Genomic DNA, 57671 nt, shown 5'->3' with positions numbered 1-57671 from the left:
CGGCCATGCGGCGTGCGTTGGGCGAAACCGGCCACCTGCGCGTCCGTCTTGCCATCGAGGAAGAGCGAGGTCGCGACGAGGCCCGGCGCGATTGCATTGACCGAAATCTTTCGTCCGGCCAGTTCCTTGGCGAGGATGTTGGCGTAAATTTCCATCGATCCCTTGCTGGCGGCATACGGCCCGTAGGTCGGCGAGCGAAGCTGGACGATGCTCGACGAGGTGGCGATGATGCGGCCACCGTCGCGCAGGCGACGAGCCGCTTCGCGCAAGGTGTTGAAGCTGCCCTTTACGTTGGTGTCCACCATCGCGTCGAAATCCTCGTCGGTCATCTCGCTGAAGGGGGCAAGGTTCATGATGCCGGCATTGGCGACCGCGACATCGACACCACCGAATTCACGCTCGGCGACATCGAACAGGCGGCGCACCGCCGTCGGTTCGCGGATATCGGCCTGTTCCCACACGGCCTGACCACCGGCCTTTTCGATGTCCTGCACAACAGCGGTGGCAAGGTCATGATTGACCCGGCAATTGACGACGACCTTGAAACCGTCGGCGGCGAGGCGCTTGGCGGTTGCCGCCCCGATGCCGCGCGAGGAGCCGGTAACGATCGCGACCTTGTCAGCCGTTTTAAACTGCTGTGCCTGTGCGGTGCCGGCACCGGCGGCGGCAGCAGCGGCAACGACGGCCGGAGCAATTGCGGCTGCGGACAGCACAGTCCTGCGTGACAGTACCGACTTCTTGGAATTATCGTCCATAATCAAAGTTTCCCTAGTTGCTTCGAGAGCCAGTGTTCAGGGCAGCCGGGAGCGTTCCGGGAAAATACCTTCCCGGTTCGTCACGCCTGCATTTTTCGACATTGCCTTATCGTCAGCTGACGATAAGGCTTTTGGCACCACCATGCGCGGGTCGCGACCAGCGGTGCGGGCTTACAGTTGTTGACCAACTCTCTTTTTGAAAGTAGGCACCCAAAAGTACCGTAGGCACCTGTGAGAAAGAAATGGGAAAACCGAACGAATCCGTGTTCACGACCGAGGAACTTTTTCGTGCGCAGTCCTACAAGGCCCGCGATTACCCGAAAGATGTGCCGCCCGGCGTCGAGAACATGGTGCGGGAGATGATCTCGGGTTTTGCCGACAAGTGGACTGTCGTCATTCTCGATACGCTCTGGGATGAAGGGACATTGCGGTTTTCAGAACTCGCACGGCATGTGGACGGTATCAGCCAGAAGATGCTGACCCAGACATTGCGCCGGATGGAGCGCGATGGGCTGGTGATCCGCACGCTCCACCCATCGGTGCCGCCGAAAGTGGAATATCGGCTATCGCCGCTGGGCCTGACGCTGGGCGCCGCCTTCTGCAATGTGTGGATCTGGGCGGTGGAAAACCATGACGCCGTTCGCGAGGCACGCGAAACCTTCGACCACAAGGACTGATCAGAACACGATACGCAGAAAACCGCGCCAGCCTTGTTTCTGCCGGTCGCGGTTTAAAATTGTCGCGATATCCGAAGCGGATCCGTCGGTTCTGTTTTATCTGACCGCCCTCTTGCGGGGCGGTGAAAATCCGTCGTGGTCGACGCTCAGTGTACCGTCATCCATTCGCGGGCGGCGCGCAGCGCTTCGGCGAGCTGCATTTTCGTCAATTGCGGAGCGAGATCGGCGCGCAGTTCGGCGGCGCGGTCGGAGCCCTTGATGGCGGCAATGTTCAGCCATTTGTGGGCGGAGACGAGGTCGACTTCGACCCCGCGGCCCGTTGCATACATCAGTCCCATGTCGCAGAAGATTTCTGCGCGGGCCTCGCCACCCATGGTGGCCATTTCAGTCGTCGAAATTTCAAAGCGTGCCATCGGTTTTGATCCCTGTTTAAAGACCGTTTCTGTTTTTCTGCCCTGTTCATCATTCCCTTCCGGACCACCGTCTTATGCGGCTTTGTTAATCCATCAGGGTGGCGGTTTTTCCCGCTCGTTTGATGAGACCAATATGAACCCAAGGTTCGAAAATCCGACTAAAAAGAATGCTTAACTTGCGGAAAACAAAGTTCAAATGCTTCGTAAATTTGAGTTTTCGTTAAGCACTACATCCCCTGTGTGTTAAGGGTTTCCGCGTTCCGTTTACGAAGCGTTAGGATTTCGATCTAAACCCTTTGTTCAGCATGTTTTTCGCTTCCGTTTTGAGAATGGCGGAAAATGCGCGGCCGAAGCGCCTGTTTTCGACCCACCTAGATCGCCTCGAATTTCCTAATCATCGTCAACTTTACCTTTACGTGCGGGTAAGCTAATTTGCGCTTCGGGTTTCGGCTGCTGGAGGGCTTTCGAAACCCGAGGATGATGATGATCTGAGGAGGGATCTCATGCTGAAGACTTTTGCCGTGGCAACGGCGTTGCTGATGAGTGCCGTGGCAGGCCACGCGGCCGAGCCGATCGAGGGCAATTGGAAGACACAGAGCGGCGCGACAGCCGAGATCGGCAAATGCGGATCGGCCTATTGCGTCACGCTGAAGAGTGGCAAACATGCCGGCAAGCAGATCGGCAAGATGTCCGGCACCGGCAACGACTATGCGGGCGAGATCACCGATCCCGAAAACGACAAGACCTATAGCGGGTCCGGCTCGGTGGCCGGCAATACGCTGAAGATGAAGGGCTGCGTGCTCAAGGTCTTGTGCAAATCGCAGACATGGACGCGGCTCTAGGATCAGCGTTTCCTTCCGCATGAAGCCGGCGTCAGCGCCGGCTTTTTCTTTGCGGCTAAGTGGGGATCAGGCCTTGGAGCCCGTTAATCACCCTGAACGCCAGATGAAACGGGTTCTCAGCCTTCATACAGGAGCGCGCCATTATTCTGCCCCCATTCGGCCAGGAACCAAGCAAGCCTGGTCATAATCGGAGCCGGGATCATGACGACCATCGCACGCCGCCTGACCATTCTCACCCTGATGATGACGGTCTTTGCCTTGTCCTTTGCCGCACTTGCCACGCATCCGTCCAAGCGTCCGCTGGGTTTCAACATCAGCACCGGCAGCCTGTGCGTCTATTCCAATAGCGGCGAGTGCATGGCGACGCTCTGAGCCGGTTGCCGGAAAAGCGGCATCAAGGCGAAAAGAGAGATGATGATCGCCGTTTGATTGTCATGGAGATCTCTTTATAATGGCTCATGGACACACGAATCTCTTCCCTTTCTCCGCTTTCCTTCATCAGCCCTGATGCGTTTGAACCGAAGGTTTTCGACAATGCCGAAGAGGCTGTCGACGCGCTGACGGCGCTTTATGAGCGCAATACGAAATTCCTGATCGACAGCTTTGGCGATTTGGCCCGAAGCGGCAATATTACGGGTCGTTACCGCGCCTTCTATCCGCAGGTCTCGATCGAGACGACGTCGTTCGGTCATGCCGATTCGCGGCTTTCCTACGGCCATGTGGCCGCGCCGGGCATCTACACGACGACGGTGACGCGGCCAAAACTGTTCCGCCATTACCTGATCGAACAGCTCGATCTTTTGATGCGCAATCACAATATCCCGGTCACCGTATCGGAATCGACGACCCCCATTCCGCTGCATTTCGCCTTCGGCGAGGGTGCACATGTGGAGGCTTCGGTCAGCAACGGGATGGCCGACATTCCGATGCGCGATCTCTTCGACACGCCGGACCTCAACAATACCGACGACCTGATCGCCAATGGCGAATACGAGGCGCCGGCGGGGGAACCCGGACCGCTTGCACCATTTACGGCGCAGCGTATCGATTATTCCCTGGCGCGGTTGAGCCACTATACGGCGACGGGCGCCGAGCATTTCCAGAACTTTGTGCTGTTCACCAACTACCAGTTCTATATCGATGAATTCTCCGCCTGGGCCCGCAAGCTGATGGCGGAAGGTGGCGGCGGCTATACGGCCTTTGTCGAGCCCGGCAATGTCGTAACACTTGCCGGCAAGGATACGCCGGAGACGGCTCCGATCACACGCATGCCGCAGATGCCGGCCTATCATCTGAAGAAGGACGATCATTCCGGCATTACGCTGGTCAATATCGGCGTCGGCCCTTCCAATGCGAAGACGGCCACCGACCATATCGCCGTGCTGCGCCCGCATGCCTGGCTGATGGTCGGCCATTGCGCGGGTTTGAGAAACAGCCAGCGGCTCGGCGACTATGTTCTGGCCCACGCCTATGTGCGCGAGGACCATGTGCTGGACGACGACCTGCCCGTCTGGGTGCCGATCCCGGCGCTGGCGGAAGTGCAGCAGGCGCTGGAAAGCGCTGTCGAGGAAGTGACGGGTTATGAGGGTTTCGAGCTGAAGCGGATCATGCGCACCGGCACGGTCGCGACGATCGACAACCGCAACTGGGAACTGCGCGACCAGCGCGGACCGGTGAAGCGTCTTTCTCAGTCGCGCGCCATCGCACTCGACATGGAATCGGCCACGATTGCCGCCAACGGGTTCCGCTTCCGCGTGCCCTACGGAACGCTTCTGTGCGTGTCCGACCGGCCGCTGCATGGCGAACTGAAACTGCCGGGCATGGCGACCGCCTTCTATCGCACCCAGGTCAGCCAGCACCTGCAGATCGGCATCCGCGCCGTGCAGAAACTCGCCGCCATGCCGACCGAGACGCTGCATTCACGCAAGCTCAGAAGCTTCTACGAGACGGCGTTCCAGTGACATTGTGAGCAACCGGCTCGTGGTGTATGATTTTCTTTATCCATACACCACGAGGCTCACATGCGTACCAATATCGAATTGGATGACGAACTGATCGCCGAGGCTATGGAGCTTGGCGGTTTGCCGACCAAGAAGGCTGTGGTGGATCAGGCGCTGAGAGATTTCGTGCGGATCAAGAAACAGTTGCGTGCGATCGATAATCTTGAAGGTATCGGCTGGGAGAGTGACCTGGAGACGTCCCGAAGCAATTCCGCCAGATATGCAAATTGGGGCTTTCAGGAGGGCGAATGATCGTTGCAGACAGTTCCGTCTGGATCTCGCTCTTTCGGAAAGATGATACCGACGTCGCCTCAATACTTCGATCAATGATACCGCGCGGGGTTATTCTGCTCGGAGACATTATCCTGATGGAAGTGCTACAGGGCGCGCGGGACCTTCATCAAGCACGCTGGATAGAGCAGAATCTTCGAGATTTCCCTATTGTATCGATGCTGTCCCCTGCCTTGGCGATCAAAGCGGCATCGAACTACAGAGCTTTGCGCTCACGCGGTTTCACGACGAGCAAGGCCCCCGATCTTATAATCGGCACCTATTGCATCGAAAACAGCCACAGTCTCCTGCAACGAGATAAGGACTACTTGCCGATGGCAGAGCATCTCGGGCTCAAATTGGCTTGAGGCTTTTTGCCTATCACCCTCTCCCCCTCGCCGCAAACAGCGACAGCGCCGTGCCGATCAGCGAGGAGACGATGACGAGGAGGTGGGTGTTGACGGCGGCTTGCCCCAATTCTTCCAGAGCCGGGCCCGTCGCTTCGGCACCAAAAGCGATCGCGCCGGCGCTGATGCCCGCGGGATAGGTGCCGACACCGGCGGGGGCGTGGACCGGCAGCACGGAAGAGAGTTCGCCGCCGAGCGCGCCGCCAAACCCTTGTGCGATCGAGAAGCCGCCGAGCAGGCCGAGCACCCAGGCCAGAACCGCGATTTTGGTGAACCAGTTGATCAGCGTCGCGCCCCAGGCGCGGGCAAAGGCGTTGGCATCGACGGGCAGACCGGCCTCCACCTCGGCAAGCAGCTTGTCAGCTTTTGCGGGCAGGATTTTTCTTGCCAGCCGCAAACCGAAACCACGCAAGGCAAAACCGAAAGCGGGCAGGATGAGGAAGACAAACCAGAGCGCCCAGGCCCAAAACGCCGGATGCTGCAGGACCAGACCGATGCCGGCCGCGGCCAGCAGGGCATGCAGGTCGAAAAGCCGCATGACGAAAAGTGCTGCGGTGCTTCTTGCCAGCGACAGGTCGAACTCGCGTTTCATCAGGAGCGGAAAGGTCGCCTCGCCGGAGCGGAACGGCAGCATGATGTTCAAAAGATTATGCACCTGGGTGAGGCGCAGAAGCGTGCCGAAACGGCCTCCGGTCTCTGCCGGAAAATAGTCGTAGATGCGCCAGGTGCGCAGGACATAGGTGCCGAGCAGGGCGACAAGGGCGACGAGCGCCGAACCGAGGCCTGCACTTTCCCATAAAGCCAATACGCTCTCCCAGCCCCAGACCCACTGAATGAAAAGGGCGTAAAAGATGACGATCGCCAGTGTTAACAGCGTCATTGCGTTCCGAATTATCCACGCTCTCTGGCTGGCACCGGAATAATTCTTCATATATCAGGTGGCCCCAATGCGATAAATTCGGGTCTATACGACGATGCCGCGCCATATGACGCCGCCCGTTCAGGCTCGCACTTCTAGGAGAAACATACGGTGCGTACAACAACAGAGTCGGTGACCCGCCTCATCGAGACGCCCAATCCGATCGAACTGTCGCTGGTCGTGCCGCTTTTCAATGAAGAGGAAAGCGTCGGTCCGTTGATCGATCGCATCGTCGCCGCGATGGTGGAGTATAGCGCCAGCTGGGAACTGATCCTCGTCGATGACGGCAGCACGGATGCAACGATCACCAATGCGCGGACGGCACTCAATCGTCCCGGCCTCGACCTCAAGATTGTCGCGTTGCAGCGCAATTTCGGCCAGACGGCCGCGATGCAGGCCGGCATCAACCAGGCCGAAGGACGGCTGATCGCAACGCTCGACGGCGATCTGCAGAACGATCCGAAAGACATTCCCCATATGGTCGCGGAGCTTGAGCGCCGCGAACTCGACCTGCTCGTCGGCTGGCGCAAGAACCGTCAGGACGGGCTGCTGTTGCGCAAGGTTCCGTCCTTCATCGCCAACCGGCTGATCGGCCGCATTACCGGCGTGCGCCTGCATGACTACGGCTGTTCGTTGAAGATCTATCGCTCGGCCGTGATCAAACAGGTCAAGCTGATGGGCGAGATGCACCGCTTCATCCCGGCCTGGGTCGCAGGCGTCGTGCCGAGCTCGCGGATCGGCGAAATGCCGGTGACGCATCATGCCCGCCAGCACGGTGTTTCCAAATATGGCATTTCCCGCACATTCCGGGTCATCCTCGATCTTCTGTCGGTGATGTTCTTCATGCGATTCAAAGCGCGGCCGGGGCATTTTTTCGGCTCGCTGGGCCTGGGCCTTGGGGCGATCTCGGCACTGATCCTGTTCTATCTGTTCATCGACAAGTTCATCATGGGCAATGACATCGGCACACGACCGCTGTTCCTGATCGGCGTCATGCTGTTCCTGTCGTCGGTGCAGATGATCACCACGGGTATTCTGGCGGAGATGATTGCCCGCACCTATTACCGCGAGGATACAGCCCTCAGCTACATCGTCCGCGAAGTCTATCAGGCTGATACGACCGAAGGGTAATGCCTCGACAGAGGCAGCAGATCCGCGGAACCGGCTCACGGTTCGCGGACGCATTTTTGCTGGAGATAATTGTGCCGAAGCTTTCCTCGCCAACACAGGCGCATGCCGCACCAGCCTTTTCCGACCAGCTCGGCAGTGGGCAAACCCTGGCTCTGGTGCTTGCCGCCTATTTCGTCATTCAGGTCATTGTGCGATTCGTACTTCCGCACGGGTTGGAACTCGACGAGTCCGAGCAGGTCTATGTGTCCCAATGGCTTCTGCCCGGTTACGGCGCGCAGCCGCCTTTTTATAACTGGCTGCAGCATGGCGCGATCCAGATCTTCGGCATCTCGATCATCACGCTTTCGGGACTGAAGGCGCTGATGCTTTTCCTGTCCTATATCTTCTACTATCTCGCCGCACGGCAGGTGCTGGAAGACAAGCGGTTGGCAGTCGTTGCCGCGCTCGGGCTTCTGACCATTCCGCAGGTTTCCTTTGAGGCGCAGCGCGACCTGTCGCACACTGTGGCTGCCATTTTCGGCGCGTCGCTGTTTCTTTTTACCCTGCTCCGAGTGATTTCCAGGCCGTCGCTCCAAGCTTTCCTTCTGTTCGGCATTGCCACCGGCATCGGCGGCATCACGAAATACAATTTTGCCGTCCTGCCGATTGCAGCCGGGCTTGCCGTGTTGATGGATCGCGAGATGCGTCAGACCATGCTTTCGTGGAAGCTTCTGCCCGCTGCAATTCTTGCCCTGGCGATCGTGACGCCGCATGCATTGTGGCTTGTCGATAATTTCGGCGATGCAAGCCAGAGCACGCTGAAAAAGCTCGGCGGTGACGATGCGGGGCTGATCGGCGGGATCGCCAGCGGCGTGGGTTCACTGACCATCGGCTTCTTCAGCTTCACAGCTCTTACCCTGATCATCTTTGCGGCTGTCTATCGCGAGCACTTCAAGGCGATCGTTCGCGCCAAGAGCCGCTGGACGCGTTTGGTCGGCCGCATCCTCGTGCTTTCTCTCGCGCTGATCGTGCTGATGATCCTGTTTGCCGGCTTCGAGAATGTGCGTGACCGCTGGCTGACGCCGCTTCTGCTTGCCTCTCCGCTCTATCTCGCACTCAAGGTGGATGCTGCCAAAATCCCGGTCGAAGTCGGTTTCAAGCGGCTCTGGGGTGTGGCAATCGTCATTATGGTGCTGATCCCGACCGCGCTTGCGGTTCGCGCCAATATGGGCCGCATCAACGGCAATTACGGTTACGTCAACATTCCCTTCGCGGCACTTTCCAAGACCGTTGCGGAAAAGGCCGCGGGCGCCAATACGGTGGTCGTGGCGTCTGACCGGCAGCTTGCAGGCAATCTGCATTTCAGCCTGCCCGAACAGCCGGTCGCCGTAGAACCGCCGCCACCGGGACTGACGAACCGGCCGCTCACAGCGTTCGACCGGGTCGTCTTCGTCTGGCGCACCAAGGATGGCAGCATGCCGGTTGCTTTCGACAAACAGTTCTCCGGCTATCTGCTCGAACAGGGCATCACCACCACGCCGCAGGACATGGCAATCGTCGGCTACCCCTATCAATGGGGCCGTCCGACGGACCAGTATCGCTTCGGTTATGCGGTGATGGATATGCCCCGCTAAGGCTTATTCCTTCACCGTCTCGGCTAAGTGATCGAGTGCTTTGCCGAGCTTCTCGATCACTTCGTCGATTTCCGTGCGTGTTATCGTGAGTGCGGGAGACGCCAGCATGCGGTCTGCGGTGGCGCGCATGATGAGACCGTTTTCGACGCAGTGATTGCGCACCAGCGTGCCGATATCGTCGGGCTTTGCGTAACGACGGCGGGTGGATTTGTCGGGGCTCAGTTGCAGACCACCGATCAGGCCAACGCTTTCGGCCTGGCCGACGACGGCATGATCCTCGAGGCTTTTCCAGGCCGCGGCGAAATAAGGGCCGATATCGTCTCTCACCCGCTCGACCAGCCCTTCCTCCTCGATGATGCGCAGGTTTTCCAGCGCTGCGGCAGCGGCCACCGGATGGCCGGAATAGGTGTAGCCGTGGGCGAAATCACCGAATTCGTTGACCATAACCTCGGCGACGCGATCCGAGACCAGAACGCCGCCGATCGGCAGGTAACCGGAGGACAGGCCTTTCGCGATCGGCGCGAGATCCGGCTCTACGCCAAAATGCTGGTAACCGAACCATGAGCCGAGACGACCGAAACCGCAGATGACTTCGTCGGAGATCAGCAGGATGTTGCGGGCCTTGGCAATGCGGGTGATTTCAGGCCAGTAGGTGTCCGGCGGGATGATGACGCCGCCTGCCCCCTGGATCGGTTCTGCAACGAAAGCGGCAACGCGGTCTTCACCCAGTTCATCGATCTTGGCGTCGAGTTCGCGCGCCATCTTCAGGCCGAATTCGGCAGGCGTCAGATCACCGCCTTCGGCATACCAATAGGGCTGGCCGATATGGTGGACGCCCTCAATCGGCAGATTGCCCTGTTCATGCATATGCTTCATGCCGCCGAGCGAGGCGCCGGCGACGGTCGAGCCGTGATAGGCGTTCTTGCGGGCGATGACCTGCGTCTTTTCCGGCTTGCCCAGCGCCTTCCAGTAGACACGGGCGATGCGGAACCAGGTGTCGGTCGCTTCCGAGCCGGAGTTGGTGAAGAAGACGTGGTTCATCTTGCCGCCGGTCTTCGAGGCGATCTTCTGGGCAAGAAGTGTTGCCGGCGGCGTCGTGGTGCCGAAAAAGGTGTTGTAATAGGGCAGTTCCTGCATCTGCCTGTAGGCGGCTTCGGCGATCGACTTGCGGCCGTAACCAACATTGACGCACCACAGCCCGGCAAAGGCATCCAGATATTTCTTCCCCGTGGAATCATAGATGTGGACGCCCTCGGCGCGTTCGATGATGCGCGTGCCTTTGGCGTTCAGTTCCTTCATGTCGGAAAAGGGATGGAGATGGTGAGCGGCGTCGATTGCTTGAAGATTGGAAACGGGCAGGTTGGAAATGGCCGGCTTGTCGTTCATCGCGTCGCTCTCCTGAAGATTGTGCGGTCAATTCTTATCGGCTACGAACGAGGTTCCGCAACCTTAGAGATGATGCTTCATGACCGATCGCATTGAGCCCCATACCGAAATCCTGCTCGTCGGCATGAACGGGGATCTGCGCGGCAAACGCATTCCAAAATCAAAGGAAAAGAAGGTGTGGGACGGGCTCGTCCGGCTGCCCTCCTCCACCCAGTCGCTCGACATATGGGGCGACGACAATGACGATATTACCGGCCTGTCGCTGACGATCGGCGACCCTGACGGGCAGTGCATTCCGGACCCGCGCTCGGCAGCGCCGATGCCCTGGGGGCCTGCTGGTTCGACACAGGTTCTGGCGACGATGCACGAGATGGATGGCTCTCCGAGCTTCATGGATCCGCGCGCCATTCTCGCCAGTCTCCTCAAGCGCTTCGAAGAGCGCGGGCTGACGCCTGTTGTTGCGACCGAACTGGAATTTTACGTGATGCAGGACGACTGGCGCGAGACCGGCCGCCCTCACCCGCCTGAAAAGCTGATGTATCGCGACCAGCCGAATGGCTTTCAGCTCTACGACATGGGTGCCGTCGATGCGCTGGACGAATATTTGCAGACGGTGCGCCATTGGGCCAAGCTGCAGGACATTCCGGCCGACGCGACCACGGCCGAATTCGGCCCCGGCCAGTTCGAGATCAATCTTTTGCACCGGGCCGATGCGCTGGCTGCCGCCGATGACTGCATCTATCTCAAGCGCATCGCCGAACAGGCGGCGCGTAGGTTCGGGATGAAATCGACCTGCATGGCCAAGCCCTATGGCGATCAGGCAGGCTCCGGCCTGCATGTGCATGCCAGCATCATCGACCGCGACGGCAACAATATTCTGGATGCCAAGGGCGGCGATCCGGTAAAGCTGAAATCGGTGACGGCGGGCATGCTGAAAACCATGCGCGATGCGCAGCTGATCTTTGCGCCCTTCGCCAATTCCTATCGCCGTTTCCAGCCGGGATCGTTTGCGCCGGTCGATATCGACTGGGGCTTTGGGCATCGCGGCACGGCGGTGCGCATTCCCGACGCCAATGGGCCGGCGGCACGCGTGGAGCACCGGGTCGCAGGTGCCGATGCCAACCCCTATCTGCTGCTCACCGCCATCTTGGGCGGCATGCTGATGGGTTTGGACGAGGTGCTCGATCCCGGTCCGGCAACAGAGCCGGGCAAGGAGCCGCCCGAGGGCACGAAGCGGCTGACGCATGATTTTCTCACTGCCGTCGACGATTTCTCCGCTTCGCCCTTCATTTGCGATGTGTTCGGGGAGCGTTACCGGAAACTCTATGGCGATACGAAGCGCAAGGAGGCGATTACCTATCTGCGCACGGTCAGCGACTTCGATTACCAGACCTATCTGCCGAGGATCTGAGCACGTTTCATTCTTATGCCACATCGCTGGTTTCCAAGGTTGCTGCGAAAGTCGGGCCGAATGGCCGGTAGCGCGGATTTTGATCCAGACGCCTTTTGATGAGATGATAATGAAACGATTGATTGCCCTTATATTCGCGCCCTTTCTGCTTCTGGCCGCCTCAGCTTCTGCCATCGTGATCGACGGGTTGAATGATCGGGTGGAGAAGGCGGATGTCGGCGTCGTGCTCGGTTCGATGGTCATGCCGGACGGGACGCCATCACCTCGGCTTCAGGCCCGGCTCGATCGAGCCGTCGAGCTTCACGGACAAGGGATCATTGATTTCATCCTCGTCAGCGGCGGCACCGGCAAGGAAGGGTTCAGCGAAGGCAAGGTGATGCGGGACTATCTCGTGGCACAGAACATTGCTGAAGACCGGATCATCACCGATGAATTCGGCAACACGACCCGTGATACGGCAATCAACGCTGCCGGCCTGATGAAGGAACGCAGTCTGAGCTCGGCTATCGCAATATCTCAGTATTTCCATCTCACCCGCAGTCGCATGGCGTTCCGGGATGCCGGTATCGCGCAAGTCGGCACGGCACATGCGCGCTATTTCGAAGGCCGGGACCTTTATTCGATCGCGCGCGAGATACCGGCGCTCGCCAAATACTGGCTCGCCGGTTGATCGCGGCCGGCGGCCATTTCGGTCTCAAGCATCTGACCACGGCCGAACTGTAACAACCCCATTCGCGCCACCGCATCTTGCTGATATAAATCGCAGGTACGGATTGTCGCACCGGTCTGTACGGAAGGCGACAGCGTCGTTGAGGACGTTGGCCATGGACAAGATATTCGCATTCCTCCGCACCACATTCACCGCCATCATCGTGACGATCGCCCTTGGCGGTTCTGCCATGGCGGATGACACGCCGCTCACGATCATTGTCCATCCCGGCCAGAGCGAGGCCGATGTCGAGCAGGTCCTCGATTTCGCGGCGCGAAGCGGTAGGCCCGTGGCGATCGAGGTCGGACAGGCGACGACGATTTCATCCGGGACGGTGGCGGCCGTGCCGGCAGCGGTAACGGGTAATGCCGGCCCCGCGCCTGCTACACCAACACCGGTCACATCCACACCAATAGTATCCACGCCTGCCGTATCCCAGGCACGCGCATCTCAGCCCCCTGCGGCACCTGCAGCAACCGCTCCCTCGCCTGCTCCGATGACACCGACGCCTGAAATGATGGCGACGGACATGGGCATGGCGAAGTGGAGCCAGTTTTCCGCAGCCTTCATGCGCGGTGCGACGACTGCGCTTTCCGGCGTCGGCAGCCTGCCCACGGCGATGGTGATGGCAGACGAGAAGCTGACCGAGGAAGGCAGCAGCCATGGCCGGGTGCTGCTTCTTGCTCTCTCGACGATTGCAGCCGCGGCCGCCGCGACATTCATTCTGCGGCGCCTGATGGCGGCGGCGTTCAGACGGGAGGTGCCGCAGGCCGCGCGGATGACCGGGATCATCGGGCAGAGCCTGAGGCGGATGATCGGGGATCTCGCCTCGGTGGCATTTTTCCTCGTGGCCACGCGTTTTGTGTTCGATCTGCTCGGACCGCAGGGAGAAGCCACGACCCGCATGGTGAGGAGCATCGTGACGGCCACCATCGTGGCATCGCTCTACGTCTCGCTTGCTCGGCTGCTGTTCAAGAAAAACCACGGCGGGCGCAGCCTCGTGCCGATCAACCGGCCGGAATGGCATTTCCGCATCCTGGTGACCTATGGTCTGATCAGCGCGGCGATTGCCGAAATGGCGCGGCTTGCGGGCGCAATCGGAATAGACAGCCTGATCATCGACGGCTGGTTCCTGACCGGCAACACGCTGCTGACGCTGCTCAAGCTCTTCTGGTTCATCGGTGGGCGCAACGATATCCGCGATGCCTTCATCAGCGACAACCCCGGTATCGTGCGCAGGCTGACCGGGAACCTGTTGCCGGAATTCTATGTGGTGACGGCGCTGGCGCTGTGGCTGATCTGTGTTCTGTTTGCCGGGACGCCGAACAGCGCTCGCTGGATCTTTGCCGCAGGCATGACGCAGATGGCACTGCTCGCGCTGCCGATCCTGGCACTCGGCGCACATGCGCTGGTCGACGATTTTACACGGCACCACGAGCGGGTGCGCGGTGCCGGTCTCGGTTCCTCGCTTCTCGCAAGCCTCAGGGTGCTCTGCGCAGGTGCCGTGTGGATCGGCGGCTTGCATCTGATCACCGCCATATGGTCACCCTTCATGGGCGGACAGGCGGCGGATGCGACGGGCTGGATCCTCTGGCTCGAAAGACTGAGCTTTGCAGTCGTCGCAAGCTGGGCGGTGGCGACCTTCATCTGGCGCTATTCGGAAGCGCTTGCCCCTTCGCCTGCCATCATGCTGCCGGGACATGAGGACCAGAACGAGAAACGCCAGACCAGCCGGCTATCGACGGCAATGCCCGTCGTGCGCAACCTGGCGCTCGGGGCGGTGCTTGCCGTCGGCGCGCTAGTGATATTGAGCGCTCTCGGGGTCAATGTCGCGCCGCTTCTAGCTGGCTTCGGCGTGCTGGGACTGGCGCTCTCCTTCGGCTCACAGGCGCTGGTGAAGGATATCGTGTCGGGCATCTTCTTCATCGCCGAAGACGCATTCCGCATCGGCGAATATATCAGCACCGGCAGCCAGCAGGGCACGGTGGAGCAGATCGCCATCCGCTCGGTGAGGCTGCGCCACCATAACGGCCCGGTTCATACGGTCCCCTTCGGCCAGATCAGCTCTGTCAGCAACTACAGCCGCGACTGGGGCACGATCAAATTCCAGCTGAAATTCGAACGCGACAGCGATCCCGAACTGATCCGCAAGACGGCCAAGAAGGTCGGTATCGCCATGCTGGACGATCCGGAATTCGGCGCGGATTTCCTCGTGCCCCTGAAGATGCAGGGCATTCAGGACATTACCGAAACCTCGATCGTGGTGCGCTTCAAGTTCACCTCGCTGCCGGGAAATCCGAGCATCATCAAGCGCGAGGCGATCAAGCGGCTGATTTCCGCCTGCAAGGCTGCGGGGCTGGAATTCGCCTCCAATGCCGTGACGGTGAAATCACGCGGGGACGGAATGCATGACGATGCGGCTGCGGCATCCTTCATTCAGCCGCTTGCGCCTGTCGCATCGGCCTGAAACTGATCAGATTCCGCTGCCATGCTGTTCGGCAATTTCCTTCTGCGGGATCTGGTCGACGAGGACCTTCAGCTCGCCGGCATGGATCTTGAGCAGGATGTCGCGGTCCATCGGCAGGAGCTCACCGTCGATCACGCAGCGGACATCCTTGCGGTGGCGAGGGAAATGCAGTTCCAGCTCGGTAACTGTCATCGCCGTCACCGCCTCGTTGTCCTTCAACCTTCCTCTCAGGATATCAAAGGTCAGCTTTGCCACGCCCGCGGGCGTCAACGGGTCTGCGATGTAGAAGCCCAGATGGCCGCGGGTGACGTCATCCGCATACATCAGCGCATCGCTGCCGAACTCGTTGTTGGATACCGAGATGGCGGACACGCGGCGCACGCCGGTCTTGCCCTCGGCATTGAACTCGACCTCGAATTCCGGCGGATTGAGCATGACACCGATCGCGGCGCGGGTGCTGGCGCGGATTTTTCCCAGACGAGAGGCATAGCTCATCGAATTGCGGTAGCGCACCATGCGGGCATGCAGGCCGGCGGAAAACTGGTGGACGAAGCTGCGACCATTGGCGCTGGCGATATCGACATCGCGGACATGGGAGTGGGACAGCACGTCGATCGCCTCCCAGATATCCAGCGGGATTTTTAGCGAGCGGGCAAACAGGTTCATCGTGCCTGCCGGGACGATGCCGAGCGCGATGCCGCTCTTCCAGGCGATCGAAGATGCGGCGGAAATCGTGCCGTCACCTCCGCCGGCGATCAGGCCATCGACACCGTTCATGGCGGCGGCCTTTTCCATCGTCTCGACAACCTTGTCGCCGGACACCACATGACACTCGATTTCATGCCCCGCCCCTTCGAACGCTCTCAGCGCATGGGCGCAATAAGCGTCCATGTCGGTGGTTCGAAATGTGCCGCCATCGCGGTTGAAGACTGCATAGAGGTTCATGAATTATCCGGTTTGAATTTGAGGCGGCGAGACAACGGGTGGATCAGGAAATGGTTGCGGGACGTTGTCTTATCAAGAGCCTGACCTCCGCAGATCAGCGCTACTAATGCATGTCGCATGTGAAAGTTTGACAAAATCTAATGTTCTTCTACCGCGGTGCACAATGACATGCTAAGTTCACGTCGGAGGCAAGCTGTTTGGCGGCCTTCGGGACGTTCAGACAGGCGCCATCCTGTCCGCCCACCATTCAACACAGATCCGAAAACCATGACCGACAGCGTACATTCCATGGATGCCGCACGCCTCGCATCCGAGCCCCACACCCTATCGCCACTTGCCGTCCTCTTGATCACCTTTGCGCTTGCCGTCGGCGGCTTCGGCATCGGTACGGGTGAATTCGTCATCATGGGCCTGCTGCCGGATGTGGCGGCAACCTACGATGTCAGCATTCCGATGGCCGGTTACGTGATCAGCGCCTATGCGCTGGGTGTCGTCGTCGGAGCGCCGATCATCGCCGTGCTGTCGGCGCGTGTGCCGCGCCGAACGCTGCTCTTGTGGCTGATGGGCGTGTTTGCGGTCGGCAACATCCTGTCGGCCATGGCGCCGGATTTCTGGACCTTTACCTTCCTGCGCTTCCTGACCGGCCTGCCGCATGGCGCCTATTTCGGTGTCGCCTCGCTGGTGGCCGCCTCGATGGTGCCGCCGCACCGGCGCACCCGCGCCGTCGGTCGCGTCATGCTGGGGCTGACCATCGCGACCCTGCTCGGCACGCCGCTTGCCACGTTCATGGGGCAGATCCTCACCTGGCGCGCCGCCTTCTATCTCGTCGGCGGCATCGGTGCGCTGACGGTGGCGCTGGTCTGGTATTTCAAGCCGAAGGACAAGGTGAAGGAGGGTGCGAGCATCCTGCGCGAACTCGGCGCCTTCACCAAGCCGCAGGTCTGGCTGACGCTCGGCATTGCCGCCGTCGGCTTCGGCGGCATGTTCTCGGTGTTCAGCTATATCGCCTCGACCACGACGGAAACGGCGCAGATGCCGGTCGCCATGGTGTCCGTGGTGCTGGCGCTGTTCGGCATCGGCATGAATGTCGGCAATATCGTCGGATCGCGGCTTGCCGATGCCTCGCTCACCGGCACGATCGGCGGCACGATGATCTTCAACGTCGTGGTGATGACGACCTTCGGCCTGACGGCGCACTATCCTTTCATGCTGTGTCTCTGCGTCTTCCTGATCGGCTGCGGTTTTGCCGCGGGTCCGGCGCTGCAGACGCGGCTGATGGATGTTGCAGCCGACGCGCAGACGCTGGCTGCCGCGTCCAACCACTCCGCCTTCAACATCGCCAATGCTCTCGGAGCAGCACTCGGCGGTCTCGTGATTGCCTGGGGCTGGGGGTTTGCCGCCACCGGTTATGTCGGCGCGGTGCTGTCGCTCTTCGGCCTCGGCGTCTTCCTCTTGTCCGTGCGCCTGGAGCGCAAGACTGGTCACGCCTGATTTACGGCGGGCCGTACGATGTGCGGCCCATCGCTCCTTGCGTCGCGCGCGCCACCGCGCCATCTATTCTTCCAAGCAAAAAAGGGAGTTGATCGATGCGCGCCGTGGGTTTCAACCAGAACCAGCCGATTTCATCCGAGACAGCACTGGTCGATATCGACCTGCCGATGCCCGAGGCCAAGGGGCGCGACCTGCTGGTCGAGATCAGGGCGATCTCGGTCAATCCCGTCGACACGAAAACCCGAAAGAATGCCGTTCTTGAGCCCGGCCAGTACAAGGTTCTGGGCTATGACGCAGCCGGCGTGATCAAGGCCGTCGGCCCGGATGTCAAACTCTTCAAGCCGGGTGACGAGGTTTATTATGCCGGCGCGATCAACCGGCAGGGCACGAATGCCGAGTTTCATCTGGTCGACGAACGGATCGTCGGGCCTAAACCGAAGACGCTGAGCTTCGAACAGGCTGCCGCACTGCCGCTGACCGCAATCACCGCCTATGAGACGCTATTCCACCGGATGCGGGTGCAGGACAAGGTGGCGAGCGCCTGGAACGCCGTCCTGCTGATCGGTGGCGCCGGCGGTGTCGGCTCGATCGCCATCCAGCTCTTGCGTGAACTCTCTGACGTCACGGTTATCGCTACCGGCTCACGGCCTGAGACACAGGACTGGATCAGAGAGCTCGGCGCACATCATGTGCTCGACCACTCGAAGCCGCTCGCCAGGCAGATCGCGGACTTGGCGATCGGCTCCCCTGCCTTCGTCTTTTCAATCACAGAGACATCACAGCATATCGGCGACATTCTCGAACTGATCGCGCCGCAGGGCCGGCTCGGGCTGATCGACGATCCGAAAGAGCCGGTCGATGTGCGCCAGTTCAAGCGCAAGGCGCTGTCAATCCACTGGGAAACCATGTTCGCCCGCCCAGTCTTCCAGACCGCGGACATGATCGAGCAGCACAAGCTTTTGACGCATGTGGCGGAACTGGTCGATGCCGGGAAGATCAAGACGACGCTGTCCGAGGTTCTCGGCCCGATCAATGCGGTCAACCTGAAGGCGGCACATGCCTTGATCGAAAGCGGCAAGACCCGCGGCAAGCTGGTTCTCTCGGGCTTCTAAGAACTGCGCCTACTACGCGCTATACTTACCAAAGCGCAAATTTCACGCTATGATTGTCCCTCCAGCCTATGGGGGACATCATGGCTACTTCACAGACATCATCCTACGGAACTCCAAACCCGATCAGCGCGCTGACCGGCTCCACCTGGTTCGGTTATCTCGCACGCACCGTCCTGACCTTCATGTTCTGGGCGAGCGGGCTATCCAAGCTGATCGACTTCAATGCCGGTGTTGCCGAGATGGCGCATTTCGGGCTGGAGCCGGCGGTCGCCTTCAATATCGCGACGATCATCACGCAGCTCGGCGGCTCGATCCTGATCATTCTCAATCGCTGGACGTGGCTCGGTGCCGGGGCGCTTGCGGTCTTTACCGCACTGACGATCCCGCTCGTGCATCACTTCTGGACGATGGAAGAGCCGTTCAAGACGATCGAATTTTATGTGGTGATGGAGCATATCTCGATCATCGGCGCGCTGATGGTGGTCGCCTGGAAAGCCCGGACCTGAAACGCAAAAAGCCCGCCGCAATCAGCGCGACGGGCTTTTTCGATGACTGGATGTTCAGACCTCAGGCCTGAATGACGACGACCTTGGCGCCGACCTGAACGCGGTTGTAGAGGTCGATCACGTCATGGTTCATCATGCGGATGCAGCCGCTCGACATGGCATGGCCGATCGATTCCGGCTGGTTGGTACCGTGCAGGCGGAACAGCGTGTCGTTGCCGTTGCGATAGAGATACATGGCGCGGGCACCGAGCGGATTGTTCGGGCCACCCGGCAGGCCTCCGGCGAGCTTGCGGTAGCGCTCTTCGCGGCGCTGCATGTTGGCGGTCGGGGTCCAGGACGGCCATTCTGCCTTGCGGCCAACATAGGCATTGCCGGAAAGCGCCATGCCGGCGCGGCCAACGCCGACGCCGTAACGGATCGCCTGACCGCCACCGAGGACGTAATAGGCACGCTTGGCCGGGGTATCGACCACGACGGTACCGGGGGCATAATTGCCGCCAAAGGCAACCTGCTGGCGGCGCAGTTCCGGCTTGATCTTGTCGATCGGTACGCGGTGAAGAGGAAACTCTTCTTCCGGCAGGGCAGCGTAGTTCTGCTGCTCGTTATAGGTCGAAGCGCAACCGGCCAGCAGAAGTGGCAAGCCAGCCAGAAGGCCGCGGCGTGAAATCGGCATGATCGTGTCCTTGATGCGTCGAAAAGATGACGCAAGCTAAGGACGTTATGGTTAATGCTTCGCTAATGACGTGTGTTACCTGAGCCTAAACCGGTAACAATTGTGTTCTCGGTCACTCTTCCTCGCAGGGCCATGAGGGCGGCATCTTCAGCCCTTCCGGCAGCGTTGTCCGATCGTCTCCGCAAGCCAGTGCAATCTGGTCCTGCTCAAGGCCGGTGGCCTTCGACAGGTCGACACCTTCGATCCGTGTCAGGAACAGGAACGCATTGGTGAAATCGACAGGCCCGCTGATACTCACATTATGGAAGGTCGAGCGAGAAAGGTTGACCAAGGCGAAGCGGGTGTTCGCCAGCTTTGCCTTGTAGAAAACCGCACGACCGAGTTCCGCCTTGGTGAAATCGACATTGGTCAGATCGGCGTCGGAAAAATTCGACCTTTGCATTTCCGCCGACACAAAGCTCGCGCCGGAAGCGGTGATACCGGACAGATTACTGCGATAGCCTTCCGCCCTTTCGAAATTGGCGCCTGTCGCATCGGATTGGGCGAGTGACGCCCGAACAAGCATGGTCTTGCTGAAATTCGTCTTCTTGAGATTGGTACGGCTGAGATCGGTCATGCTGAAATCGACGCCCGAGAGATTGGCCCCCTCGAAATTGCTGTTGTCGAGCATCAGCAGGCGTTTCTTGCAGTTGCTCCAATCCACACCCGGGGTCGGATAGGCACGGCAATCGACGGCAGCCGCTTCGCCGGCACTGACAAGAGCCGCCATGATCACCAGCGCGGCGAGAACTGCACCAGCCCTGAAAGCCCCGATCACCGAGGCGACCCCGAAGACGATATCTCTGTTGCTCATCACATGCCGACCTGTTGGCGCAAAGGAAATGAATTACCTGTCTGGAACCATACCTATTCTTCTTTCGAACAACACGAAAGACATAGGCAATCAGCCAGATGTGATCAGATATAAGAATGAAAAGAGCCTTACCAAGGCCTTAGAATAACCGGACAAGATCTTCCCGAGGAAATAGAAAAACGGCAGCTCGAGGCTGCCGTTCTTTTATCGTATTGAGCCGGGCATTCGTGTCGGCGGCCGACAGTTACATATTCGGATAGACCGGCCCCTCGCCGCCCTGCGGCGGTACCCAGTTGATGTTCTGGTTCGGGTCCTTGATATCGCAGGTTTTGCAGTGAACGCAGTTCTGCGCGTTGATGACGTAGGTCTCTTCGCCATTCTGCTCGCGCCATTCATAGACGCCCGCCGGACAGTAACGCGCCGAGGGACCGGCAAACACGTCGTGTTCCGATGTCTTCTGCAGATCCATATCCTTCACCTTGAGATGGACCGGCTGGTCCTCCTCGTGATTGGTGTTGGACAGGAAGACGGAGGACAGGCGGTCGAAGGTCAACACGCCATCCGGCTTCGGATAATCGATCTTTTTGTGCTTTGCCGCCGGTTCGAGCGACTGGGCATCGGTCTTGCCGTGTTTCAGCGTGCCGAACAGCGAAAAGCCGAACAGCTGGTTGGTCCACATATCGAGACCGCCAAGCGGAATGCCGATGATGGTGCCGAATTTCGACCAGAGCGGCTTGACGTTGCGGACCAGTTTCAGGTCCTTGCCGATCGGGCCGGTGCGCCATTCGTTTTCGATCTCGACAGGTTCGTCATTGGCGCGGCCATCGGCAATCGCGGCGGCAATCTTGTCGGCGGCAAGAATGCCGGAGAGAACTGCGTTATGCGAACCCTTGATGCGCGGCACGTTAACGAAGCCTGCAGAGCAACCGATCAGCGCGCCGCCGGGGAAGGAAAGCTTCGGCACCGACTGGTAGCCACCCTCGGTGATGGCCCGTGCGCCATAGGAGATGCGCTTGGCACCCTCGAAAGTCGGGGCAATGGCCGGATGGGTCTTGAACCGCTGGAACTCCTCGAAGGGGAAGAGATAGGGGTTCTTGTAGTTCAGATGCAGGACGAAGCCGACGGCGACGAGATTGTCTTCCAGATGATAAAGGAAGGAACCGCCACCGGTCTTCATGTCGAGCGGCCAGCCGAAGGAATGCTGCACGAGACCCTGTTTGTGGTTCTCGGGCTTGATTTCCCACAATTCCTTGATGCCGATGCCGAATTTCTGGACATCGCGATCCTTTTGCAGATCGAACTTTGCGATCAGCTGCTTGGCCAGCGAACCGCGCACGCCCTCCCCGATCAGCGTGTATTTGCCGAGCAGCGCCATGCCGCGGGTATAGTTAGGGCCGGGCTCGCCGTTCTTCTCGATGCCCATGTCGCCGGTGGCGACACCGATCACATTGCCCGCATCGTCATACAGCACTTCCGACGCGGCAAAGCCGGGATAGATCTCGACCCCGAGTTCTTCCGCCTTCCCCGCAAGCCATCGACAGACATTGCCGAGCGATACGATATACTTGCCGTGATTGCTCATCAGCGGCGGCATGGTGAAGTTGGGCAGGCGGATGGAGCCGGCAGGTCCTAAGAACAGGAACTGGTCGTCGGTCACCTTGGTCTTGAACGGATGCCCCTCTTCTTGCCTCCAACCGGGTAGAAGCGCATCGATACCGACTGGGTCGACGACCGCGCCGGAGAGAATGTGAGCGCCGACTTCGGCCCCTTTTTCCAGTACCACGACCGTCAGATCCGGATTGATCTGCTTCAGCCGGATTGCGGCGGACAGGCCGGCCGGGCCAGCACCGACGATAACAACGTCGAATTCCATCATCTCCCGTTCGGGACGTTCCATGTCTTCGCTCATTCCAAATGCCTCCGCCTCGGCGGGATCCCCTTTTGTCAAACTATTCCTTGGCAAATGCCAGGATGGTTGTCGAGCCGGGATGCGACACCGACTAACCAGACACGAAGACCCACTCCACTAATCTGCAGGACAAATAACGTTTACGTCAACGTCAAAATGCCGCACGGCCTCCATGTCTTTGTTGTCATACAACCTGACAAGTCGCAAGCTTTCTTCGATGCGAGATATCCGTAAGGTCAAACACGGTTCAAGCAAAGGCTTGTTCCGTGATTGCGTCCTAACGCCGCCCCGCCTGCCGTGGCATGGAGTTGAGCCAATCAAAGGCCGGATCGGGCTTCCAATGTGAGCAGTGGCCACTATAACCGCATCGATAGATAACATCGTCACAGGAGAACGGAATGGATCTGGGAATTTCGGGCAAAAGGGCGCTTGTCCTCGCCTCCTCGCGCGGCTTGGGCCTCGGCATCGCCACGGCGCTGGCCAATGAAGGCGCCAATGTTCTTCTGGTCGGACGTTCGGGCGACAAGCTTGCCGAAAACTGCAAGACGATCAACGCCGCCGGCAAAGGCAAGGCCGACTGGGTATGGGGCGACCTTGCCGACGAGAATTTCGTCGAGGCCATGGTTGAAGCGGTCAGCCAAAAGCTCGGCGGCATCGACATTCTCGTCAACAATACCGGAGGCCCGACACCCGGCGGCACGCAGGACATGAGCGCCGATAAGCTCGATACCTTCTTCCAGTCGATGGTGCTCAGAGTGATTTCGCTCACCAACGCGCTCCTGCCGCAGATGAAGGAACAGGGCTGGGGCAGAATCCTGACCGTCGCCTCTTCCGGCGTTTTCGAGCCGATCCCCAATCTTGCCCTGTCCAACACGCTGCGCGGTGCACTGGTCGGCTGGAACAAGACGCTTGCAACCGAAGTCGCGGGCTCCGGCGTCACCGCCAACATGCTGCTTCCCGGCCGCATCCTGACCGACCGCATCGAGGAACTGGATGGCGCCAATGCCAAGCGGCTCGGCAAGAGCATGGAAGAAATCCGCGAGGCGTCGGTGAAGACGATACCGGCAGGCCGTCTCGGCACCGTCGAGGAATTCGGCGCTGCCGGCGCCTTCCTCTGCTCGGAGCCGGCAAGCTACATTACCGGGACCATGCTGCGCGTCGATGGCGGCGCGGCAAAGTCTCTCTGAACGACCAAGGCCCGGCGACAGACCGGGCCTTTTTCTTGACGGGATTGCGATACCATTTTCCACCACGATCGGCAGCGGCATTGATGACTGCTGCTCCCGCCATATCTTCCTGTGATAGGAATGACGGCAGGGAGTGGCCATGCGATTGATCAGGCTTATCGCCGGGATTTTCGGTTTCCTCGTCGGCGTCATCGGGCTTGTCTGGATCGGCCAGGGGACCGGTGTTTTCCCCTACCCGCGCTCCAGTTTCATGATCAACCAAACGCCCTGGATCTTGTGGGGCGTGCTGGCGACGCTTCTCGGCGTTCTGATCGTCTGGGCATCGCGCCGCTTCCGGATCTGATCAGTTCGGCCGACGGGATGTCAGCTTCGGCAGATCCTTTATCAGTCCATCGCGGACGGTGAAGCTGATCGGCTGGTCGGTATGCCGCTTATTGTCCACCAGCATGCGGGCAAACACGACCTTCCGGCCGCCCTTTTCAGCCCAGCCGACGAACCAGCCAAGCGGGCGGCTGCGATCCGGCTTGCCTTTGGCATCCCGAAGCCAGCCGGCACCGGTCTTGCCGTGAACGGTCCAGCCACCACCCGCCTCGAAGACTGGCACGATAGCCTGCGTCATCGTCACGGCCGTTGCGGAAATCGGCAGCTCGCCTGTCATGAAGCGCCTGAGGAAGCTCACCTGCTGGTCGGGCGAGATCTTCAGCGATGAACTCAGCCAGGATTCCGTCAGCCCGTCGGTGCCGCCCGGTCCACCAGCAACATCTCGGTTGCCGTAATCGAACCGGCGGACGTAATCCGCAAAGGCTTCGCGGCCGAGGCGACGGGTGAGCTCCTGCGAATACCAGACGATCGAGTCCCTCTCCCATATGGTCGGGTCGGTCGCCTTCTGCTCACGTTCGGAACGCTTGAACTTCGCCTGATACTCCCAGCGGGGATTGTGTTCATCCACAAGAATACCCTTGTCGTATCCCATCATCGCCAGCGGCAGCTTAAAGGTCGATTGCGGGTAGAATGCCTGGTCACATCCACCCTGCCGGTGGATCGCCATGCCGGTATCGACATCAACAACAACGGTGCAGCGCACGGGATCGGCGGCATTGACGGGAGCGGCTGTGGAGACGACGGCAGCAGCAAAAAGAGCGAGGAAAGCGGGTTTTATAGAGATCACGGCAGGCCAACTCCATGTATTCGATTCGAGCCATGGAGATAGACATGTGCGAGCAGGCCAAAACATGGCGGCGGTGTCTCTCGACCACATGTTTCACCAATATACAAAATCCATTACTCAATCATATTTTCAGATGCTTAAATATTGATTTTATTTGTCATTCGCGCATTGACCCCGCCTCAATCCGCGACTGCTACAGGCCGCCCGACATTCGTCAACAGCGGAGAAAACATTGCTTCTCGAAGGTATTTTCGGTGGCGGCAGCCAGGCTGACGCACCGAGCCAATCATCGCCATCGTCCGGTTCTGGCGAGACGAACCATGGCGACAACACAGCGACCACGCCTGCCAACGGTGGCCAGGCCGATAGTGTCGAAAACTATTCGCCGGAAGAAACCGACGACGGCACCTATAGCCCGACGCCGCCGGCTCAGGCCGATACGGAAGAGCCGGTAGACAATACAGCCGAAACGGACATTGGCGCGGCACCGGAAGACAGTACGTCGCAGCCCGCCGACGAAACGAATGCTGCCGAACCAGTTCCGACAGCGGAAACGGACGCATCGGGCGACGACATGGTTGCCGAGCAGCCTGCATCGTCAGAGCCTGCTTTACCTGTCGAGGAAGCTAACGAGATCGGTGCTGAACCGGTTGAGGAAGAGCCAACCGCCCCCGCGGACACCTCTGCATCAGCAGAGAAGAATGGTGCGACGACTGGCGTGCGCGATTTCCTTACGCCGCTGCTGGCCGATCTTCAGGCGATCCGCGAGCGTGCGTCCGCGAAGGCGACGGATGAGATCTCGGCCAGCCAGCGGCGCGCTGCGGCCAATGTTCACGACCAGATGATCCGGCAGATGCTCGACCAGATATCGACCGGCGCCGCCACCAGCGCAAAGTCGGAAATGTTCGACAGCATGGATGCTCAGCAGAGCCAATCCCTGCCTGCACGCTGGTACGCCGAGGCCTGATTCATATGGTCTGATCAAGAAAGGAAAAGGGGCGCCATCCGAGCGCCCCTTTTCCATTTGCGGGCTCATATCCCTTGCCTTCGCGCGCCGCCTGTGGCATCAGGCGCGCTCTTTAAAAAGGGCGAGGCAACGGCTTCGCCCTTATCGCGTCCGGGAGCGTCCCGGCTCAATCAATTTTGCAGACTATAAGGAGCACGGCCATGGCACGGGCGCTCGGGCTTGATTTCGGCACGACCAATACCGTTCTGGCGCTGGCAGACAGCGGCAGCACAACACATTCGATGCAGTTTTCGAGCAGCGCCGGCGAGACGGATTCGATGCGCACCGCGCTCTCCTTCATGAAGGATGCGCAGCTTGGCGCACAGGCGTTGAAGGTCGAGGCCGGACAGGCCGCAATCCGTCAGTTCATCGACAACCCCGGCGACGCCCGTTTCCTGCAGTCGATCAAGACCTTCGCCGCCAGCCCGCTTTTTCAAGGAACGCTGGTCTTTGCCCGCCGTCACACGTTCGAAGACCTGATGGAGGTTTTCCTCAAGCGTCTGAAGACCTATGCGGATGGCCATTGGCCGGCAGAGGTTTCCCGTCTCGTTGCCGGACGGCCGGTGCATTTCGCCGGCGCCAGCCCGGACCCGGCGCTTGCCACCGACCGCTACAACGAAGCACTGACGCGGCTCGGCTTTCCCGAGATCCATTATGTCTACGAACCGGTTGCAGCCGCCTATTACTTTGCCCAGACACTGAAGAGCGACGCCAATGTTCTGGTCGCCGATTTCGGCGGCGGCACCACCGACTATTCACTGATCCGCTTCGAGCGCCATGCCGGCAAGCTGACGGCAAAGCCGATCGGTCATTCCGGCGTCGGCATCGCAGGCGATCATTTCGACGCCAAGATGATCGAACATCTGGTGGCCCCTGAGATCGGCAAGGGCACGTTCTTCAAAAGCTTCGACAAGCTCCTGGAAGTGCCGTCCAGCTATTACGCGAACTTCTCGCGCTGGAACCAGCTGTCGATCTTCAAGACCACCCGCGAGTTCAACGACCTGAAGTCTCTGGTGCGCTCGGCCGTCGATCCGGACAAGCTGGAACTGTTCATCGAGCTTGTCGAGCACGACGAGGGTTACCCGCTTTATCAGGCGATTTCGGCGACCAAGATGGCGCTTTCGGGCGCAGAGGAAGCCGAGTTCAACTTCTCGCCACTCGGCAAGGCTGGAAGAAAGATGGTCAAGCGCGCCGATTTCGAAACCTGGATCGCCGACGATCTTGCCAAGATCGAAGGCGCTCTGGACGACGTGCTGACCAAAACGAACACGGCCCCTGCAGAGGTGGACAAGGTGTTCCTCACCGGCGGCACCTCCTTCGTGCCGGCAGTGCGGCAGATCTTCACCCGGCGTTTCGACGCTTCGAAGATCGAGAGCGGCGGCGAATTGCTGTCCATCGCCCATGGCCTGGCGCTGATCGGCGAGAGTGATAATGTTGGTGAATGGGCGGCGTAAGGCTTCCGCGGAGTGGCAAGCATAAGCCCCTCTCCAACAAAATCTAAGACTTAGCCTTTGGCTAAGATCTTGATTTTGTAACCTCTCCCACAAGGGGAGAGGTAATGCCTCGAGGGCGCCTCAACCGTATCTCTCCCCGTGCGGGAGAGGTACCGATTTCAACATCTTAGCTTCAGCTAAGTGTTAGAAATCGCAAGTGAGGGGATAACTGCCCCAAACAATTTCCCACTTTCAGCCAGGATGCTGTAAGAACGGATCCATGAACGTCGCTTCTGACCTCAACCCGGCCGAACTTGCCGCCCTTTTGCATTTTTATGCGGATTCGGGCGTGGAATGGCTTGTTGACGATGAACCGGTCGATCGGATTGCCCAGTTCGAGGCGCAGAAGGCCGCGAAGGCGCAGGCAAGGGTTCCGGCGGCCGCGCGGGATCAAGGCCCGCAGGACAGCAGAGCCCCCTCCCCGTCGAATGGCAGCGGTGCTTCCGCAAAGCGTCCCGGCACGGCAGCCCCTCCACCGGCAACAAGCGCTCCTGTCGCGATACCGGCAGCACAGGCGGTGGCAGCGGCACGGACGGCTGCAGATGGCGCAGGCTCACTCACTGAGCTGAAGACCGCGATCGAGACTTTCCAAGGCTGCAATCTGAAGAACAGCGCCCGCTCGACGGTATTTGCCAGCGGCGATCCATCCTCCGGCATTCTTGTCGTCGGTCCGATGCCGAATGCCGATGATGATCGCGATGGCGCTCCGTTTTCCGGTCGGGCCGGAGATCTGCTTGACCGGATGCTGGGCGCGATCGGCCTTTCCCGCGATGGTGTGCTGATGACCAACATCATTCCCTGGCGTCCGCCGGGAAACCGCATGCCGTCATCGGCCGAGATGGATATCTGCCAACCGTTCATCGAGCGGCAGGTTGCACTTTCCCGGCCAAAGGCGCTGCTGCTGCTTGGCAATTTCCCCGCCCGCTTCTTCATCGGCGGCAACGGCACGATCCATACCATGCGCGGCCAGTGGCAGACCATATCTTTCGCGGGCATGGAAATTCCGGCTCTTGCAACATTCCATCCGCAGGACCTCTTGAACGCTCCAGGTAACAAAGCCTTGACCTGGCAAGATCTGTTGTCCTTCCGGCAGGGCCTCAGCTAGTCGAAATTGCACATATAACGTGCAAACAAGCTAACAAAACACAAAATATTACCGTTATGTGAAGCAACCCATGCGCGCAACGCATGGCAGCGTGGCGTTCTGCCGCATTGCGGAATCGGGGTATATTTAGCAATATTACTAATGTCTTGGGAGGAACCAAGGCTCAAGGACTAAACCAATGACCACCCGTTTTCGCCCCATTCATTCGGGCTTTGAAACTCTCCGCGCCGCAGGCGTCGGACCACGTTCGACACAGGGCTACCACCGTTTCGGTTCTGCCACGAACGAACAGATTACTTCCCGCGCCATGGCGCGCCCGGCCGGGATTTCCCGCCCTTCGGCCATGTTTGCCGAATTCCGCGAACGTTGAGGAGGATGTGCGATGAGATCGATCTTCAGGCCTCTTCGCACACTCCGTGAAAACTTGCGACAGATACACACCGCTGTGAATGCGTCACGCGAGTTTTCCGAAGCGAGCAAGACCCGAGGCGACGTGATAAATTCCGTCGGCCCACTCTCCGGCATTCCGCTTTAATCTCTGCCATGCTATCCATCACGCTCCCGGCGGCGATGCCTTGCGCGCCGCCTTGCGCTCAAGGCCCAGCTGATGTTCGCGATAGATGATGAAAATGCCGGCGGAGACGGTGATGGCGGTACCAACCAGCGTATTGAAGGCCGGAATATCACCGAACAGCGTGTAGGCAATAGCGATCCCGAGAATGATCGATGTGTACTCGAAAGGTGCCACGGTCGAGACATCCGCGTGACGATAGCTTTCAGTCAGCAGGATCTGGCCCAAGCCACCAAAAAATCCCGAGGCGATCAGGCACAGGCGAGCGTTAAATTCCAGAGATGCCCATCCGAATGGCAGGGTGACAATCGAGAAGACCGCCGCGGTCAGCGAAAAATACAGCACGATCGTCGCGGTCTTTTCCGTCTGTACCAGTTGACGTACCTGGATCATTGCAAAACCGCCAAGCACCGCCCCAAGCAGCACGGCAAGCGCGCCCATGGCTTGCTCGGATCCCATCCCGCCGGTGCTGAACATCGTCATCTTCGGCCAGGAGATGATCACCACCCCGACCATGCCGATCGCAACCGCCGTCCAGCGGTAGAGCCTCACGGTCTCCTTCAGGAAAACGGCAGCGAAAATCACCGCAATCAACGGCATCGAGTAACCGAGCGCGATCGCATCGGGCATGGGCAGGTGCACAAGGCCGTAAAAGCCGCAGATCATGCCCATGATACCAAGCACACCGCGTTTCAGATGTCCCGAAAAGCTGTTCGTATGGAAAGCGTGAAACAATTCGCGGCGAAATGCCAGATAGCCCATGATCGGCACCAGCGCGAAGGCCGATCTGTAGAAGGTGACCTGTCCGGCCGGAAGGTCCGGTCCGGCTGCCTTGATGCAGGTCTGCATCATGACGAATACAACGACAGACAATACTTTCAACGTAATCCCGCGAAGGGGATTTAATGCGTCGGATGCCATTGGGGGAACTCGTTGTGGTTCAGGCCCTAAGCCCTGACCAGAGAAGCAGGCGGGGTGGATTCGCTGCACATTAGCGCAAAAGCGAAACGCCGTGTGCGAAAATTGACGCGTGATTGCCAATGGGCCAATCGACGCAGCCGACTATGTCCCGGTCGAAAGACACTTCCCTATTGTCTGCCGTCCCGGCAAATAGCTCTGTATGAAAAAGGATCACTATACTGAGAGTAGGCCGCTTTATTTTAGCCGCGGTTCAACAATCGTTTAGCATTGAATGCAAATATGCCCGCGGCGTTGGGGTGCAAACCGGTCTGATCAAGGACCGGCATCTCATCGCCGCGTCCAGTCGTTAAGCCGTTTCAGGAAACATCATGCGAACAGATACGGGCCAGATCGTGCATCTGGCGGATTACCGCCCCACTGACTTTGTTCTGGAACGAGTCGACCTGACATTCGAACTCGATCCGACCAACACCAAGGTCGAGGCCCGGTTGATCTTCCATCGGCGTGAAGGCGTCGATGCATCGTTGCCGCTGATACTGGATGGTGATGAGCTAAAGCTTTCCGGCCTGTTGTTCGACCAGAAGGAAATGCCGGCCAGCCAGTATGACGCGACACCGGACAGCCTGACCGTCCGCGATTTGCCGGCCGAATCTCCGTTCGAACTGACGATCACCACCTACATCAATCCGGAAGCCAATACCCAGCTGATGGGCCTCTACCGGACCAACGGCGTCTACTGCACCCAGTGCGAAGCCGAAGGTTTCCGCCGCATCACCTATTTCCCCGACCGTCCGGATGTTCTGGCGCCCTATACGATCACCATTATTGGTGACAAGGCGGCCAACCCGGTCATGCTGTCGAACGGCAATTTCCTCGGCGGCGCCGGTTATGACGAAGGCCGTGCATTTGCGGCCTGGTTCGACCCGCATCCCAAGCCCGCCTATCTCTTCGCATTGGTCGCCGGTGATCTCGGCGTCATCGAGGACACGTTCGAGACGATGTCCGGCCGCGAAGTGGCGCTGAAGATCTATGTCGAGCACGGTAAGGAGGCCCGCGCCGCTTATGCCATGGATGCCCTGAAGCGCTCGATGAAGTGGGACGAAGAGCATTTCGGCCGCGAATACGATCTTAACATTTTTCAGATCGTCGCCGTCTCCGATTTCAACATGGGGGCGATGGAGAACAAGGGTCTCAACGTCTTCAACGACAAATACGTGCTGGCCGATCCGGAAACCGCGACCGACCAGGACTATGCGAATATCGAGCGCATCATCGCGCACGAATATTTTCACAACTGGACCGGCAACCGCATCACCTGCCGCGACTGGTTCCAGCTTTGCCTGAAAGAAGGCCTGACCGTCTATCGCGACCAGGAGTTCTCCTCAGATATGCGCTCGCGCCCGGTCAAGCGGATCGCTGATGTGCGTCATCTGAAATCCGATCAGTTCCCGGAGGATGGCGGCCCGCTGGCACATCCGCCGCGTCCGGATAGCTATCGTGAGATCAACAACTTCTACACGATGACGATCTACGAGAAGGGCGCCGAGATCACCGGGATGATCTCGACCATTCTCGGACGCGACGATTTCCGCAAAGGCATGGACCTCTATTTCGAGCGCCATGACGGCCAGGCCGTCACCGTCGAGGATTATGTAAAATGCTTCGAGGATGCGAGCGGTCGCGACCTCAGCCAGTTTTTCCGCTGGTATGTTCAGGCCGGCACGCCACTGGTTTCCGCCTCTGGCTCCTATGACAGTGCCGCAGCAACCTTCACGCTGTCGCTCGAACAGACGACACCGGCCACGCCCGGCCAGCCGAACAAGGAGCCGCTGCATATCCCGCTCTCCTTCGCCCTGATCCTCGATAACGGGCAGGTTGCCGAACCTAAATCGGTCACCGGCGGCGAAGTGACGGGTGACGTGCTGCACCTGACCGAGCGCAGCCAGAGCTTCACCTTCTCCGGCATTTCTTCGCGTCCGGTTCTGTCGCTCAACCGGTCCTTCTCGGCACCGGTCAATCTGGCATTCGAACAGTCGCCGGAAGATCTCGTCCATATCGCTCGCCACGACAGCGACCTCTTCTCGCGCTGGCAGGCCCTGACCGACCTTGCCATGCCGAACCTGACACAGGCGGCACGCGATGCGCGTGACGGCAAGGATGTAACCTGCGATACCGCCTTCGTCGCCGCTCTTCTTGAATGCGCCGGCGATGCATCGCTGGAGCCCGCCTTCCGGGCGCAGGCGCTGAACCTGCCGAGCGAAGCCGACATTGCCCGCGCGCTTGGCGGCAACAACGATCCCGATGCGATCCATGCCGGCCGCAAGGCCGTACATGAAGCAATCGCCAAGGCCGGCGAGGAAGTCTTCGTCCGCCTGTATAACGAGATGAAGGTCGAAGGCGCTTATTCGCCGGAAGCCGAGGATGCCGGCAAACGCTCGCTTCGCGGCGTTGCCCTCTCCTATCTCTGCCACGCGGAAAACAGCCCGCAGCGCGCGGCTGAAGCGTTTGCCGCTGCCGACAACATGACGGACCTTGCGCAGTCACTGACGCTGCTTGCGCATCGCTTCCCGGACGCGTCGGAAGCAACTGCTGCTCTCGCAAGCTTCCTCACCCGTTTCGACGGCAATCCGCTGGTCATCGACAAGTGGTTCTCGATCCAGGCAACAATCCCGGGCATCGATGCGCTTGATCGGGTAAAAGCCTTGATGGAAAATCCACGCTACAACGCCGGCAATCCGAACCGCGTCCGCTCGCTTGTCGGCACGTTCGCCTTCGGCAACCCGACCGGCTTCAACCGCGTCGACGGCAAGGGCTACGATTTCCTCGCAGACCAGATCCTGGCAATCGACCCGAAGAACCCGCAGCTTGCCGCACGCCTTCTGACTTCGATGCGCTCGTGGCGTTCGCTTGAGCCCATCCGCGCCGAACGGGCACGGCTGTCGCTATCGAAGATCGCAAAAGCTTCCGGCCTTTCGACGGATGTCAGCGACATTGTCGGGCGCATGCTCAAGGACTGACACTCTTCGTAACCCGCAGTGCTTTTTCGCATTGCGGGTTACACATCCAAGGCCTGCCACATTTTTGGCCGCGACTGACACATTTTGAAACACTTCGCTTGACGCGCCCTGAAATCTCGCATCCGGATTTCGACAGCAGGCGCCGCTGATTTGCGACGCAAAAACCTATAAATTCCGCCAATTTTCAGATGGTTAACAAAATATTACCAACCCTCTGGACACGAAGAATCACTCTATGATTCATTAGGGTAGATTCGGACGGGCGGCGTACCGGATCATCACGAGGGACTAGATGAACACGGTATCGGACGTGCAGCGGGCAACCGCGGCCGGCGCTTGGCTGCGCCCCAAATTTCCGAAGGTTTCGGGCTTGAACATGGAATGCGCGGATGACAGCAATTTCGCCGTCAAGCCGATCGCGCGCCAGGTCCCTCGCGTAGAGCTCGTGCTCAAACGATCGATCCCGCTCCTCATCATCGCATTTCTCATGGTCGTGGCTGCATCACGCATTCTTGGCATCATGGGCGAGAATAGCCGCATGGAAGATGCCGCAAGGCAATCGACCGCGCTGATGGCGGCAACCGCCAAGGCGGTGTTTTCCGGACAGGAGAACCTGTTCAGCACTGCCGACCGCGCTGCGGTTGAAGCCCGCCTTTCATCCTACCTTTCGTCCGATCCACAACCCCGCGGTTCGTTCACGCTGTTCATAGACAAGTCCGGTGTCGTATTCGGAGGATCGAAGGGCGCCGCGTCCGCCTATATCGGCCGCCGCCTTGCATCGCTCCTGCCCGAGACCGCAACGCTTCGTCGCGTCGGCGGCGTGATAGAGACCTATCTTGGCGATATCCCGCATTACGCCTCGATCCAGCCGATCGGCGACGACGGTGCGCTGATCGTCTCGGCTCATTCACTGGATACGACCAACCGCTTCCTGCGCGGCGAGATCTCGCTCAACGTCACGCTGTTCACCGGCATCTCGGCCATCCTGCTCGTCATCCTCTATGCCTATTACACGCAGGTGAAGCGCGCCCGTGACGCCGACGACATCTTCGCGGAATCGAGCCTGCGCATTGAGGCGGCCTTGTCTCGCGGACGTTGCGGATTGTGGGATTTCGACGTTGCCAACCGTCGGCTTTTCTGGTCGGGCTCGATGTATGAGATGCTCGGGCTGCCGGCGACAGGCAGCGTCATTTCGTTTTCCGATGCAGCACGAATGATGCATCCGTCCGACGGCAATATCTATGCGCTCGCCCGCGCCATCGGTCGCGGCAATGCAAAACAGGTCGATCAGGTGTTCCGCATGCGCCATGCGGCGGGACATTATGTCTGGCTGCGTGCGAGAGCGCAGGTTATCCGTAACTCTTCCGGCCGCATTCATGTCATCGGTATCGCCATGGACGTGACCGAACAGCACCGTCTGGCGCAGCGTTATGCCGAGGCCGACCAGCGGCTTGCCGACGCGATCGAATGCACGTCTGAAGCCTTCGTGCTGTGGGACAAGAATGACCGTCTGGTCATGTGCAACACCCACTTCCAGCAAGCCTACGGCCTGCCGGAGAGTGTGCTGGTGCCAGGAACCGAACGTGCGACGGTCAATGCGGCTGCGGCACGGCCGGTAATCGAGCGCCGGATTGCCGATGCGGATGGCAGCGGTTTTTCCCGCACCACCGAGGTTCAGCTTGCAGACGAACGCTGGCTGCAGATCAACGAGCGCCGCACCCGCGACGGCGGCACGGTTTCGGTCGGCACGGATATCACGCTTCTCAAGCGCCACCAGGACCGCCTGCGCCACAGCGAGCGTCGCCTGATGGCAACGATCGGCGACCTTTCCGCTTCGCAGAAGACGCTGGAAAAGCAGAAGGCCGAGCTTTCCGTCGCCAATGCCAATTATCAGGCGGAGAAGGAACGCGCGGAGGCCGCCAACCAGGCGAAGTCCGAATTCCTCGCCAATATGAGCCACGAGCTGCGCACGCCGCTCAACGCCATTCTCGGCTTTTCCGAAATCCTGATGAACGGCATGTTCGGCCCGCTCGGCTCGCCGAAATATGGCGAGTATTCCAAGGATATTCACGACAGCGGCAAGCACCTCTTGAACGTCATCAACGACATTCTCGACATGTCGAAAATCGAGGCCGGCCATATGCGCATACAGTCGGACAAGATCGACCTCGTTCCGCTGATCGAAGAAAGCCTACGCCTGACTTCGATCGCGGCACAAGACAAGCATATCGCAATCCATCAGCGCCTGCCGGAAGTGCTCGACATGATCGGCGACCGGCGCGCGCTGAAGCAGGTGATGCTCAACCTTTTGTCGAATGCGCTGAAATTCACCGACGAAGGCGGCAGGATCGAACTGCGCGCGCATAGGATGGAAAAAGGACTGATGCTGACGATTGCCGACAGCGGCATTGGCATTCCGAAGGAGGCAATGCCCAAGATCGGCCAGCCCTTCGAACAGGTGCAGAGCCAATATGCCAAGAGCAAGGGCGGCTCGGGGCTTGGACTTGCCATTTCCCGCTCGCTGATCGCGCTGCATGGCGGCCGGATGCGTATCCGCTCGAAATGCGGCAAGGGCACCGCCGTGTCGCTTTTCATCCCCGACCGGCCTTTTGTGGAAGCACGCAGGAAGGCGGCGTGAAAACTCACCGCCGTCAATCAATGATTGCAATTGACTTCATTTGACACGCTTGTAGCTTTGCCCTTCCAAGCGAAGGGAAAGTGTCGTGGCTGCCAACAGGTCGCCCAAGCCAAAAGATCAGGATTTATTGAAATCGGGCGACGGTGGCGGTATATTTACCGACATGGAAACTCGCATGACCAAACTCGAAGCTTCGGCTGAGGACACGCGCTCCACTCTGGACTCGATCCTCAGGCAATTGGCTCGAATGGACACGAAACTGGATTTCAAACCTGATCAGGGTTGGATCATCAATATGGTATGTGTCGTCCTCGGTGTAGTTTTGGCATCGATCGCAGCCACCGCCAGCGTCATCGCTTTGATGAACTAAGCATTCACGCTTTTCCAACGACCTTTAGAAACACACCTCTCACCTCGCCCGACAACCGCTTCACCTCCCCCTCCAGCGTGGCGAGATCGGGGCAGTCTCCGGCGCGGCAGATCCGCTCGACGAGGCCGGCGGGCGCATCCTTGGCTTCGAATGGACCATCAACGCAAAGGCGGATGATCTGCGAGAGTTCGGTGAACAGGCGTAGCGCCTCAAGGCATGTGTCGAGATCGGCGCGTGCCGGCAGGTCTTCACCCAGTGTTTTCAGTGCTTGCGCAGTCGAAAGACCATAGGTGTCGACAGACCTATCCTTGTTCCCTGCACGCGTCGGCGCGATCAGCCGCAGATATTGAGCAGTGAACTCGATGTCGATCAATCCGCCGGGAATGAGCTTCAAGTCCCAGATATCGCGCGGCGGCTTCTCTTCTCCGATCAGCGCCCGCATCTCGGCCACGTCGGTCGTGATCTTCTTCACGTCCGGCTTGGCTGACAGAACCTCGCTTATGATCGCCCTTGCCTCATCGCCAAGGCTCTCGTCGCCGCAGACGATGCGGGCGCGGGTGAGCGCCATATGCTCCCAGGTCCAAGCCTCCTCGCGCTGATATTTGCCGAATGCGGTGATGCGGGAAGCGACCGGTCCCTTGTTGCCGGAAGGACGTAGGCGCAGGTCGACCTCGAAGACCACGCCTTCCGCCATCGGCGCGGAAAGGGCCGCTATCAATCTCTGAGTCAGCCGCGTGAAATAGCGCTGGGCATCAAGCGGTTTTGCGCCCGTGCTCTCAAAGGCTTCGCTATCGTAATCATAGAGTAGAATGAGATCGACATCCGAGCCGGCGGTCAACTCGAAGGAGCCGAGCTTACCCATGCCGATGACAGCCACCCGGCCGCCCGGGTAGGTGCCATGCGCCGCCTCGATCTCACCCTTCACGGCCTCAAGCGCCGCGTCGATCAGGAGATCCGCCAGATGAGTGAAGGCACGACCGGCGTCGTCGCCGGAAATTGCGCCTGTGAGCAGACGGATACCGATCAGGAACCGCTGCTCGGCAGCAAAGATGCGCAAGCGATCCAGCCTGTCCTCATAGTGACGCGAACCGGACAAAAACGTGTCCAATCGCGTCGAAAGGTAATCTCGGGTCGGCACTTCCGACATCAGGCCGGGATCGAGCATGCCATCGAAGACATGCGGCTTGGAGGCGATGATATCGGCCAGGCGCGGCGCAGACGCCATGATGGTGACGATGAGGGAGAGAAGCCGAGGGTTCTTGCCGATCAGCGAGAAGAGCTGGATACCGGCCGGCAGCGCCTTCAGAAAACTGTCGAAGCGCAGCAGCGCCTCGTCGGCACGACGGCTCTCACCAAAGGCCTTGAGCAATGCCGGCATCATCTCCGTCAGCCGCTCGCGCGCCTCGACGGATTGCGTCGCGCGATAGCGACCGGAATGCCAGGTGCGGATCATCCGCGACATGTCGGCGGGCCGCTCATAGCCGAGTTCGGCAAGCGTCTTCAACGTATCGGGATCGTCCTTCTGGCCGGTGAAGACGAGATTACCCTCGCCGCCAGACAATCCCTCCTCCTGCTCGAAGAGCCGCGAATAACGTCTCTCGACAGTCTTCAGAATGCTTTCCAGCCGTGTGGAAAAGGCTGCGACATCGGCAAAGCCGAGCATAAAGGCGATGCGCTTCAGTTCCGCATTGCTGTCCGGCAGGCGGTGCGTCTGCTCGTCATGCACCATCTGGATACGATGCTCGACATCGCGCAGGAACCAGTAGGCCTCGGTCAGCGCCGTCGTAATCTCCGGCTTGATCCACTTCGCTTCGGCCAGCGCCGCAAGTGCCACTTCCGTCTCGCGCGTCCGCAAGGCCGGCATGCGACCACCGGCGATCAATTGCTGGGTCTGGGCGAAAAACTCGATTTCGCGGATACCGCCGCGGCCGAGTTTCACGTCATGGCCCTTCACCGCAATCGCCCCATGCCCCTTATGAACATGGATCTGCCGCTTGATCGAATGGATGTCGGCGATAGCCGCATAGTCGAGATATTTGCGGAAGACGAAGGGCGTCAGAAGCTTGAGGAAGTTGTCGCCGGCAGCGGTATCTCCGGCCACCGGACGCGCCTTGATATAGGCGGCCCGCTCCCAGTTCTGCCCCCTGCCCTCGTAATAGATCAGCGCCGCATCCATGGAGACGGCAAGCGGCGTCGAGCCGGGGTCCGGCCGCAGCCTCAGGTCGGTTCGGAAAACGTAGCCATCGGCGGTGCGGTCCTGCAGGATGCGGATCAGCCGACGCATCATCCGGCCAAAAATCTCCGACGCATCGAGCGGATCGGCAAGAATGCCCACTTCGGGATCGAAGAAGACGACGATATCGATGTCGGAGGAATAGTTGAGCTCACGCCCGCCGAGCTTGCCCATGCCGAGCACGATGAGGCCCGAGCCGCGGCTCGGCTCTGCCGGATCGACAAGCTTGAGCTTGCCGCTCTCATGGGTCGCGAGCAGAAGATGATCGACCGCGGAGGCGACGGAGGCTTCGGCAAACTCGCTCAGCCAGCATGTCGCCTCCTTCGCCGTGAAGATGCGGGCAAGATCGGCCAGCGCCAGAATAAAGCTGAAGGCGCGCTTGGCCGACCGAAGCACGGTCATCACCTCGCTCTCGGACGGGATCTTTCCGTCAACCGGCCGCCAGGCACTCCGCACCTTGTCGATCAGGGAAGACAGCGCCGGTTCCACCGGTTCGCCGATTGCCAGCGCCAGAAACGACGGAGAGACGGATGCCGTATCGCGCAGAAACGGCGAGAGGCTGAATGCGGCGACGAGGAAATCCTTCAGCGCCCCGCCTTGTTTCAGCATCTGCGCAACGGAAGCTTCGGATTGTCCAATATCTTTCAGCGCGGCGAGAGCAGTCTTGGCCTCCGCCTGAGACAGGGGACGGATAACATCCGCTGATACGGTATCGAGCCGTTTTACGCTTTTCATGCCGTTTCCTCCCTCATGCAGCTTTTAGTTTGCGCAGACGGAGAAGACAAACCGGAATGACCGGAAACCACAACCCATGAATGATTGCGGTTTATCAAGTGACGCAATCTAATTAGGGCGCTATCTATTTGGAGACTTTCGTACTCCATGCCTTTGCGGGTCGCCTCCCGCTCTTCAGGTGTCTGGAGTCACCCGAATTGCCTTGCGCTCCCGCATCCATCTTCGGGAGAAACCATGAATTCCTCAGACATTGCGCTTCTTGCGACAGCGCTCGGCAGCGTGATTTTCCTTGTCGTGCTGATCGTATCGCGCATCCGGCTGCATCCGCTCCTGGCGCTGATCATCACCTCGATTGCCGTAGGCCTCGTCACCGGCATGCCGGGCGAAAAGCTGATCAAGTCGATCGAGGCGGGCGCCGGCCACACACTCGGCGCTGTCGGCCTCGTCGTCGCGCTCGGCGCCATGCTCGGCCGCATCCTTGCGGCCGGCGGCGTGACGGAGAGTATCGCCAACCTCATCATCACCAGAACGTCCACTCGCATGCTGCCCTGGGCGATGGCGGGTGCCGCCTTCGTCATCGGCATTCCGATGTTCTTCGAAGTCGGACTCGTCGTGCTCCTGCCGCTGATCTTCAGCGTGGCGCGCAAGCTCGAAGAGACCAAGAGCATCAAGGGCTCGCCTTACGTCTATGTCGGCGTGCCGGTCATTGCGGCGCTTGCGTCGATGCACGGAATGGTGCCGCCGCATCCCGGCCCACTGACGGCAATCGCCTCGCTCAATGCCAATATCGGCGCGACCATGCTCTACGGCTTCATCGCCGCCATCCCGGCGATCATCCTTGGTGGCCCGGTTTATGGTGCGATCGTCACCCCGCGCCTCAAGGTCAAGCCGGATCAGGGTCTTATCGACCAGTTCTCGCGGGACGCGGCGGAAGGTGCCGCGACCGGCAAGGCACCGCCCAGCCTGGGCTTAAGCCTTTTGACGGCACTTCTGCCGGCAGTGCTGATGCTCTGTCATGCGGTTGCGGAACTGGTGCTGCCGAAGGGCTCCACACTTCTTTCGGTCACCGACTTCTTCGGCGATCCGGGCATCGCCATGCTCGTCGGCGTGCTGTTTGCGGCCTGGGTGCTGATCATCGGTCGCGGCGGCAATACCGAGCTTTTGCGCTCGCAACTTTCGGCAAGCGTCAAGCCGATCGCCAATGTTCTGCTGATCATCGCGGGCGGTGGGGCGTTCCAGCACGTTCTGGGAGATGCGAAGGTGGGCGATGCGATCATGCATATGAGCCAGCAGTTTTCCGTTTCACCGCTGCTTCTCGGCTGGATCATCTCCATGCTGCTGTCGGTATCGACGGGGTCCGCCACGGTCGGCATCGTCGGCGCATCCGGCCTGCTTGCCCCGCTCGTTGCCCATGACCCGTCGCTCAACGCCTCGCTTCTGGCGCTGTCGGTCGGCTGCGGCTCACTGTTCTTCAACTATGCCAACCATGCCGGTTTCTGGCTGGTGAAGGAATCCTTCGGCATGACGATGGGTGAAGCCACCGCCACCATCTCGATCATCCAGTCGATCGTCTCGGTGGTTGGGCTGGTGATGGTGCTTTTGATGAATTTGGCGCCGCCGCTGGTGTGAGGCAGCGGACCCTTGACGTCAGGTGCGGCCCCTCATCCGCCTGCCGGCACCTTCTCCCCGTAATGACGGGGAGAAGGACACAAGCCTCATTCTCCTCGCCCCAATCAGGGCACGTCCCCTCCCCCCGCCTGCGGGGAGAGGGTTAGGGTGAGGGGCAGACGCCCACAGATGGAGGGGACGCTTCAAGCTTCCTCCACCACCAAGCAAGTCCCCAGCCTCACCTCACCCCTTCACCACCGGAAACACCATCGTCACCGTTAGGCCCGGAGCCTCCGTCTTCGCCTCGTCCGTTGCGGAAAGTTCCAGCCTGCCGCCATGCAGTTCCATCACCGCCTCGACCAGCGACAGGCCGAGCCCCGTTCCCGGCTTCGAGCGGCTTGCATCCAGACGGAAGAAGCGCTTCGTCACCTCTGCGCGCTTGTCGGCAGGCACGCCCGGACCATTGTCGCTGACGGCAAGCCTCACTTCGCCCGCTTCGGATGACAGCTTTACCCGGATCACCGGCGTCTCGCTGCCTTCGGCGGCATACTTGATCGCATTGTCGAGCAGGTTGAATATCGCCTGGCCGATCAGCTCGCGATTGCCGTTGACCGTCAGGCCCGGATCTAGCTCCGTCATCAGTTCGATACCCGCCTCTTCCGCCACCGGCTCATAAAGCTCGGCGCTGTCGGCGGAAACGGCAGAAAGATCGACACCCGACATTTCCGCCGCAATCGATCCCGCCTCGACACGGGAGATCATCAGCAGTGCGTTGAAGGTGCGGATCAACTGATCAGATTCGGCAATGATGCCCTCAAGCGCTGCCCTGCGAGCATCCTCGTCATCCTCGCCCAGCGCATCGGCCGCCTTGTTGCGCAGACGTGTCAGCGGCGTTTTCAGATCGTGTGCGATATTGTCGGAAACCTGCCGCAGGCCCTCGTTCAGCTTTTCGATCCGCCCGAGCATGGCGTTCAGCGATCCAGACATGCGGTCGAATTCGTCGCCGGATCGGCCGACGGGAAGTCTCTGAGATAGATCGCCTGCCATGATCTTGCGGCTTGCCGCCGACATGCGGTCGATGCGCTTCAAGGCATTGCGGCCTATCCCGAACCAGATGACCAGCGCGCCGAGGCCCATGATCGCCAGCGCCACCATCAGCGCTTGGCGCACGATGTAGCGGAAGCGGCTCGGATCACCGAGATCGCGGCCGATCATCACCCGCAATCCATTGTCGAAACGCAGCACGTTGGCGATGGCGAGGTGTTTGCGCGGGCCACCGATCTCCGCATAAGGTTCATAGGAAAACGGCATGTTCGTCCAGCCTTCCTCATCCAGAACACCCGGCTGTACGGAAGAGACGTTGCCGGCCAGCATCTCGCCGTTCGGCCCGGCGATCACGTAGAGGTTTGCCCCCGGCTGGCGGGCGCGGCGCTCCATGATGCGCAGGAGAAGATTAACGCCGCCCCGGTTATAGGCCCGCTGGATATCGCCGACTTCCTCCGTGATCGTCTGGCGCGTCTGCTGCACCAGCGTCTTTTCCGAAAGTGCGGTGACATAGAAGACCAAAAATGCGGCGCAGATCGCAAACAGAAGGATATAGAGCGCCGACAGCCTCACGGCCGTGGAACGGAACATGAGGCGGGCACGCTTGCCGATGCGGGAAAACATTACCCCTCATCCTTGATCATGTAGCCGGCGCCGCGAATGGTCTTCAGGAGAGGCTTGTCAAAATCCTTCTCGATCTTGGAACGCAGGCGCGAGACATGGACGTCAATGACATTCGTCTGCGGGTCGAAGTGATAGTCCCAGACGTTTTCCAGGAGCATGGTGCGGGTCACGACCTGACCGGCATTCTTCATCAAATATTCGAGCAGGCGGAATTCGCGCGGCTGCAGCAGCACGTCCTTGCCGGCGCGTTTCACCTCATGGGACAGACGGTCGAGTTCCAGATCGCCGACGCGATAGACCATGTCCTGTTCCGGCGTACCCTTGCGACGGCCGAGCACTTCGACACGCGCCAGAAGTTCGGAAAAGGCGTAAGGCTTCGGCAGATAGTCGTCGCCTCCGGCGCGAAGGCCGGTCACACGGTCATCCACCTGACCGAGTGCCGAGAGGATCAGCACCGGCGCATTGACGCCGCGCTTGCGCAATTCGCTGATGACCGACAGGCCGTCGCGGCGCGGCAACATGCGGTCAATGACCATCACGTCGTAGGAATTTTCCGAGCCCATGAACAGGCCGCTTTCACCATCGCTGGCGTGGTCCACGATGATGCCGGCCTCGCGAAAGGCCTTGGTCATGTAGGCTGCCGCCTCGAGATCGTCTTCGATAACCAGAATCTTCATGTGCGGGACAATAGCCTCGGCGGAAACATTTGCACTATCGGAATCTTCTGTCTTCACCGGGGAAAACGATGTCGTCTGCATGATGGTCTCCGTTACAAGAAGGGCGCCGACGTTTCCGGCGGCGCCCCTTGGTGAGATCTGATCCTGCGGTTCGGCCTGGAGGTGCCACCTCCGCAACATCACTCAGATGGTCAGCGCGGCATCAGCCTTCGTTGATCGGCAGGGCGACGAAGCGGCTCGAACCGTTTGCCTCGACCTGGAACAGCGCACGGGTGCGGCCGTCCTTCTTTGCCTGATCGAGAACCTTGCCGATATCGGCGGCGCTCTCGACCTTCTTGTTATTGACCGAGAGGATCTTCTCGCCGTTCTTCAGGCCGCGGGCAGCAGCCTCGCTGTCCGGATCGACATCGGTCACGGCAAGGCCGGAGCCGTCTTCAGCCGGGGCAACGGTGATACCGAGGCTTGCCAGAGCCTGCTCGCTTGCGGGTGCCGGATCATCCGACTGCGTCGGTTCGGCAGATGCCGCCTCATCGCTTGCCATGTTGCCGAGCGTGACCGGAATGGTCTGCTTCTTGCCGTCGCGCCACAGGTCGACATCGACCTTGGTGTTCGGGGCAAAGGCTGCGACACGGCGGGCCAGATCACGGGCATCCTTGATCGGCTGACCGTTGACAGCCTGCACGATGTCACCCTGCTTGATACCGGCCTTCTGGCCCGGAGAGCCTTCCTGCGGGGCAACGACCAGCGCGCCGGAGGCTTCCTTCAGACCGAGCGAGTCGGCGATATCCTGCGTCACCGGCTGGATCTGCACGCCCAGCCAACCGCGCTCGACCTTGCCGTCCTTCATCAGGTCGGCGATCACGTCCTTGGCGGTGGAAGCCGGGATGGCGAAGGCGATACCGACATTGCCGCCGGACGGCGAGAAGATCGCGGTGTTGATGCCGACGACTTCGCCATTCAGGTTGAAGGTCGGGCCACCCGAGTTACCACGGTTCACGGCCGCGTCGACCTGGATGTAGTCGTCATAGGGACCGGAGCCGATGTCACGGCCACGGGCAGAGACGATACCGGCCGTCACCGTACCACCAAGGCCGAACGGGTTGCCGACGGCAACGACCCAGTCACCGACGCGAACCTTGCTGTCGTCAGCAAAGGAAACATAGGTGAACTTGCGGGCAGGCGCATCGACCTTCAGCAGTGCGAGGTCGGTGCGGCTGTCCTTGCCGACCAGCTTGGCATCGAGTTCGGTGCCGTCATCGAGCACGACCGTATAGGCCTGACCATCGGAAACGACATGGTTGTTGGTGACGATGTAGCCATCTTCGGAGATGAAGAAGCCGGAGCCCTGAGCCGTCGGGCGCAGATGATGCGGACGCGGGCCACCACGTTCGGCGCGGTCACGTGGACCGGCACCCGGGCCGCCGGGACCACCCTGGCCGCCGAATTCCTTGAAGAAGCGCTTCAGCGGGTGATCGTCCGGCAGCTGGTCGAAACCACGACCACCGAAGTTGAAGGAGAAATTGCTGTTGTCGTCGGAAACCGGCTGCGCGTCTGACTGGACGCGGACGGAAACGACAGCGGGGGAAACCGCGGATACGACATCCGCAAAGCTCGGTGCCTGCGGCGCGGTTACGGAAACCGGGGCGGCGAACGAGGACATGACCTGAGCCGGAATGCCGGTGGACAGCATGACGGCAGCGAGGCCGGCAACGGTCGAGGTCTTCAGCACTGTCTTGAGGGAGGGACGTCCAATGCTCATGGTGAAAGCTACCTTCTTCTCTTCGTCACTCAATCTGGCCGGGTGCCCATCGGGGTATCCAAGGGGGCCGTCCGGCGTTGTTCGATGACTGAGATATAGGAGCCTTCACCTTAACTGCAGGTGGCTAGAGCATGAAATGTTCGTAATATTTCGAAACATTCGATCGGTGTTTCGAGGCCTATTGGCCGAGCAATTCGTCGATTTTCGCCTTTTCCTCGGCCGTCAGCGCCTCTGAAGGACGCCTTGCAGGCCGGCTTCGGACGAAAATAACGAGTGCAACGATGCCCGCGATCAACAGACCAATCGGCATAGCCCATAGAATGATCGTCTTGGTGCTCAGCCGCGGATTGAGCAGCACGAACTCGCCATAGCGCGACACGACATAATCGATCACCTGGCCATCCGTATCGCCATCCGTCAGCCGCTGGCGCACCAGCACGCGCAGGTCCTTGGCAAGCTCGGCATTCGAATCATCGATCGACTGGTTCTGGCAGACCATGCAACGCAACTGCGCCGAAATCTGCCGCGCCCGGTGTTCGAGTGCGGGGTCGGAGAGAACCTCGTCGGGGTTAACGGCAAAGGCGGGGATGGGGGTGAGGAGGAGGAAAAGAGCGATCAGGAGTTTGGCGATTATTCCCCCTCTGGCCTGCCGGCCATCTCTCCCACAAGGGGGGAGAAGCCCCGTGGCACCGCCCTGCCCGGATCTGGAGCCGAGGACGGGGCGATGAAGCCCCTCCCCCTTGTGGGGAGGGGTTGGGGAGGGGTTTTGACTATTCATTCCGCCGGCTCCATCACAGCCTTGACCGGCTTTGCCTTTCTCGACGGCGCACCAACCCGCAAGCGTCGGTCCGACAGCGACACGAACCCGCCCACCATCATGATCAGGCAACCGCCCCAGATGCAGAGGATCAGCGGCTTCCACCAGATGCGCACGACAATACCGCCGCCATCCATCGGGTCGCCGAGCGAGACATAAAGCTGGCTCAACCCGAAGGTCAGGATGCCGGCTTCCGTGGTCGGCATACGCCGCGCCGTATAAAGCCGCTTGGAGGACCAGACATCCGCCACAACTGCTCCGCCGGAGCGCACGGTGAAGTGCCCACGCTCCTCGGTATAGTTCGGCCCGACCGCCTCGCGGAAACCGTCGAAGGTCAGCGCATAACCGCCCGCATCGGTCGTCTGCCCCTGCTTCATCTCGACGACATGCTCGGTATTGAAGGCCGAGGCGGCAACGATGCCGATTACGGTGACGCCGAGGCCGAAATGGGCAATCGCCGTGCCCCAGGCCGAACGCGGCAGGCCTTTCAGGCGGCGCAGCGACGTCATCACCGGCAGTTTGCCGAAATTGCCGCGATACCAGAGATCGGCAACCGCCCCCAGCATGCCCCAGCAGCCAATCGCCAGACCGAAAATCGCAAGGATCGGCCCGCCATTCTGCACATACCAGAGCAGAAGGCCGGCAAGCAGCGCCAGACCGGCGAACACCCAGAGCCGCTGCATCGCGCCATAAAGATCGCCGCGCTTCCAGGCCAGCATCGGCCCGAAGGGAACGGCAATCAGAAGCGGCAGCATCAACAGGCCAAAGGTCATGTTGAAGAAGGGCGCACCGACCGAGATTTTTTCACCGGTGAGCGTTTCCAGGACGAGCGGGTAAAGCGTTCCGGTCAGCACAGTCGCTGTCGAAACCGTCAGGATCAGGTTATTCAGGACCAACGAGCCTTCACGCGAGATCGGCGCGAACAGGCCACCCGCCTTCAGCGTCGGCGCACGCCATGCAAACAGCATGAACGCGCCACCGATAAAGATCGCCAATATGCAGAGGATGAAGATGCCGCGCGAAGGGTCGGTGGCAAAGGCGTGGACCGAGGTCAGCACACCGGAGCGCACCAGGAACGTGCCGAGCATCGACAGCGAGAAGGTCATGATCGCCAGAAGCACGGTCCAGATCTTCAGCGCCTCGCGCTTTTCCATCACCAGCGCCGAGTGCAGCAGTGCGGTGCCGGCAAGCCAGGGCATGAAGGAGGCGTTTTCCACCGGATCCCAGAACCACCAGCCGCCCCAGCCGAGTTCGTAATAGGCCCAGTAGGAGCCCATGGCGATGCCGGCGGTGAGGAATGTCCAGGCGGCAAGCGTCCATGGCCGCACCCAGCGCGCCCAGGCGGCATCGATCCGGCCTTCCATCAGCGCCGCCACCGCAAAAGAGAAGCAGACGGAGAAGCCGACATAACCGAGATAAAGAAGCGGTGGATGGATCGCGAGACCGAAATCCTGCAGGATCGGGTTCAAATCCTGACCTTCAGCAGGTGCCGGATCGAGCCGAATGAACGGATTGGAGGTCAAAAGGATGAAGAGCAGGAAAGCCAGGCTGATCCATGCCTGAACGGCCAGCACATTGGCTTTCAGCGTTTCAGGAATATTGCGGCCGAAGATTGCGACAAGCGCGCTGAAGAACACGAGGATCAGCAGCCAGAGCATCATCGAGCCTTCGTGATTGCCCCAGACGCCGGAATATTTGTAGATCAGCGGCATCAGCGAATGGGAATTCTCCCAGACGTTCTTCACCGAGAAATCGGAAACGACATAGGCCCAGGTCAAGGCGGCAAACGACAGCGCCACGAGGCCGAACATCACAAGCGAGCCGGTCGTCGCCACTGCCATCATGCCGGCATCGCGCCGATGGACGCCGACAACCGGCAGGATCGAGACGATGATCGCGGTCGCGAGCGCCAGTACCAGCGCGAAATGGCCGATTTCGACGATCATGGCGTGGTGCTCCCGACGACCTGACCGGTCTTGTCCTTGGTCTGCTGGTCCGTGCCATCCTTGGCAGGTGCCATGCCCTTGCCCGTGCCGTCTTCCCAGACACCGTCCTTCTTCAGCCGGTCGGCAACTTCCTTCGGCATATAGTTCTCGTCATGCTTGGCCAGCACGCTGTCGGCCACGAAAGCGTGGGTCGCGGCATCGAACGAACCTTCGGTCACAACCCCCTGCCCCTCGCGGAACAGGTCGGGCAAAATGCCGGTATAGCTCACCGGCACGGTCGCATTCCCGTCGGTCACAGTGAAGCGCACCGTCGATCCCTGACCACGCTCAACCGATCCCGCCTCGACAAGCCCGCCGAGACGGATACGCGTTCCGGGCTGCAGATTGGCCGTGGCCAGATCGCCCGGCATGAAGAAATAGGCGACCGACTGGGAGAAGGCGAACATCACCAGGAATACGGCGATGATGATGAAGCTCATGCCACCGGCGATCACAGCCAGCCGTTTCTGCTTGCGCGTCATTGGGTTACTCCCATCTTGGGGGTTGCTCCCGGATTTGCCGCGCCTGCGGCCGACAGTCCAATTTCCTGTGCGAGCGCGATCAACTGCCTGCCCTCATTTCCTTCGGCGGGGAAATGCTCCAGCCCGGTCTTCAAGGCGGCTTGTGCCTTATCCCTGTCGCCAAGCACCATGTAGGATCTTACCAGCCTCAGCCAGCCTTCGATATTGTTCGGATCGGCTTCCAGCTTCGATGCGAGACTATCGACCATGCCGCGGATCATCTCCTGGCGATCGCCCTGCGACATGTCTTGCGCTGCCGCCACATCGTCGGCACTCGGGCCACCCAGAGATGGTGCTGCAACAGTGCCGCCATTCTTGGCGATATGCTCGTTGATCAAGCCCATCCAGGGCGCATCGGGCGGTGAAGCCTTGGCGATCTCCTCGAAGGTCGCCTTCGCTTCCGCGGCTTTTCCGCCCTGCTCCTGCGCCACGCCGACATAAAAGCGCGCCCGAACATTTCCCGGCTCCAGCCGCACCGCTTCCTCGAATGCCGAACGGGCGTCCTCCGTGACAATCCCGTCATTGGCGACGACCAGCGTTTCGCCAAGGCCGGAAAGACGCGCGCCGTTCGGGCCGATCAGCCGAATGGCGTTGCGATAGGCCAGTTCCGCATCGCCCAGCCGGGCCGTGCGGAAATAGATCGGGGCCAAGATATCCCAGCCGGAGCCATCATTCGGGTTCTGCGCCAGATGCCGCTCGGCCTTGGCGACAAGCAGGTTCATGTCGTTACCGGGATTTTCCAGACGCGCTTCAAGCGGCTGGTCGGGCAAACCGGGGCTGCCCAGCGTGATGTAAAGACAGAGCCCGATTGCAGGCGGCACCACGGTGACCATACCGATTGCCAGCTTGCGCAAAGCACTTGTCTTGGAAATGCCGTCAGCCCCTGCGCCTTGCTTGCCAGCCGCTGCCAGCAGCCTGCGGCCGATTTCGGCGCGGGCGTATTCTGCTTCCTCGGCACTGATCAGGCCACCGGCGCGATCCCGGTCAAGTTCCTTCATCTGGTCGCGATAGACCTCGATCTCACCGGCATTGTCCGGTGCAAGAGCCTCGGAACGCCGGGAGAGCGGATAAAGCAGCGCTGCGGCGACGATCGCCGTCATGAGCGCAAGAAGGATCCATAAAATCATGTTCGCCAATTACTGCAACGGCAGTGACTTTCCAATCTGTCGCCTACCGCTGACGTGAATTTGAGAGATCTCCGCGGCCGATCGCCACGTCACAGGCCAAGGTCTTTAGAACGTTTCAAGACTTATGGGAATGTCTATCAACGGCCATGACCTGTATCAAATTCACGAATGCGTGCGGGAGAAATTCCGGCCGTTTTGGCTCAACCGTTCAGTTCAACGGTGTCCATGTGCCGTCGGAATTGCGGCAGGCTGCACCTCTTGCCAGCATATCCTTGCCATCGACTGTCACGGTATGCCGATATTGCCGGCAGTTCTGCGCGCCGACCTGGTAGGGAGCGTTGGCGATCACCTCGCCATTGGCGCCGTCGCCCTTCCACTGCACGGCCTGTCCACCAGCCGCCTCTTCCAGAGCGCGGTATTCCGCCTCAAGCGCCCGCGAACGATCGCTGGACGACAAATCGGCACCGCTGCGCCCGACAATACCGCCCTGCAAGGCGGTAATGTAACCGGCCGATGCCGACGGTTTTGGAGACAATAATCCCCGCGCACCGGTCGCAGATCGGGACGCAGACGTGCATCCGGAAACAACAGCAATTCCGCAAAGGGTCAACAGCACGGTTGAAAAGCTCGTGGGGCGCATCGCTTGCTTATGGTCTCCGACTTGCATGCCTGGCGGGAACTTCGGTCTCTTCACATCAGCATCGCAGTCTGCCCGGTGAACACCTCTCCTGGCCTCGCTGATCGACACTATTCAAGACCCCGGTTCGTCCGCCTTTCACTTCAATGATATAGCAGGCGATGCGATCGTCCAGAAGATAAGACAGCAAGTCTTTAGCAGTTGCTTATTGGCCACAGATTTCATGACCGGAATCACGCAGCGTCACGTGTCACACCGGGCAAGAGCAGCCTTGCCCGCAGGCCGCCATGGGCGCCGCGGTCCAGCTTGACCGAACCATTATACTCAAGGGCAATCTCGCTGACGATCGAAAGCCCGAGACCGGCGCCCGGCTTGCTCTCATCCAGCCTCTTTCCGCGCTTCAATGCGATGGTAATCTGTTCCGGCTCAAGACCTGGCCCATCATCCTCGACAATCAGCTCCACCCATGCCCTGCGCGCGGCCTCGCCTTCCGCGGCCGGCGGCGGACTTGCCTGAGCAGCAGACACCCAGACGCCCACCTTGGCAAATTTGGCGGCATTTTCCAGAAGGTTGCCGACCGTCTCTTCCAGATCCTGCTGTTCCAGCGCAATCGCCAAGGCATGCGGCGATACGGACAGATGGAATTCTGTCTCAGGGTTCAGTCTGCGCATCACCCGTACCAGCCGCTCGAGAACCGGCTCGACCTCGCTGCGCGCCAGCAGAGATTCGCGCTGGGCGGCAATGCGGGCGCGATTGAGATAGGATTGCACCTGGCTCTGCATCGCTTCCGCCTGAGAGCGCACCAGATCGCTTTGCACTCTTTCTCCCAGCCGCGACTCGTTGAGCAGCACGGCCAGCGGGGTTTTCAGCGAATGAGCAAGATTGCCCACCTGCATGCGGGCGCGCTCCACGATACGCCGATTGCTTTCGATCAGCGCATTGATGTCGTTCGCCAATGGCATGATTTCACGCGGGAATGTGCCTTCCAACCGCTCGACTTCGCCGCGCCGTACCCGTTCCAGCGCCCGACGCGCGCCCTTGAGCGGCAGAAGGCCGAAGAGAATAGCCAGACCGTTGACGATCAGGCTGCCAACCCCGAACACGGCAAGCGTGATATAGAGGTTGCGCGAAAAGCTGTGCACGTCGTCTTCCACGACGGCAAGATTGCCGGATACGCGGAACCGCGCGGCGCGCCCCTCACCGTCAAGCACCACTTCGGTCTCAGCCACAAGCACATTGTTCCCGAAGGCATCATTGGTGCGATAGAAGCGCTCATACCGGTTGTTGAACGGCACGCTCAAAATGGTCGGCACTTTGATATTCGAGGTCCCGAGCGAGGAAGAGGAAAGCGGCGTCGCCGCGAATGTGCCGAGCGGCTCGATGATCCAGTACCAGCCCGTTTCAGGCTGGGAGAAGCGCAGGTCTCCAAGCTGCGGATTGCCCGACAGCTTGTTGTCCTCACTGATCGTCATCGAGTTGATGACGTTATAGAGCTGCGCGCGCAACAGATCGGTAAAGGCACGCTCCGAGGATTGCCGGTAGAGCTGCGAGATGACGATCGCGATCACCACCAGCGCCACGGCTGACCAGGCTGTGGCCATAAGCAGCACGCGTGCGGTGAGTGACCGAAATCCTCCCATGCCCAGGCTCGGGGGCTGTTTGGGGAGACTATTGGGCATCGGCCGGAGCTTGCATCCGGTAGCCAAGTCCGCGCACGGTCTCGATCAGATCGACCCCGATCTTCTTGCGCAGGCGGCCGACAAACACTTCGATCGTATTGGAATCGCGATCGAAATCCTGATCATACATATGTTCGACCAGCTCCGTGCGCGACACGACCGTGCCCATGTGATGCATCAGATAGGACAAAAGCCGGAATTCGTGGGAGGTCAGCTTCAAGGTCACCCCATCGACCGTTGCCTTCGATGCCTTGGTGTCGAGACGCACCGGTCCGCAGACGATTTCGGAAGAGGAATGACCGGCCGCGCGGCGGATCAGAGCGCGCACCCGCGCCAGCACTTCCTCGACATGGAACGGCTTTGCCACATAGTCGTCGGCACCGGCATCGATACCGGCCACCTTGTCGCTCCAGCGGTCACGGGCAGTCAGCATCAGCACGGGCATACCCTTGCCGTTCGAGCGCCATTTTTCCACGACAGTAATGCCGTCCATTTCGGGCAGGCCGATATCGAGGATCACCGCATCATAGGGTTCCGTATCACCGAGGAAATGGCCCTCTTCACCATCGAAAGCGGTATCGACGACATAGCCGGATTCCTTCAGAGCATCCGAAAGCTGGCGATTGAGATTGACGTCGTCTTCGACCACGAGAATGCGCATGAACCGTCCCCTGCATAAAACCTTGCAAGTATCTAGCGCATCAAGCCGAAAACCGCATCCGGTTTCGGTACCCAAAAGGCGCTGATGGCTAGTTTACTTGGCTACATCGGCACCCGGACGGTGACCTTGCGCGGCCGTTCGCTGCCATTGCCCTGTACGAGCACGGTGACAATGCAGGTCTGGCCATCGGAAGACGGTTGGGCGGACAGAAGCTGTCCACCCGTATCACGAACGACGCGCGATGCGGCTGTGCCGCAGTCACCGGCGACCAGAACGACATAGTTCTGGGCGCTGCTCTGTGCGGTCGCAGACGCCCCGGGCAATGCTGCGAATGCAGTGCCGGCGGCCAAAATCGCGATGATCGGCAGTCGCGCCATGTGTACCTGTTTCCACTCAACCGACGAAAGGTCATGTCCAAAGCATGTTATGGATTATGTATCGAATGACGGCTGAATGGCAAATGAATGCTCTGTAATGCTCGCCTTCAGGAAGCCCCGGAGGGGGCTTTTCCACCGATGGATCCGGTGGCGACGAGGCGTCCATAGAGCGCCAAAAGGCCGCCGACTGCCCCGGTCAGCGTAACGGCGATATCAGCCAGTTCCGCCTGGTCCTGAGCCCCGATTTCAAGGCCAGCCAGCTGCAGCGCGGAGGCCGCGACTGCGATCAGAGCACCCCAGATCGTCTTCGACTGGTACCAGTTCTTCATCACATCCATGTGTTCATCTCCTTGTTATCAAAGATTGATCAGCGATCGTGCCGGAATACCCAGCGGAACGGCTCGCCCGAGCTGACGAACGGCAAAATCGATCACCGTCTGCCGTCCGCCGAAATCGGCAAGCTCATCGGCTACAGGATAAAGCCAGGAAGGCTCGGTCACCTCGATGCTCCTCACCACACCGCCACCCGCCATCAGATCGACGCGGTAGCGCTCCTGTGGTTCGTCCATCGGGATGTCAGACGCTTCCCAGCCATCGGCGTCGATCCGACCGCATCTCGTCCAGCCGATCGCGATGTCACCATTTCCGGTTCGTTCAGCCCTCAGATGAACCGGAGCCAGAGGCGTCTCAGCCCGCTCCCCACCGGCAAAGACAAACGGGCCGGCTCTGCCGCCGCTGGCTCCGAGGCTCTCGGCTAGCCAGTTGAGCGACCGCCCGCGTTCCTCACTCCCCAGCCCAAGCGGCACAAGCGCCTCGTCCAGTACGACACACGAACTGCCGGCCAAGGCCCCAACCGCCATCGCATCCTGCGACCCGGCAAGACCCCGCAAAAGGCCTGTCAGCCTCCAGCGTTTTGGTGCTATTTCCTCCGCAGACAGAAAGCCGATGATTTCCCACAGGCCATTTTGGGCCCTGACGGCAATCCGGTTTTCACCGGAAAGCACCGCGAGCTTATCGAACGCTGCCAGTCCACCGAAATGAAGATCCAGCTCCAGCACATTTGCATGGTCAAATCGGCCCAGTGCACCAGCCGAGAGCGGCGATGACAGCGCCCCCAGTCTTGCCGGACGGTCAAGCGTCACGCGCGTGCGGTATCCTTCGCTCGTGGCGGAAGACGAGATCACCATACGCCGCCATGGCCGGCAATACGCGGCAACACAGGCAAAGTTTTCTGGTGCAGCATCCGTCAGCCGCGGCAGGTCCATGAAATGCAGGAGGGGTTGAAAAGCATCGGAAACGCCACCGCCCCCCGCACTACCCCGACCGGTCGTCACATGCGCCCCGGACGGCGGAAGCGCCAGATGATGTCGCGCCTCGATCCGGCGCACCGTCCCCTCCTCGATACGTTCAACCACGAATGTCCCATCCGGGCCACCGAGCAGCCTTATCGCGTCACCGGTTTCGATTGCCTGCTCGGCCGGCGAGATCGCGAAATTCAGGGTCCGCCTGGCAATACGGTTCGCCCGAAGTGCCGCCTCCACCGCACCAAGCGCCGTCTCCTCGCCAAGCGTGGCTGGCAGATCGTAACCCAGCACATGCCGGCTTTCCGATCCGACCGGGCGCGAGCGCACGACTGCCTGCTCATAATCGAGAACCGGATTGTAGAAACTCAGCACCGCCTCGGACGGAAAGTCACTGTCATGCCCGCGGGTTTCCGACCAGAACGGTTCATCTTCGATATCGGCCAGAACTGCAATTTCATGCGAATCGAGGCCTGCACCCAGCCGGGAGCGAAACCGGATCCGGCCTGCATCCTCAACAGCATCGATCTGAAACGCCTCCATTAACGGCTCGATCAAGGCGCGCGCCGAGGTCAGCTCGGCTTGTACATAACCTGTAAGGTCCCCGCTCACCGCCGAGACGTCGAAATCCTCTATGCCGTGATCGGTCAGGATCGCCGCAATCGCATCGGCAAGCGTGGTGCCGCCCAGGCGCCCATTCAGCCAATGCCCTGCCCGCCAGTTGCTGCCGTCGCTCCAGATCGAAAGATCATCCGGAAAGGCGGGCTGCGGTCGCGCATCCCAGGTCCAGACGAAGATATGGCCCGGCTCGACCATGCCTTCCGGCGCGGCACTTCCTTGCCAATATCCGTGATGCGCCTCAAGAAAACGCCGCTGCTGGCTGTCCGCTCTTCCGCCCGACGAAAAATAGGGAAGACCGCTTTCCGCCGATTTCGGATCGACGAAGACATTCGGCTGATTGGCGCCCTTGTCCACCGCCGGGCAGCCCAGTTCCGTAAACCAGACAGGCTTCATGCCCGGAACCCAGTCACTCGACGTCAGCCGCTCCGCACCGCCTACCCGTTCGAAATGCCGGTTCGACCACCAGCCACGGATATCCTTGTAGCGAAACACCCAGGGCTTGCCCGCAAGCCCGTCAGTGATGGATGAGCGAAGGCGTTTCTGTCGGTCCGCCTCGCTGGCATAAAACCAGTCATACCCTTCACCGGCCGAAATCTGCCCAACCATCCCCTCCGCATCGTCACGCCCGGCAAAACCATCTGGATTGACCTCCATCAGGTCATCCTCACGCCAGTCGGAGAGCGGCATGTAATTGTCGATGCCGACCGCATCGATATGGGGCGACGCCCAGAGCGGGTCGAGATGGAAAAACACGTCTCCCGAACCGTCCTGCGGGTGATAGCCGAAATACTCGCTCCAGTCGGCCCCATAGGTGACCTTCGTCTGCGGCCCGACTTTCGCCCTCACATCCCCGGCAAGGTCAACCAGTTCCTCGACGAAGGGAAACCGATCCGCTTCGTCGCGCAATTGCGTCAGCCCACGCAGTTCCGACCTGATGACGAAACCATCCACACCGCCTGCCTCGCCGACGAAGTCCGCATAGTGCATAACCATGCGGCGGTACCCTTCCGCCCCGCCGCTGAATGCGTCGATCTGCTGCCGCGCCGCGGCGGTCCTGTCTGCGGTTCCCGCCCGCCCGGGTGCCGGATCGCAAGTAATCCTGCCACGCCAAGGATAAGCCGCCTGTTCGCTGCCGCCATAGGAATCGGCAAGACCATTGCCTTGCGGGACATCCATCATCAAGAACGGATAAAGATAGACCTTCAGCCCACGCGCCTTGAGATCCGCAATCGCCGCCCGGACGCTTCCGTCGCTCGGGGTGCCACCATAGGCGGGCGAACCATCCTTGCGGCTGACAAGATACGCCTCGCCTCGCGCAATCCCCGCCACCGACCACGGATCGCTCTCGTCCCGCCGCACCTCCACCTCGACACCCGGCACGATCCGGCAATGCCCGGCACGCAGGTCCGTGCCGAACCACGACACGACCAGCGCGACACTTTCGAGGTTCGGGCAAAGCGCCTGCAACTCATCGATCGAAGCCTGCCAGTCGGTCAGCGCCGCCGTCGTGTGCCGGTTGATGATCCGGCCGCTGCCCTCGCCGGTCTTCTCCGTCACCTGGACGGTCTGATATCCATGCTCGGTTGCCCCCGGAATGATCGTCACCGCCCTTATCTGCGTCTCCAGCTTGCCGACAGGCCGCAGCACCTCGAACTGCAGAAGCGGAATACGATTGCCGAAAACATCGAGCGGCAGCCGCTCGAAGACGACATAGGCAAGTCCGCGATAGGCCGGTGCCATCCCCTCGCCCTGTTTCGCCTCGATCAGCGGATCGGGCAATTGCTCCTCGTTGCCGCGATAGACACGCATCTCGATCGCCGTCAGGTCGATCTCGCGGCCATCGGCCCAGACGCGTCTCACCGAAGCGATCGGCCCCTCACACAACCCGATGGCGAAATTGGCGAAGTAACGAAACGTCTCGACCCGCGGCCCGGTCGCCTTGCCGCCGGTGCGTTCCCGCGTCACTTCCTCCTCGAAACGCGTCGCCCAGATCAGCGTCCCGCCGATCCGCGCCGTTCCGTAAAGCCGGTTGATCGCGGTGCCCTCATCAGCCCCCGGAATCCGCGCCGTACCGAGCCTTGCGCCCGAAATCGTCCGGCTTCCGTTGATCAACGAGCGATCGACAACACTGCCGGCCAAAGCGCCGATTGCGCGCCCGACAATCGCCCCGATCGGCCCGAAGACGCCACCAAGTGCAGCGCCTGCCGCCTGAAAAAGAAGAGTGGCCATAGTCTCTCCTCACGCAGCAGCCGTCACGACTGGATGCGCGCAAAAATTGTGATAGCGTGTGGGTGTTTGGAAGCAAAAGCAGCACGCGCCGGGCCAGCCCGGCGCATCGGTGAAGACAGGCTACACCGACTTCAGCAGGAGCCCTGCTTTCGAACCTGGAGGTAAAGTTATGAAGCTTCGGCCGATTAGCATTATGCTTACCTGGAGGGTGACCCGGACGGGCTGGTCAATAGCCGTCCGGATCCATCTCAACAAGTAAGTCCACGGTGGGCGGGGTTGCACCCCCGCTCACCACTCCGGCACTATACGCCAGTCCGCCGCCGTTTTCAATCAATCCGGGTTACCGGAAACCGATGCACGGCAGTGATCCGCCTTTGCCAAGAAGGTACCAGCGCCGAGCGCGTCACCGCCGCCTGTTCGTAGGCGTGAATGAAATGCGCCGGCCCCGCCAGAATGCCGGCATGCTTGGCCGCATAATCGGGCCTCCAGCGAAACAGCAGAAGATCACCCGGTTCGGCTTCGCCAATCGGCAGGGCCGGCCCGAACAAACGCTGCCCGGCCTCGATCAGCCGGTCCTCACCGCTGCGCTCCGCCCAATCCGGCGCATAGGCCGGAACGGCTTCCGGCTCCTCGCCATAAAGCTCGCGCCAGATACCCCGGATAAGCCCGATGCAATCACAGCCTATGCCCTTCGTCCCGCCCTGATGCCGGTAAGGCGTGCCGATCCAGCTTTCCGCCAGCGCGACGATCCGGTCGCCCGTGCCGTTCATTCGAATATCGGGCCGCCGTCATGGACCCGCTCCCCGTCCGCATAGGAATAGGCAAAATCCGCCCCCGGCACATGCGGAAAGCCGCGAAAATTCGCCTGGTTAGCAAAGCGCTCCCGACACATCCCGAACGTCTTGTCGCAACCCGCCGTCACCGAAAATGTCCGCCCGGGCTCGACATCCTCCTCCAGCGGCAGCCAGAGCGAGAGCAACGCCACGCCGTCCGCACGCTTCTCGTGCCGTTCCACCTCAGCGGACAACCCGCCGGAAAACAGGAGGCTTCCCAGCCGGAAGAAACCTTCGG

The 57671-nt window shown here is 60.3% G+C and carries 50 protein-coding genes (2 of these 50 running past the window's edge); 24 read left to right on the top strand and 26 right to left on the bottom strand.

Translation table 11 applies throughout. From position 1 onward, the window contains the following. Window positions 1-755: the 5' portion of an SDR family oxidoreductase gene (locus JNB91_RS23145; RefSeq protein WP_220327844.1), read on the bottom strand. 106 nt of this gene lie to the left of the window's left edge; the window shows 755 of its 861 coding nt (coding positions 1-755); it begins with the start codon at window positions 753-755; the stop codon falls past the left edge of the window. Between the two features lie 347 nt (window positions 756-1102). On the opposite strand from JNB91_RS23145, the gene JNB91_RS23140 reads away from it, so the two are divergent. Further along, on the top strand, window positions 1103-1432 hold the full coding sequence (locus JNB91_RS23140; protein ID WP_223218334.1) for a winged helix-turn-helix transcriptional regulator: 330 nt from the start codon (window positions 1103-1105) through the stop codon (window positions 1430-1432). 146 nt (window positions 1433-1578) lie between these two features. Here the strand turns inward: JNB91_RS23140 and JNB91_RS23135 are convergent, their stop codons facing one another. Next, the gene (locus JNB91_RS23135; protein ID WP_220327842.1) at window positions 1579-1845 is read right to left on the bottom strand and encodes an SEL1-like repeat protein; all 267 of its coding nucleotides are present in this window, start codon (window positions 1843-1845) and stop codon (window positions 1579-1581) included. Between the two features lie 503 nt (window positions 1846-2348). Between JNB91_RS23135 and JNB91_RS23130 the strand changes: the two genes are divergently transcribed. From JNB91_RS23130 to vapC, 5 genes are all read left to right on the top strand, one after another. Beyond that, entirely contained in the window at window positions 2349-2687 is a 339-nt protein-coding gene (locus JNB91_RS23130) for a DUF2147 domain-containing protein (RefSeq protein WP_220327841.1), read from the top strand. A 201-nt stretch (window positions 2688-2888) separates the two neighbouring features. Continuing rightward, a complete protein-coding gene (locus tag JNB91_RS23125) occupies window positions 2889-3059 on the top strand; it encodes a hypothetical protein (RefSeq protein ID WP_220327840.1) in 171 nt (56 codons plus the stop codon). An 86-nt stretch (window positions 3060-3145) separates the two neighbouring features. Continuing rightward, entirely contained in the window at window positions 3146-4648 is a 1503-nt protein-coding gene (locus JNB91_RS23120; protein ID WP_220327839.1) for an AMP nucleosidase, read from the top strand. A 60-nt stretch (window positions 4649-4708) separates the two neighbouring features. Further along, a complete protein-coding gene (locus JNB91_RS23115; RefSeq protein WP_220327838.1) occupies window positions 4709-4939 on the top strand; it encodes a type II toxin-antitoxin system VapB family antitoxin in 231 nt (76 codons plus the stop codon). Beyond that, the gene (vapC, locus tag JNB91_RS23110; protein WP_220327837.1) at window positions 4936-5325 is read left to right on the top strand and encodes a type II toxin-antitoxin system VapC family toxin; all 390 of its coding nucleotides are present in this window, start codon (window positions 4936-4938) and stop codon (window positions 5323-5325) included. The genes JNB91_RS23115 and vapC overlap by 4 nt, the downstream gene beginning before the upstream one ends. Window positions 5326-5338: 13 nt before the next feature. On the opposite strand, the gene JNB91_RS23105 is transcribed toward vapC, so the two are convergent. Then, entirely contained in the window at window positions 5339-6244 is a 906-nt protein-coding gene (locus JNB91_RS23105) for a lysylphosphatidylglycerol synthase domain-containing protein (protein WP_346269383.1), read from the bottom strand. Between the two features lie 150 nt (window positions 6245-6394). Between JNB91_RS23105 and JNB91_RS23100 the strand changes: the two genes are divergently transcribed. Next, complete coding sequence (locus tag JNB91_RS23100) at window positions 6395-7414, top strand: glycosyltransferase family 2 protein (RefSeq protein WP_220327835.1); 1020 nt, start codon at window positions 6395-6397, stop codon at window positions 7412-7414. A gap of 71 nt (window positions 7415-7485) precedes the next feature. Beyond that, on the top strand, window positions 7486-9027 hold the full coding sequence (locus tag JNB91_RS23095) for a glycosyltransferase family 39 protein (RefSeq protein WP_220327834.1): 1542 nt from the start codon (window positions 7486-7488) through the stop codon (window positions 9025-9027). Window positions 9028-9030: 3 nt separating this feature from the next. Here the strand turns inward: JNB91_RS23095 and JNB91_RS23090 are convergent, their stop codons facing one another. Further along, the gene (locus tag JNB91_RS23090; RefSeq protein WP_220327833.1) at window positions 9031-10413 is read right to left on the bottom strand and encodes an aspartate aminotransferase family protein; all 1383 of its coding nucleotides are present in this window, start codon (window positions 10411-10413) and stop codon (window positions 9031-9033) included. Between the two features lie 79 nt (window positions 10414-10492). Here JNB91_RS23090 and JNB91_RS23085 point away from each other — a divergent pair, with 79 nt between their 5' ends. The 3 genes from JNB91_RS23085 (at window position 10493) to JNB91_RS23075 (ending at window position 15000) form a co-directional block, all read left to right on the top strand. After that, entirely contained in the window at window positions 10493-11824 is a 1332-nt protein-coding gene (locus JNB91_RS23085) for a glutamine synthetase family protein (protein ID WP_220327832.1), read from the top strand. Window positions 11825-11933: 109 nt separating this feature from the next. Continuing rightward, entirely contained in the window at window positions 11934-12494 is a 561-nt protein-coding gene (locus tag JNB91_RS23080; protein WP_220327831.1) for a YdcF family protein, read from the top strand. 154 nt (window positions 12495-12648) lie between these two features. Then, window positions 12649-15000 (top strand): mechanosensitive ion channel family protein, encoded by a 2352-nt coding sequence (locus JNB91_RS23075; protein ID WP_220327830.1) that lies wholly within the window; start codon window positions 12649-12651, stop codon window positions 14998-15000. A gap of 6 nt (window positions 15001-15006) precedes the next feature. On the opposite strand, the gene JNB91_RS23070 is transcribed toward JNB91_RS23075, so the two are convergent. After that, window positions 15007-15945, bottom strand: a complete 939-nt coding sequence (locus JNB91_RS23070) for a diacylglycerol/lipid kinase family protein (protein ID WP_220327829.1) — start codon at window positions 15943-15945, stop codon at window positions 15007-15009. A gap of 267 nt (window positions 15946-16212) precedes the next feature. Between JNB91_RS23070 and JNB91_RS23065 the strand changes: the two genes are divergently transcribed. From JNB91_RS23065 to JNB91_RS23055, 3 genes are all read left to right on the top strand, one after another. Further along, window positions 16213-17436 carry an MFS transporter gene (locus JNB91_RS23065; protein WP_220327828.1) on the top strand — a complete coding sequence of 408 codons (1224 nt, stop codon included), beginning with the start codon at window positions 16213-16215 and terminating at the stop codon, window positions 17434-17436. Between the two features lie 95 nt (window positions 17437-17531). Continuing rightward, window positions 17532-18548 (top strand): zinc-binding alcohol dehydrogenase family protein, encoded by a 1017-nt coding sequence (locus JNB91_RS23060; RefSeq protein WP_220327827.1) that lies wholly within the window; start codon window positions 17532-17534, stop codon window positions 18546-18548. A gap of 80 nt (window positions 18549-18628) precedes the next feature. Then, window positions 18629-19054, top strand: coding sequence for a DoxX family protein (locus JNB91_RS23055; protein ID WP_220327826.1), 426 nt, complete (start codon window positions 18629-18631; stop codon window positions 19052-19054). A gap of 61 nt (window positions 19055-19115) precedes the next feature. Here the strand turns inward: JNB91_RS23055 and JNB91_RS23050 are convergent, their stop codons facing one another. The 3 genes from JNB91_RS23050 to JNB91_RS23040 form a co-directional block, all read right to left on the bottom strand. Then, window positions 19116-19727: a L,D-transpeptidase gene (locus tag JNB91_RS23050; protein ID WP_220327825.1), complete on the bottom strand. Its 612-nt coding sequence runs from the start codon at window positions 19725-19727 to the stop codon at window positions 19116-19118. 112 nt (window positions 19728-19839) lie between these two features. Further along, window positions 19840-20580, bottom strand: a complete 741-nt coding sequence (locus tag JNB91_RS23045; RefSeq protein ID WP_220327824.1) for a pentapeptide repeat-containing protein — start codon at window positions 20578-20580, stop codon at window positions 19840-19842. A 244-nt stretch (window positions 20581-20824) separates the two neighbouring features. Further along, a complete protein-coding gene (locus tag JNB91_RS23040) occupies window positions 20825-22489 on the bottom strand; it encodes an electron transfer flavoprotein-ubiquinone oxidoreductase (protein ID WP_220327823.1) in 1665 nt (554 codons plus the stop codon). 398 nt (window positions 22490-22887) lie between these two features. Between JNB91_RS23040 and JNB91_RS23035 the strand changes: the two genes are divergently transcribed. Both JNB91_RS23035 and JNB91_RS23030 read left to right on the top strand, forming a co-directional pair. After that, window positions 22888-23676 carry an SDR family oxidoreductase gene (locus JNB91_RS23035; RefSeq protein ID WP_220327822.1) on the top strand — a complete coding sequence of 263 codons (789 nt, stop codon included), beginning with the start codon at window positions 22888-22890 and terminating at the stop codon, window positions 23674-23676. A gap of 139 nt (window positions 23677-23815) precedes the next feature. Next, window positions 23816-24019: a hypothetical protein gene (locus JNB91_RS23030; protein WP_220327821.1), complete on the top strand. Its 204-nt coding sequence runs from the start codon at window positions 23816-23818 to the stop codon at window positions 24017-24019. On the opposite strand, the gene blaOXA is transcribed toward JNB91_RS23030, so the two are convergent. Beyond that, window positions 24020-24835, bottom strand: a complete 816-nt coding sequence (gene blaOXA / locus JNB91_RS23025) for a class D beta-lactamase (protein ID WP_346269386.1) — start codon at window positions 24833-24835, stop codon at window positions 24020-24022. Between the two features lie 241 nt (window positions 24836-25076). Between blaOXA and JNB91_RS23020 the strand changes: the two genes are divergently transcribed. The 4 genes from JNB91_RS23020 (at window position 25077) to JNB91_RS23005 (ending at window position 28818) form a co-directional block, all read left to right on the top strand. Further along, window positions 25077-25811: a hypothetical protein gene (locus JNB91_RS23020; protein WP_220327819.1), complete on the top strand. Its 735-nt coding sequence runs from the start codon at window positions 25077-25079 to the stop codon at window positions 25809-25811. A 200-nt stretch (window positions 25812-26011) separates the two neighbouring features. Continuing rightward, window positions 26012-27304, top strand: a complete 1293-nt coding sequence (locus JNB91_RS23015) for an Hsp70 family protein (RefSeq protein WP_220327818.1) — start codon at window positions 26012-26014, stop codon at window positions 27302-27304. A 259-nt stretch (window positions 27305-27563) separates the two neighbouring features. Beyond that, window positions 27564-28448: a uracil-DNA glycosylase gene (locus JNB91_RS23010; RefSeq protein WP_220327817.1), complete on the top strand. Its 885-nt coding sequence runs from the start codon at window positions 27564-27566 to the stop codon at window positions 28446-28448. A 178-nt stretch (window positions 28449-28626) separates the two neighbouring features. Continuing rightward, window positions 28627-28818, top strand: a complete 192-nt coding sequence (locus tag JNB91_RS23005) for a hypothetical protein (RefSeq protein ID WP_112457015.1) — start codon at window positions 28627-28629, stop codon at window positions 28816-28818. A 183-nt stretch (window positions 28819-29001) separates the two neighbouring features. Here JNB91_RS23005 and JNB91_RS23000 read toward each other — a convergent pair whose 3' ends face one another. Continuing rightward, the gene (locus JNB91_RS23000) at window positions 29002-29940 is read right to left on the bottom strand and encodes a DMT family transporter (protein WP_220327816.1); all 939 of its coding nucleotides are present in this window, start codon (window positions 29938-29940) and stop codon (window positions 29002-29004) included. A gap of 368 nt (window positions 29941-30308) precedes the next feature. Between JNB91_RS23000 and pepN the strand changes: the two genes are divergently transcribed. From pepN to JNB91_RS22985, 3 genes are all read left to right on the top strand, one after another. Beyond that, window positions 30309-32957 (top strand): aminopeptidase N, encoded by a 2649-nt coding sequence (gene pepN, locus JNB91_RS22995; protein ID WP_220327815.1) that lies wholly within the window; start codon window positions 30309-30311, stop codon window positions 32955-32957. 292 nt (window positions 32958-33249) lie between these two features. Beyond that, the gene (locus tag JNB91_RS22990) at window positions 33250-35595 is read left to right on the top strand and encodes a PAS domain-containing sensor histidine kinase (RefSeq protein ID WP_220327814.1); all 2346 of its coding nucleotides are present in this window, start codon (window positions 33250-33252) and stop codon (window positions 35593-35595) included. An 85-nt stretch (window positions 35596-35680) separates the two neighbouring features. Next, window positions 35681-35965, top strand: a complete 285-nt coding sequence (locus JNB91_RS22985; protein WP_220327813.1) for a hypothetical protein — start codon at window positions 35681-35683, stop codon at window positions 35963-35965. Between the two features lie 4 nt (window positions 35966-35969). Here JNB91_RS22985 and JNB91_RS22980 read toward each other — a convergent pair whose 3' ends face one another. After that, window positions 35970-38933, bottom strand: a complete 2964-nt coding sequence (locus JNB91_RS22980) for a bifunctional [glutamine synthetase] adenylyltransferase/[glutamine synthetase]-adenylyl-L-tyrosine phosphorylase (protein ID WP_220327812.1) — start codon at window positions 38931-38933, stop codon at window positions 35970-35972. A gap of 234 nt (window positions 38934-39167) precedes the next feature. Here JNB91_RS22980 and JNB91_RS22975 point away from each other — a divergent pair, with 234 nt between their 5' ends. After that, complete coding sequence (locus tag JNB91_RS22975) at window positions 39168-40562, top strand: GntP family permease (RefSeq protein WP_220327811.1); 1395 nt, start codon at window positions 39168-39170, stop codon at window positions 40560-40562. A gap of 222 nt (window positions 40563-40784) precedes the next feature. Here JNB91_RS22975 and JNB91_RS22970 read toward each other — a convergent pair whose 3' ends face one another. The 15 genes from JNB91_RS22970 to JNB91_RS22900 all read right to left on the bottom strand — a co-directional run. Continuing rightward, window positions 40785-42209, bottom strand: coding sequence for a sensor histidine kinase (locus tag JNB91_RS22970; RefSeq protein WP_220327810.1), 1425 nt, complete (start codon window positions 42207-42209; stop codon window positions 40785-40787). Then, window positions 42209-42967 (bottom strand): response regulator transcription factor, encoded by a 759-nt coding sequence (locus JNB91_RS22965; protein WP_275957790.1) that lies wholly within the window; start codon window positions 42965-42967, stop codon window positions 42209-42211. The genes JNB91_RS22970 and JNB91_RS22965 overlap by 1 nt, the downstream gene beginning before the upstream one ends. 121 nt (window positions 42968-43088) lie before the next feature. Continuing rightward, complete coding sequence (locus JNB91_RS22960) at window positions 43089-44645, bottom strand: Do family serine endopeptidase (RefSeq protein ID WP_220327809.1); 1557 nt, start codon at window positions 44643-44645, stop codon at window positions 43089-43091. Window positions 44646-44823: 178 nt separating this feature from the next. Then, the gene (locus tag JNB91_RS22955) at window positions 44824-45279 is read right to left on the bottom strand and encodes a cytochrome c-type biogenesis protein (protein ID WP_346269385.1); all 456 of its coding nucleotides are present in this window, start codon (window positions 45277-45279) and stop codon (window positions 44824-44826) included. 140 nt (window positions 45280-45419) lie between these two features. Beyond that, window positions 45420-47408, bottom strand: a complete 1989-nt coding sequence (locus JNB91_RS22950; protein ID WP_220327807.1) for a heme lyase CcmF/NrfE family subunit — start codon at window positions 47406-47408, stop codon at window positions 45420-45422. Continuing rightward, window positions 47405-47929, bottom strand: a complete 525-nt coding sequence (gene ccmE / locus JNB91_RS22945) for a cytochrome c maturation protein CcmE (RefSeq protein WP_220327806.1) — start codon at window positions 47927-47929, stop codon at window positions 47405-47407. The genes JNB91_RS22950 and ccmE overlap by 4 nt, the downstream gene beginning before the upstream one ends. Further along, the gene (gene ccmI / locus JNB91_RS22940) at window positions 47926-49095 is read right to left on the bottom strand and encodes a c-type cytochrome biogenesis protein CcmI (protein WP_220327805.1); all 1170 of its coding nucleotides are present in this window, start codon (window positions 49093-49095) and stop codon (window positions 47926-47928) included. Before ccmI ends, ccmE begins: the two co-directional genes overlap by 4 nt. A 208-nt stretch (window positions 49096-49303) precedes the next feature. Further along, complete coding sequence (locus tag JNB91_RS22935) at window positions 49304-49735, bottom strand: hypothetical protein (protein WP_220327804.1); 432 nt, start codon at window positions 49733-49735, stop codon at window positions 49304-49306. Window positions 49736-49965: 230 nt separating this feature from the next. Further along, window positions 49966-51372, bottom strand: coding sequence for an ATP-binding protein (locus JNB91_RS22930; RefSeq protein WP_220327803.1), 1407 nt, complete (start codon window positions 51370-51372; stop codon window positions 49966-49968). A 28-nt stretch (window positions 51373-51400) separates the two neighbouring features. Continuing rightward, window positions 51401-52072 (bottom strand): response regulator transcription factor, encoded by a 672-nt coding sequence (locus tag JNB91_RS22925; protein WP_139673761.1) that lies wholly within the window; start codon window positions 52070-52072, stop codon window positions 51401-51403. A 101-nt stretch (window positions 52073-52173) separates the two neighbouring features. Next, a complete protein-coding gene (locus JNB91_RS22920) occupies window positions 52174-52449 on the bottom strand; it encodes a hypothetical protein (protein ID WP_220327802.1) in 276 nt (91 codons plus the stop codon). A gap of 107 nt (window positions 52450-52556) precedes the next feature. Further along, a complete protein-coding gene (locus tag JNB91_RS22915; RefSeq protein ID WP_220327801.1) occupies window positions 52557-52787 on the bottom strand; it encodes a hypothetical protein in 231 nt (76 codons plus the stop codon). Window positions 52788-52805: 18 nt separating this feature from the next. Further along, window positions 52806-56600 (bottom strand): baseplate multidomain protein megatron, encoded by a 3795-nt coding sequence (locus tag JNB91_RS22910; RefSeq protein ID WP_220327800.1) that lies wholly within the window; start codon window positions 56598-56600, stop codon window positions 52806-52808. A 326-nt stretch (window positions 56601-56926) separates the two neighbouring features. Further along, window positions 56927-57370: an NlpC/P60 family protein gene (locus JNB91_RS22905; protein ID WP_220327799.1), complete on the bottom strand. Its 444-nt coding sequence runs from the start codon at window positions 57368-57370 to the stop codon at window positions 56927-56929. Then, window positions 57367-57671: the final stretch of a DUF2163 domain-containing protein gene (locus tag JNB91_RS22900; protein WP_220327798.1), read on the bottom strand. It continues 571 nt past the right edge of the window; only the last 305 of its 876 coding nucleotides appear in the window; the start codon falls outside the window, past its right edge; its stop codon occupies window positions 57367-57369. The genes JNB91_RS22905 and JNB91_RS22900 overlap by 4 nt, the downstream gene beginning before the upstream one ends.

The sequence above is a fragment of the Aliirhizobium wenxiniae genome (genome assembly GCF_019511445.1).
Lineage (GTDB): Bacteria > Pseudomonadota > Alphaproteobacteria > Rhizobiales > Rhizobiaceae > Neorhizobium > Neorhizobium wenxiniae_A.
Note: the sequence above shows the minus strand (reverse complement) of the source record. Positions and strands in the feature narration are given on the sequence as shown.

What these genes read in the sequence shown, in the direction of transcription:
- JNB91_RS23140 (WP_223218334.1), top strand. Translation starts at nt 1,103, where the DNA reads ATGGTGCGGGAGATGATCTCGGGTTTTGCCGACAAGTGGACTGTCGTC.
- JNB91_RS23135 (WP_220327842.1), bottom strand. Translation starts at nt 1,845, where the DNA reads ATGGCACGCTTTGAAATTTCGACGACTGAAATGGCCACCATGGGTGGC.
- JNB91_RS23130 (WP_220327841.1), top strand. Translation starts at nt 2,349, where the DNA reads ATGCTGAAGACTTTTGCCGTGGCAACGGCGTTGCTGATGAGTGCCGTG.
- JNB91_RS23125 (WP_220327840.1), top strand. Translation starts at nt 2,889, where the DNA reads ATGACGACCATCGCACGCCGCCTGACCATTCTCACCCTGATGATGACG.
- JNB91_RS23120 (WP_220327839.1), top strand. Translation starts at nt 3,146, where the DNA reads ATGGACACACGAATCTCTTCCCTTTCTCCGCTTTCCTTCATCAGCCCT.
- JNB91_RS23115 (WP_220327838.1), top strand. Translation starts at nt 4,709, where the DNA reads ATGCGTACCAATATCGAATTGGATGACGAACTGATCGCCGAGGCTATG.
- vapC (WP_220327837.1), top strand. Translation starts at nt 4,936, where the DNA reads ATGATCGTTGCAGACAGTTCCGTCTGGATCTCGCTCTTTCGGAAAGAT.
- JNB91_RS23105 (WP_346269383.1), bottom strand. Translation starts at nt 6,244, where the DNA reads ATGACGCTGTTAACACTGGCGATCGTCATCTTTTACGCCCTTTTCATT.
- JNB91_RS23090 (WP_220327833.1), bottom strand. Translation starts at nt 10,413, where the DNA reads ATGAACGACAAGCCGGCCATTTCCAACCTGCCCGTTTCCAATCTTCAA.
- JNB91_RS23085 (WP_220327832.1), top strand. Translation starts at nt 10,493, where the DNA reads ATGACCGATCGCATTGAGCCCCATACCGAAATCCTGCTCGTCGGCATG.
- JNB91_RS23080 (WP_220327831.1), top strand. Translation starts at nt 11,934, where the DNA reads ATGAAACGATTGATTGCCCTTATATTCGCGCCCTTTCTGCTTCTGGCC.
- JNB91_RS23075 (WP_220327830.1), top strand. Translation starts at nt 12,649, where the DNA reads ATGGACAAGATATTCGCATTCCTCCGCACCACATTCACCGCCATCATC.
- JNB91_RS23070 (WP_220327829.1), bottom strand. Translation starts at nt 15,945, where the DNA reads ATGAACCTCTATGCAGTCTTCAACCGCGATGGCGGCACATTTCGAACC.
- JNB91_RS23065 (WP_220327828.1), top strand. Translation starts at nt 16,213, where the DNA reads ATGACCGACAGCGTACATTCCATGGATGCCGCACGCCTCGCATCCGAG.
- JNB91_RS23060 (WP_220327827.1), top strand. Translation starts at nt 17,532, where the DNA reads ATGCGCGCCGTGGGTTTCAACCAGAACCAGCCGATTTCATCCGAGACA.
- JNB91_RS23055 (WP_220327826.1), top strand. Translation starts at nt 18,629, where the DNA reads ATGGCTACTTCACAGACATCATCCTACGGAACTCCAAACCCGATCAGC.
- JNB91_RS23050 (WP_220327825.1), bottom strand. Translation starts at nt 19,727, where the DNA reads ATGCCGATTTCACGCCGCGGCCTTCTGGCTGGCTTGCCACTTCTGCTG.
- JNB91_RS23045 (WP_220327824.1), bottom strand. Translation starts at nt 20,580, where the DNA reads ATGAGCAACAGAGATATCGTCTTCGGGGTCGCCTCGGTGATCGGGGCT.
- JNB91_RS23040 (WP_220327823.1), bottom strand. Translation starts at nt 22,489, where the DNA reads ATGAGCGAAGACATGGAACGTCCCGAACGGGAGATGATGGAATTCGAC.
- JNB91_RS23035 (WP_220327822.1), top strand. Translation starts at nt 22,888, where the DNA reads ATGGATCTGGGAATTTCGGGCAAAAGGGCGCTTGTCCTCGCCTCCTCG.
- JNB91_RS23030 (WP_220327821.1), top strand. Translation starts at nt 23,816, where the DNA reads ATGCGATTGATCAGGCTTATCGCCGGGATTTTCGGTTTCCTCGTCGGC.
- JNB91_RS23015 (WP_220327818.1), top strand. Translation starts at nt 26,012, where the DNA reads ATGGCACGGGCGCTCGGGCTTGATTTCGGCACGACCAATACCGTTCTG.
- JNB91_RS23010 (WP_220327817.1), top strand. Translation starts at nt 27,564, where the DNA reads ATGAACGTCGCTTCTGACCTCAACCCGGCCGAACTTGCCGCCCTTTTG.
- JNB91_RS23005 (WP_112457015.1), top strand. Translation starts at nt 28,627, where the DNA reads ATGACCACCCGTTTTCGCCCCATTCATTCGGGCTTTGAAACTCTCCGC.
- JNB91_RS23000 (WP_220327816.1), bottom strand. Translation starts at nt 29,940, where the DNA reads ATGGCATCCGACGCATTAAATCCCCTTCGCGGGATTACGTTGAAAGTA.
- pepN (WP_220327815.1), top strand. Translation starts at nt 30,309, where the DNA reads ATGCGAACAGATACGGGCCAGATCGTGCATCTGGCGGATTACCGCCCC.
- JNB91_RS22990 (WP_220327814.1), top strand. Translation starts at nt 33,250, where the DNA reads ATGAACACGGTATCGGACGTGCAGCGGGCAACCGCGGCCGGCGCTTGG.
- JNB91_RS22980 (WP_220327812.1), bottom strand. Translation starts at nt 38,933, where the DNA reads ATGAAAAGCGTAAAACGGCTCGATACCGTATCAGCGGATGTTATCCGT.
- JNB91_RS22975 (WP_220327811.1), top strand. Translation starts at nt 39,168, where the DNA reads ATGAATTCCTCAGACATTGCGCTTCTTGCGACAGCGCTCGGCAGCGTG.
- JNB91_RS22970 (WP_220327810.1), bottom strand. Translation starts at nt 42,209, where the DNA reads ATGTTTTCCCGCATCGGCAAGCGTGCCCGCCTCATGTTCCGTTCCACG.
- JNB91_RS22965 (WP_275957790.1), bottom strand. Translation starts at nt 42,967, where the DNA reads ATGCAGACGACATCGTTTTCCCCGGTGAAGACAGAAGATTCCGATAGT.
- JNB91_RS22960 (WP_220327809.1), bottom strand. Translation starts at nt 44,645, where the DNA reads ATGAGCATTGGACGTCCCTCCCTCAAGACAGTGCTGAAGACCTCGACC.
- JNB91_RS22950 (WP_220327807.1), bottom strand. Translation starts at nt 47,408, where the DNA reads ATGATCGTCGAAATCGGCCATTTCGCGCTGGTACTGGCGCTCGCGACC.
- ccmE (WP_220327806.1), bottom strand. Translation starts at nt 47,929, where the DNA reads ATGACGCGCAAGCAGAAACGGCTGGCTGTGATCGCCGGTGGCATGAGC.
- ccmI (WP_220327805.1), bottom strand. Translation starts at nt 49,095, where the DNA reads ATGATTTTATGGATCCTTCTTGCGCTCATGACGGCGATCGTCGCCGCA.
- JNB91_RS22935 (WP_220327804.1), bottom strand. Translation starts at nt 49,735, where the DNA reads ATGCGCCCCACGAGCTTTTCAACCGTGCTGTTGACCCTTTGCGGAATT.
- JNB91_RS22930 (WP_220327803.1), bottom strand. Translation starts at nt 51,372, where the DNA reads ATGGGAGGATTTCGGTCACTCACCGCACGCGTGCTGCTTATGGCCACA.
- JNB91_RS22925 (WP_139673761.1), bottom strand. Translation starts at nt 52,072, where the DNA reads ATGCGCATTCTCGTGGTCGAAGACGACGTCAATCTCAATCGCCAGCTT.
- JNB91_RS22920 (WP_220327802.1), bottom strand. Translation starts at nt 52,449, where the DNA reads ATGGCGCGACTGCCGATCATCGCGATTTTGGCCGCCGGCACTGCATTC.
- JNB91_RS22915 (WP_220327801.1), bottom strand. Translation starts at nt 52,787, where the DNA reads ATGGATGTGATGAAGAACTGGTACCAGTCGAAGACGATCTGGGGTGCT.
- JNB91_RS22910 (WP_220327800.1), bottom strand. Translation starts at nt 56,600, where the DNA reads ATGGCCACTCTTCTTTTTCAGGCGGCAGGCGCTGCACTTGGTGGCGTC.
- JNB91_RS22905 (WP_220327799.1), bottom strand. Translation starts at nt 57,370, where the DNA reads ATGAACGGCACGGGCGACCGGATCGTCGCGCTGGCGGAAAGCTGGATC.